Origin of the sequence: Dysgonomonas sp. ZJ279 (assembly GCF_011039205.1) — a bacterium.
Lineage (GTDB): Bacteria > Bacteroidota > Bacteroidia > Bacteroidales > Dysgonomonadaceae > Dysgonomonas.
Genome location: NZ_JAAKEL010000001.1, coordinates 575,181 through 632,851 on the forward strand (window position 1 = coordinate 575,181; position 57,671 = coordinate 632,851).

Annotated in this window: 48 protein-coding genes, 1 pseudogene and 1 riboswitch (2 of these 50 cut by a window edge); of the genes and pseudogenes, 22 read left to right on the top strand and 27 right to left on the bottom strand. The window is 36.7% G+C overall.

Annotation, left to right across the window (positions count from 1 at the left end; all coding sequences use genetic code 11):
- The 9 genes from G7Y57_RS02590 to G7Y57_RS02630 all read right to left on the bottom strand — a co-directional run.
- A protein-coding gene (locus G7Y57_RS02590) for an SIS domain-containing protein (protein ID WP_165020607.1) crosses the window boundary here: on the bottom strand, positions 1-365 show its 5' portion. 220 nt of this gene lie to the left of the window's left edge; only the first 365 of its 585 coding nucleotides appear in the window; the start codon lies at positions 363-365; its stop codon lies off the left edge, out of view.
- A 10-nt stretch (positions 366-375) separates the two neighbouring features.
- Positions 376-921 carry a D-glycero-alpha-D-manno-heptose-1,7-bisphosphate 7-phosphatase gene (locus tag G7Y57_RS02595; protein WP_165020608.1) on the bottom strand — a complete coding sequence of 182 codons (546 nt, stop codon included), beginning with the start codon at positions 919-921 and terminating at the stop codon, positions 376-378.
- On the bottom strand, positions 911-1,735 hold the full coding sequence (locus G7Y57_RS02600; protein ID WP_165020609.1) for a glycosyltransferase family 2 protein: 825 nt from the start codon (positions 1,733-1,735) through the stop codon (positions 911-913). The genes G7Y57_RS02595 and G7Y57_RS02600 overlap by 11 nt, the downstream gene beginning before the upstream one ends.
- 9 nt (positions 1,736-1,744) lie before the next feature.
- A complete protein-coding gene (locus G7Y57_RS02605) occupies positions 1,745-2,443 on the bottom strand; it encodes a nucleotidyltransferase family protein (RefSeq protein ID WP_165020610.1) in 699 nt (232 codons plus the stop codon).
- 6 nt (positions 2,444-2,449) lie between these two features.
- Entirely contained in the window at positions 2,450-3,721 is a 1,272-nt protein-coding gene (locus G7Y57_RS02610) for a hypothetical protein (protein WP_165020611.1), read from the bottom strand.
- A gap of 7 nt (positions 3,722-3,728) precedes the next feature.
- Positions 3,729-4,793 carry a glycosyltransferase family 2 protein gene (locus G7Y57_RS02615; protein ID WP_165020612.1) on the bottom strand — a complete coding sequence of 355 codons (1,065 nt, stop codon included), beginning with the start codon at positions 4,791-4,793 and terminating at the stop codon, positions 3,729-3,731.
- Positions 4,790-5,854: a glycosyltransferase gene (locus G7Y57_RS02620; protein ID WP_165020613.1), complete on the bottom strand. Its 1,065-nt coding sequence runs from the start codon at positions 5,852-5,854 to the stop codon at positions 4,790-4,792. The genes G7Y57_RS02615 and G7Y57_RS02620 overlap by 4 nt, the downstream gene beginning before the upstream one ends.
- A 97-nt stretch (positions 5,855-5,951) precedes the next feature.
- Positions 5,952-6,554, bottom strand: coding sequence for a nicotinamide riboside transporter PnuC (gene pnuC / locus G7Y57_RS02625; protein WP_165020614.1), 603 nt, complete (start codon positions 6,552-6,554; stop codon positions 5,952-5,954).
- Positions 6,555-6,729: 175 nt separating this feature from the next.
- On the bottom strand, positions 6,730-8,955 hold the full coding sequence (locus G7Y57_RS02630) for a TonB-dependent receptor (protein ID WP_165020615.1): 2,226 nt from the start codon (positions 8,953-8,955) through the stop codon (positions 6,730-6,732).
- 113 nt (positions 8,956-9,068) lie between these two features.
- A riboswitch (TPP riboswitch) is annotated at positions 9,069-9,166 on the bottom strand.
- Positions 9,167-9,343: 177 nt separating this feature from the next.
- Between G7Y57_RS02630 and G7Y57_RS02635 the strand changes: the two genes are divergently transcribed.
- From G7Y57_RS02635 to G7Y57_RS02660, 6 genes are all read left to right on the top strand, one after another.
- Positions 9,344-9,865: a hypothetical protein gene (locus G7Y57_RS02635; protein ID WP_165020616.1), complete on the top strand. Its 522-nt coding sequence runs from the start codon at positions 9,344-9,346 to the stop codon at positions 9,863-9,865.
- Positions 9,866-9,875: 10 nt separating this feature from the next.
- Positions 9,876-13,238 carry a DEAD/DEAH box helicase gene (locus G7Y57_RS02640; RefSeq protein ID WP_165020617.1) on the top strand — a complete coding sequence of 1,121 codons (3,363 nt, stop codon included), beginning with the start codon at positions 9,876-9,878 and terminating at the stop codon, positions 13,236-13,238.
- Between the two features lie 223 nt (positions 13,239-13,461).
- On the top strand, positions 13,462-13,887 hold the full coding sequence (locus tag G7Y57_RS02645; RefSeq protein WP_165020618.1) for a MarR family winged helix-turn-helix transcriptional regulator: 426 nt from the start codon (positions 13,462-13,464) through the stop codon (positions 13,885-13,887).
- Positions 13,888-15,198: a TolC family protein gene (locus tag G7Y57_RS02650; RefSeq protein ID WP_255491312.1), complete on the top strand. Its 1,311-nt coding sequence runs from the start codon at positions 13,888-13,890 to the stop codon at positions 15,196-15,198.
- A gap of 2 nt (positions 15,199-15,200) precedes the next feature.
- Complete coding sequence (locus tag G7Y57_RS02655) at positions 15,201-16,295, top strand: HlyD family secretion protein (RefSeq protein ID WP_165020619.1); 1,095 nt, start codon at positions 15,201-15,203, stop codon at positions 16,293-16,295.
- A gap of 4 nt (positions 16,296-16,299) precedes the next feature.
- Positions 16,300-17,910, top strand: coding sequence for an MFS transporter (locus G7Y57_RS02660; RefSeq protein ID WP_165020620.1), 1,611 nt, complete (start codon positions 16,300-16,302; stop codon positions 17,908-17,910).
- An 88-nt stretch (positions 17,911-17,998) separates the two neighbouring features.
- Here the strand turns inward: G7Y57_RS02660 and G7Y57_RS02665 are convergent, their stop codons facing one another.
- Positions 17,999-18,922 (bottom strand): 3-phosphoglycerate dehydrogenase, encoded by a 924-nt coding sequence (locus G7Y57_RS02665; RefSeq protein WP_165020621.1) that lies wholly within the window; start codon positions 18,920-18,922, stop codon positions 17,999-18,001.
- A 62-nt stretch (positions 18,923-18,984) separates the two neighbouring features.
- Entirely contained in the window at positions 18,985-20,058 is a 1,074-nt protein-coding gene (gene serC / locus G7Y57_RS02670; RefSeq protein ID WP_165020622.1) for a 3-phosphoserine/phosphohydroxythreonine transaminase, read from the bottom strand.
- Between the two features lie 333 nt (positions 20,059-20,391).
- On the opposite strand from serC, the gene G7Y57_RS02675 reads away from it, so the two are divergent.
- On the top strand, positions 20,392-21,636 hold the full coding sequence (locus G7Y57_RS02675) for a DUF1015 domain-containing protein (RefSeq protein WP_165020623.1): 1,245 nt from the start codon (positions 20,392-20,394) through the stop codon (positions 21,634-21,636).
- 167 nt (positions 21,637-21,803) lie between these two features.
- Here the strand turns inward: G7Y57_RS02675 and G7Y57_RS02680 are convergent, their stop codons facing one another.
- Positions 21,804-22,556, bottom strand: a complete 753-nt coding sequence (locus G7Y57_RS02680; protein ID WP_165020624.1) for a creatininase family protein — start codon at positions 22,554-22,556, stop codon at positions 21,804-21,806.
- A gap of 68 nt (positions 22,557-22,624) precedes the next feature.
- Between G7Y57_RS02680 and G7Y57_RS02685 the strand changes: the two genes are divergently transcribed.
- Positions 22,625-23,224: a hypothetical protein gene (locus G7Y57_RS02685; protein ID WP_165020625.1), complete on the top strand. Its 600-nt coding sequence runs from the start codon at positions 22,625-22,627 to the stop codon at positions 23,222-23,224.
- Between the two features lie 147 nt (positions 23,225-23,371).
- On the opposite strand, the gene G7Y57_RS02690 is transcribed toward G7Y57_RS02685, so the two are convergent.
- Together G7Y57_RS02690 and G7Y57_RS02695 are read right to left on the bottom strand one after the other, a co-directional pair.
- Positions 23,372-25,885 carry an ATP-dependent Clp protease ATP-binding subunit gene (locus tag G7Y57_RS02690; protein ID WP_165020626.1) on the bottom strand — a complete coding sequence of 838 codons (2,514 nt, stop codon included), beginning with the start codon at positions 25,883-25,885 and terminating at the stop codon, positions 23,372-23,374.
- Positions 25,886-27,288: 1,403 nt separating this feature from the next.
- Entirely contained in the window at positions 27,289-27,753 is a 465-nt protein-coding gene (locus G7Y57_RS02695) for a hypothetical protein (RefSeq protein ID WP_165020627.1), read from the bottom strand.
- 325 nt (positions 27,754-28,078) lie between these two features.
- On the opposite strand from G7Y57_RS02695, the gene G7Y57_RS02700 reads away from it, so the two are divergent.
- From G7Y57_RS02700 to G7Y57_RS02710, 3 genes are all read left to right on the top strand, one after another.
- A complete protein-coding gene (locus tag G7Y57_RS02700) occupies positions 28,079-29,041 on the top strand; it encodes an HNH endonuclease (RefSeq protein WP_165020628.1) in 963 nt (320 codons plus the stop codon).
- A gap of 64 nt (positions 29,042-29,105) precedes the next feature.
- Positions 29,106-29,678: a hypothetical protein gene (locus G7Y57_RS02705; protein WP_165020629.1), complete on the top strand. Its 573-nt coding sequence runs from the start codon at positions 29,106-29,108 to the stop codon at positions 29,676-29,678.
- Between the two features lie 472 nt (positions 29,679-30,150).
- Positions 30,151-30,615 (top strand): hypothetical protein, encoded by a 465-nt coding sequence (locus G7Y57_RS02710; protein WP_165020630.1) that lies wholly within the window; start codon positions 30,151-30,153, stop codon positions 30,613-30,615.
- 11 nt (positions 30,616-30,626) lie between these two features.
- Here the strand turns inward: G7Y57_RS02710 and G7Y57_RS02715 are convergent, their stop codons facing one another.
- Both G7Y57_RS02715 and G7Y57_RS02720 read right to left on the bottom strand, forming a co-directional pair.
- A complete protein-coding gene (locus tag G7Y57_RS02715; RefSeq protein ID WP_165020631.1) occupies positions 30,627-31,514 on the bottom strand; it encodes a HEPN domain-containing protein in 888 nt (295 codons plus the stop codon).
- Between the two features lie 111 nt (positions 31,515-31,625).
- A complete protein-coding gene (locus G7Y57_RS02720) occupies positions 31,626-32,903 on the bottom strand; it encodes a tyrosine-type recombinase/integrase (RefSeq protein WP_165020632.1) in 1,278 nt (425 codons plus the stop codon).
- Positions 32,904-33,288: 385 nt separating this feature from the next.
- Between G7Y57_RS02720 and G7Y57_RS02725 the strand changes: the two genes are divergently transcribed.
- The 3 genes and pseudogenes from G7Y57_RS02725 (at position 33,289) to G7Y57_RS02735 (ending at position 35,385) form a co-directional block, all read left to right on the top strand.
- On the top strand, positions 33,289-34,293 hold the full coding sequence (locus tag G7Y57_RS02725; protein ID WP_165020633.1) for a hypothetical protein: 1,005 nt from the start codon (positions 33,289-33,291) through the stop codon (positions 34,291-34,293).
- A gap of 120 nt (positions 34,294-34,413) precedes the next feature.
- Positions 34,414-34,749, top strand: a pseudogene (locus G7Y57_RS02730) (YnfA family protein).
- A gap of 36 nt (positions 34,750-34,785) precedes the next feature.
- Positions 34,786-35,385, top strand: coding sequence for an IMPACT family protein (locus tag G7Y57_RS02735; protein ID WP_165020634.1), 600 nt, complete (start codon positions 34,786-34,788; stop codon positions 35,383-35,385).
- A gap of 54 nt (positions 35,386-35,439) precedes the next feature.
- Here G7Y57_RS02735 and G7Y57_RS02740 read toward each other — a convergent pair whose 3' ends face one another.
- Positions 35,440-36,774 (bottom strand): NADP-specific glutamate dehydrogenase, encoded by a 1,335-nt coding sequence (locus tag G7Y57_RS02740; RefSeq protein ID WP_165020635.1) that lies wholly within the window; start codon positions 36,772-36,774, stop codon positions 35,440-35,442.
- A 202-nt stretch (positions 36,775-36,976) separates the two neighbouring features.
- Here G7Y57_RS02740 and rfbB point away from each other — a divergent pair, with 202 nt between their 5' ends.
- Genes rfbB through G7Y57_RS02765 form a run of 5 tightly spaced genes read left to right on the top strand, consistent with a single transcriptional unit; the run spans position 36,977 to position 42,017 of the window.
- The gene (rfbB, locus tag G7Y57_RS02745) at positions 36,977-38,113 is read left to right on the top strand and encodes a dTDP-glucose 4,6-dehydratase (RefSeq protein WP_165020636.1); all 1,137 of its coding nucleotides are present in this window, start codon (positions 36,977-36,979) and stop codon (positions 38,111-38,113) included.
- 27 nt (positions 38,114-38,140) lie between these two features.
- Positions 38,141-38,977 carry a hypothetical protein gene (locus G7Y57_RS02750; protein WP_165020637.1) on the top strand — a complete coding sequence of 279 codons (837 nt, stop codon included), beginning with the start codon at positions 38,141-38,143 and terminating at the stop codon, positions 38,975-38,977.
- An 8-nt stretch (positions 38,978-38,985) separates the two neighbouring features.
- Positions 38,986-39,993, top strand: a complete 1,008-nt coding sequence (gene murB, locus G7Y57_RS02755; RefSeq protein WP_165020638.1) for a UDP-N-acetylmuramate dehydrogenase — start codon at positions 38,986-38,988, stop codon at positions 39,991-39,993.
- Between the two features lie 22 nt (positions 39,994-40,015).
- Entirely contained in the window at positions 40,016-41,320 is a 1,305-nt protein-coding gene (gene murA / locus G7Y57_RS02760) for a UDP-N-acetylglucosamine 1-carboxyvinyltransferase (RefSeq protein WP_165020639.1), read from the top strand.
- Positions 41,321-41,375: 55 nt separating this feature from the next.
- A complete protein-coding gene (locus G7Y57_RS02765; RefSeq protein ID WP_165020640.1) occupies positions 41,376-42,017 on the top strand; it encodes a DUF6891 domain-containing protein in 642 nt (213 codons plus the stop codon).
- Between the two features lie 73 nt (positions 42,018-42,090).
- On the opposite strand, the gene G7Y57_RS02770 is transcribed toward G7Y57_RS02765, so the two are convergent.
- From G7Y57_RS02770 to G7Y57_RS02805, 8 genes are all read right to left on the bottom strand, one after another.
- Positions 42,091-45,516 (bottom strand): DUF1080 domain-containing protein, encoded by a 3,426-nt coding sequence (locus tag G7Y57_RS02770; protein WP_165020641.1) that lies wholly within the window; start codon positions 45,514-45,516, stop codon positions 42,091-42,093.
- A gap of 113 nt (positions 45,517-45,629) precedes the next feature.
- Complete coding sequence (locus tag G7Y57_RS02775) at positions 45,630-46,886, bottom strand: Gfo/Idh/MocA family oxidoreductase (protein WP_165020642.1); 1,257 nt, start codon at positions 46,884-46,886, stop codon at positions 45,630-45,632.
- A gap of 85 nt (positions 46,887-46,971) precedes the next feature.
- Positions 46,972-47,928 carry an FAD:protein FMN transferase gene (locus tag G7Y57_RS02780; protein ID WP_165020643.1) on the bottom strand — a complete coding sequence of 319 codons (957 nt, stop codon included), beginning with the start codon at positions 47,926-47,928 and terminating at the stop codon, positions 46,972-46,974.
- A 156-nt stretch (positions 47,929-48,084) separates the two neighbouring features.
- Positions 48,085-48,978, bottom strand: coding sequence for a sugar phosphate isomerase/epimerase family protein (locus G7Y57_RS02785; RefSeq protein ID WP_165020644.1), 894 nt, complete (start codon positions 48,976-48,978; stop codon positions 48,085-48,087).
- A gap of 103 nt (positions 48,979-49,081) precedes the next feature.
- Positions 49,082-49,966 carry a DUF1080 domain-containing protein gene (locus G7Y57_RS02790; RefSeq protein ID WP_165020645.1) on the bottom strand — a complete coding sequence of 295 codons (885 nt, stop codon included), beginning with the start codon at positions 49,964-49,966 and terminating at the stop codon, positions 49,082-49,084.
- 35 nt (positions 49,967-50,001) lie between these two features.
- Positions 50,002-51,471 carry a Gfo/Idh/MocA family protein gene (locus G7Y57_RS02795; RefSeq protein ID WP_165020646.1) on the bottom strand — a complete coding sequence of 490 codons (1,470 nt, stop codon included), beginning with the start codon at positions 51,469-51,471 and terminating at the stop codon, positions 50,002-50,004.
- A gap of 68 nt (positions 51,472-51,539) precedes the next feature.
- Positions 51,540-53,249 (bottom strand): Gfo/Idh/MocA family protein, encoded by a 1,710-nt coding sequence (locus tag G7Y57_RS02800; RefSeq protein ID WP_165020647.1) that lies wholly within the window; start codon positions 53,247-53,249, stop codon positions 51,540-51,542.
- A 24-nt stretch (positions 53,250-53,273) separates the two neighbouring features.
- A complete protein-coding gene (locus G7Y57_RS02805) occupies positions 53,274-53,762 on the bottom strand; it encodes a DoxX family membrane protein (RefSeq protein ID WP_165020648.1) in 489 nt (162 codons plus the stop codon).
- A gap of 563 nt (positions 53,763-54,325) precedes the next feature.
- Between G7Y57_RS02805 and G7Y57_RS02810 the strand changes: the two genes are divergently transcribed.
- Together G7Y57_RS02810 and tatC are read left to right on the top strand one after the other, a co-directional pair.
- Positions 54,326-54,520, top strand: coding sequence for a twin-arginine translocase TatA/TatE family subunit (locus G7Y57_RS02810; RefSeq protein ID WP_165020649.1), 195 nt, complete (start codon positions 54,326-54,328; stop codon positions 54,518-54,520).
- Positions 54,521-54,540: 20 nt separating this feature from the next.
- A complete protein-coding gene (tatC, locus tag G7Y57_RS02815) occupies positions 54,541-55,413 on the top strand; it encodes a twin-arginine translocase subunit TatC (RefSeq protein ID WP_165020650.1) in 873 nt (290 codons plus the stop codon).
- Positions 55,414-55,496: 83 nt separating this feature from the next.
- On the opposite strand, the gene pncB is transcribed toward tatC, so the two are convergent.
- Complete coding sequence (gene pncB, locus G7Y57_RS02820; protein ID WP_165020651.1) at positions 55,497-56,657, bottom strand: nicotinate phosphoribosyltransferase; 1,161 nt, start codon at positions 56,655-56,657, stop codon at positions 55,497-55,499.
- 264 nt (positions 56,658-56,921) lie between these two features.
- A complete protein-coding gene (locus G7Y57_RS02825; protein WP_165020652.1) occupies positions 56,922-57,167 on the bottom strand; it encodes a hypothetical protein in 246 nt (81 codons plus the stop codon).
- Between the two features lie 297 nt (positions 57,168-57,464).
- Between G7Y57_RS02825 and G7Y57_RS02830 the strand changes: the two genes are divergently transcribed.
- A protein-coding gene (locus tag G7Y57_RS02830; protein ID WP_165020876.1) for a plasmid pRiA4b ORF-3 family protein crosses the window boundary here: on the top strand, positions 57,465-57,671 show its 5' portion. 357 nt of this gene lie beyond the right edge of the window; only the first 207 of its 564 coding nucleotides appear in the window; its start codon is at positions 57,465-57,467; its stop codon lies off the right edge, out of view.

Here is a 57,671-nt window from a genome sequence, read left to right on the forward strand (position 1 = left end):
TTTCCGGATGTAGATAATCCAATAAGAACATCGCCTCTACGTCCGATACCACTTAACAAACGAGCATATACAACATCGTATGAATAATCATTGGCAACAGCTGTCAGAAAAGAAGTGTTGCAATGCAATGCGTCGGCTGAAAGAGGTTGTCTGTCAATGTAAAATCTACCTGATAGCTCGGCGGCTAGATGTTGAGCATCAGCAGCACTTCCCCCGTTTCCGGCAAAATAGGCTGATCCTCCTGCTTTTATTCTATCAATGATTAGCATAGCTGCATTTTCTATCTCTTTAAGGATCGATTCATTTTCTATCAATTGTTTCTTTACATCAATAGATTCTTGTAGACGTTGTTTTATAATATTCATAGCTATTGTTTTACTCGTTTCGTAAAGATATTACAAACTTAGAGAGATTTTCATAATAAGCATTTATGTTTTTAAATATTTTATCATTTTTAGGGTATTTATCACCGACCAAAACTGTATACATACCTGCTTTGTTGCCGAATTCGATATCGGAACGGCTGTTACCTACCATAATAGATCGCTTGAAATCGACCTGAGGGAAATCTCTTTTTGTTTGAAAGGCCATACCTATATTGGGCTTTCTATTAATTGATGTTGAATCTATATCTGAGCAGAAATAGATTTTAGATATTCGTCCACCGGCTTTTTCAATTTGTGATAGCATATAAGAATGAATGTTATCCAATTCTTCGGTAGTCATAATGCCACGACCCACACCTCGCTGATTGGTTATAATAAATATATCTTCGAATATCTTTGTCAATAGGGCGATGGCTTCGATAGCTCCCTCTATGAAAATAAATTCCGAGATGTTTTTTACATAATCATCCGGTCTTTCTTCATTGATTACACCATCTCTGTCTAGAAAGACATATTTAAATTGCTTATTTTGCATTGACATAGGTATATGGATTGTTCTTCTTTATGTCAGACTCTCTGAATTTTGTCCAAAGCGATGCAGGCAGCAATCTTTTTAAATACTGTTTGATATAGGCATTCCGTATATACCTCTTAAAGTAAGAAGAGTTAGGATCGGCTCCATTCAGTTTAATTTGCATATCGACCAATTCTTTCGAGCGTCTTATGCTATTTTGTACACTCAAGCCTTCCAGAGCATCGTATGAACAGACAACAACGGGGATGTGCTTAAATTGATAGCCTTCTCTTAGAAGTTTAAGAGAAAGGGCTGTATCTGCGACAATTCTATAAGAGGTATCAAACTTTGTAGCTTTTGCTATGTCGCTTTTTATAAATGCCGCCTGATGCGAAAAAGGCATGTATTCATTCGTATTGCACTCGTCACCGGCGGGAACGATATAGGCTATGTTTTTTAGCCTGAATTCTGCATCACCATAAATGATTGCATATTTATCAATATCGGTATCAGTAGAGAAAATATCTTTTATAGCATTATCGGAATAGAAATAATCTCCTGCATTCATGAAATTGATCCATTTTCCGGTAGCGCGATCTATTGCTTTATTCATTGCATCGTATATGCCTTTGTCGGGCTCACTAATCCAATAGGTGATCCTATCGCGATACTTTTTTATGATATCAACTGTGCCGTCTGTAGACCCTCCGTCAATCACGATATATTCGATATAGGGATAGTCTTGGCTAAGTACACTTTGTAAAGTTTTTTCAATAAACTCCTTTCCATTGTAAACAACGGTTACTACAGATATAATGTCACATCGTTGCTGCATATAGTAGTATTATATTCTGTTTTTGAAATCTAAATTTGCCTTTTCAAAGTCTGATGGAATTCCGATATCTATAAAATAAGAGTTTTGTTCACAACCATATATTTTAAGAGAGTCTAGTCTTTCTTCCATCACATCTTTTTCAAAAGAAAATTTTTTGGGAAAATCGAGATTGTTAAATATGTTTTTGTTTATCAGATATACTCCCCCATTAATCAATCCTTGAGTGCAGTATTGCTTTTCATTGAATTTTACTATGCGCCCTTCTGAGTTTGTTTCAACCGATCCATATCGGTCAAAATCAGTCATCGATTTTAGTGTAATAGATATATCAGCGGATTTTTTATCGTGAAAATTTATTAAAGCATCTGTATTAATATCGAAAAATGTATCGCCGTTTATAACAAGTGCTTGCTGAGTCTGAACTTTCTGAAAAGCTAATTTTATAGCCCCTCCCGTTCCCAGAGGCTCACTCTCTATGACATGTGATATTTTTACAGAAAGGTCTAAGGTGCTAAGCCAGTTGATGACAATGTCCGATTTGTATCCTAATGATAGGATAATATGTTCAAAATTCTCTTTTATCAGATAGCTTAGTAAATAATGAAGAAATGGTTTGCCAGATACTTCTGCCATACATTTTGGGACATCTTTCACAACCGATTGCAGTCTGGTTCCAAGGCCTCCGGCTAATATTATACATTCTTTCATATCAATTTATATTTGACTTATCGGGTCTTTTTTAGAAATTTCTCTTCGTTGATTGGAATATACCTTAGGTAAAAAGACATAATATTTATAAAATAAGAAGTAAAAGAAAAACAAATACAGGATCATATTGAGATCCGTAAAACCTTTTACGTTCATAATCATGTTGTAGATGAGTAATGCTATTATCAAAAAATTTAATGTCCAGTCTTTAGTAAAGCATTTTATCCCTACATACGCGCTATAGAAGAAATACATAATCATTCCCGGAACACCGATGTAAAACATAAGTCTTGTATAGCCTACATCACTACCAAAGAAGGCCATGTTACCATTGCCAATAATGAATGTTTTAAAATCGTTGGGAGCATATAACATACCTATTATCCCGTTCGAAGATGCAGTCTCTATCCGTCCCTCTTTTCTGAATCGGTCAAACAGTTCAAAAGCCCATTCTGTAAAATCGGGAAAGTATATATAGCAGAGGGCATATCCGACCACTAGAAGGAGTAATAATATTCCAATGAAATTTATTCCTTGGCGTCTCTGAGGCTTAACATCGATGAAGAATAGTATAGCAAAAACTACGAAACTGGCAGTGAACCCAATGACAGTAGTTCTGGCTGAAAATAAGCCTACATAGAAAATAAATGCATATAATAGTGCCAGGAAAATAAAAGTTTTGATATTCATTTTTATTTTCAGGAATAGGTACATTATGAATATAAGCGCATACCCGGCTACAATTCCGGCTCCGAAAAAACCTATTCCATACCCAATAAGCCGTTCTTTTTCAGCTATCTCTTTCGTTTCTTCATCAACAATAGATTTTAATTGAAGAGAAAAGAAGAAATCGTTGGCGGCTTCGTTGAAGAACATAATTAAAGTTATTACACTTTGTAGAGCAATTGCAGCGATAATATATCCAAGAACTGTATAAATAGTAGGGTTGCCATGTATCCGATACATGAAATATATGATCATATAAGCAGTGAAGAACCATCCCATTTGGCTTCTTATATATCCTGTCATAAAGTCGTCGACAAAGCCATTGACATAAGCGGATATATAGCAGATAAATATTAATATCCCGAAAACTATCAATACCGATACAACTTCTTTAAAAGGAAATTTATGTAATCCGTATAGTATTATGCCAACGATACCGGACATAGAAATAAATGATGAGCCTCGTATTTCTAAAGCTTGTGGATATATTAGGTAAAAGACTAATATAAGTAGTAATGCTTTGGCAATAGTATTTATAATGAAATTTTTCATATTACTATTATCTAAACATTATTTTATAAATGAAGGACTTCTTATATTTCAGCTTGAATATGCATTTTGTATATAAAATTACAAAATCTCTGAATGCATAATTTTTATTTATGTACAAAGCAGATTTTTTCAGTCGTCTTATCACTTTGAGTCCTAACTGTGAATTTGCACATAAACGAAGCCAATGCAGCGACAGTATATATTCGAGATATGCTTCCTCACAGAAAGGCTTGTCTTTATTGCGTTTTATTAATGAAAGCATGAAATCTTCACATTTGTCTAGGTATTCTACTGACGATTGTGTCGGTATGCATTCTGCTACAGACGCATAAATATCTAAATATTCATCTGTTGTGGGTAGCCCCAGCTGTTCACAATGTATCTTGAAAACTTTCTTTTTGTTATCTATCTGAAGCTGCTCGTTCAATGTAGAAACTTGCTGCTGGTGAACACGGTAAAGTAGTAGCGGTTCGCTAAGATTTGCAATCTTGGTTTTATAGATTGCTTTCGACCATAATGCATAATCTTCTACATGAAGGTATTGCATTTCGAAATTAAGATCGAGTTCAGTAAAGACGCGTCGACGAATCATTACAGCAGGATGACATATTCCGGATTTGAATAGTATGTAGGCACGCAATTCGCAGTCATGTAGCGGATTGTGGTGCAAATCGAGTTTGTCAGGCTTGTTTGATCTGAAGGTGTAAAACTGAGTGCTCACAACATCGTGATCGTTATTGCTTTCAAGAAAGTCAACTTCTTTTTCTATTCGGGTAGGAAGTGCAATATCATCCGCATCCATCCGGGCTATATAGTCTCCCGAGCATAATGTAATCCCTTTGTTGAGAGTTTTGATCAACTTCAGGTTCTCATCATTGTTTATAACCTTTATTCGAGAGTCTTCTTTTGCCATTTTTGCCAGAATATCACTCGTGTTATCTGTCGAGCAATCATTAATTGCAATTACTTCGATATTACGATATGTTTGGTTTAGTATCGAACTCATAGCTTCTACAACATATTTTTCGACGTTGTAGCAAGGCATTAATACTGATACTAATGGTTGGCTCATTTTTTCTTTTCTGCTATCGAATTAAATATAGATGTGTAGGCGTCTACCATCTTTTCTATTGTAAAGTTGGCAAGATAATATTCTCTTGCATATTCTGACATTTTATTGTGTACGTTGTTATCTGATAGTATATATTCAATCTTTTCTTCAAAAAGATATGATTTGTTGACTATCGAAAAGCCATTCTTCCCGTCTAAAATTTCTGTAATGCCTCCCACGGCAGATGCAACGATAGGAACACCGAACGATAATGCTTCGAGTAACGACATCGGTAAGCCTTCGTAGTTGGATGGCAGCATAAATACATCTGCATATCGAAGATAGATCGAAGCAGAATGAGCTTCACCTAGGCAAAATACATTCTCCGGTAAGTTCGGCATTGTTTCCTTATTTCCTATCCAGACAAAGGCATATTTAGGCATTCTCTTAGCTACGTCAAGAAATAGATCGAATTTCTTTTGTTTCGATATTCGGGAGATGCACATCACTATCTGAGGATATTTTATTTTTATAAGCTCAAGTTCGTGTGTTATACTGTCTTGCTCGTTGCTATGCGTTATGTAATTGTCAGTTACAGCATTATATATGCGAACAACATTTTCCGAAATTCCTTCTTCTCTAAGACAGTTTACATCATATTTGCTTACACCTACAATACGGAATGCTCTGTCTTTTAATTTTTGTTCAACTATCAAGAACTTACGATACCCTTTTCGTATCGAATCGAAACCATGTACTGTATATACGATCTTTTTCGGATTGAATGCCATTCGCCCCAAAGCACCCATTTTGGACGAATGAAGATGAACAACATCCGGTCTGTATTTTATTCTGTAATAAAATAATTTGAGTAGTAGAAAAAAATCTTTCCAAGAAACTCCTTTGCGGTGTTTGCAAAGTTTTATTCTTGTGAAATTACTCCCAAGTTGGCTCCAAGCCTCACCGTTTCCTCCGTACAAAACGAAGACCTCGTGTTTAGGGCTCAAACTCTTGATAAGGTCGGCAACAATTGTTTGCGCACCACCATACTCCGAGACTGTTATTACTTGAAAGATTCTCATTAATGACTTTATATAATTACTCTAAAGTACAAATATAATAGCTTTTATCTACATTTAGAGATGGCAAAGCCTTAATTTATCACTAATGACAATATATTTAAGTGAGTTTAGGCGAGGTTATAGCGAGTTTTTTCCATTTGTAATATCCGAAAATGGAGACAATGAAGAATATAACAAACAAACTTCCCGACATAATATCATGCTGAACAAACAATAATATGCTCGATATAGCATTAGCAGGGATAAGCAATAGCCATTGCTCTACCCATCGGCGCGAAATCATCCATAAGGCTACGATATTGAGCGAAGTGGTCAAAGCATCACCTATAGTCAGATAATTTTGGTCTATGGTGTAATGGATAAGAAGCAGATAAATTATCACAAAAACTACAATAATTCCCCCAATAATCGGGATAATTGAGGATTTTGGTGCATGGATTGTTACGCCACTATCTGTTTCTGTTCGTTTGTATTTTGTCAACCACAATATCCACCCGTAGGCTGATGCAGCAAAAAAATACACATAGATTGCCATGCTAGCATATAATTGTGTGTCGTAGAATATGTATATATAAAAGGCAGCCATGACAATACTGGCAGCCCACATCATAATGTTAGCTTTGTATTCTAAATATAAGTAGAGTAATCCTATAATGGCACCTACTATACTAACCCAGTTATTTTGAACAAATTCTAACATAATATTTTAATTATATAGTGTATAAATTAAAGGGAGTTTAATATAAGTATGATTTACTCTTTATGATCTATATTCCCTCTGTTCTGTCATCCCGATACGTAGTGAGGGATCTTGATTATACTCTCGTTATAGAATGGATAGATCCCTCACTACGTATCGGGATGACAGGAAAGTGTTAAAAGCTAATACCTACTCGTGCCATAATATTACGTGGTGCTTGAGGAAATAACCCTTTGTAAACAGACGGTTTGCTTCCATCGGCAAATTTCTCTGTACTTACCCATGCATTAGCTACATATTCTTTGTTGAACACGTTGTTTATAAAGAATTGCAATTCGATCTTACCTATTTTGTTAGCTTGGAAAGAATATCCGGCTATAAAGTTGGCAACAAAGTAGTCATCTAACTGATTGTCTTTGTTTGATGTATTGTCATAATACATTTTACCAACATATTTATTCACCAGCGAGAAATTCAGATCTTTCATCGGGATAACCGTTATGATCCCGCTTCCTACTACAGTCGGTGAGAAAGATATGTTAGTCGATTTGAAAAACTCCGATTTTTGTTCCACAACGTTCCAATCTTCCATATTATCATAGGTTTTAAAATAAGCTGTGTAATTCTGGATTTTATTGCGGCTTAATGCTGTGTTTGCATCTAAACGTAACCATTTCACCGGAGTATAAGCAGCTGATAGCTCTACCCCCATGCGGTAACTGTCGGGTACATTTTCCTGCAATTTATAGCCAGTATCGCTCAGTTTTCCTGTCTGAACCAACTGATCCCTGTAATCCATGTAATAGAAATTGGCGTCGAATGAGAATGTGGTATTGGCATACCTATATCCAAACTCATAATCGAAGAGACGTTCAGATTCGACATTGCGATTGCCTTTGTGAAGTTCTTTCAGGTCTGCTCGTAATGGCTCTCTATTCGAAATACCCAGAGAGGCATATACTTCGTTGAAATCGTCGAAACTATATGATAAACCAATTTTCGGATTGAAGAAATTGAAGTAATAGTTTTTGCTAAGATCAGCCATGTCGTCATCTGTTCCTTTCATGCGATAATCTATATAACGATTTTGCACTTCGCCAAAGAGTGTCAATCTATCAGCGCCGTCGATCAGGCGATATTCCGCTTTGACAAATGCATTCATATCTCTTTTGGTTGCTTCTTCACGATACCATTCATAGTTGATCGGTATGTTGTTATTAAACATTACCCAAGGTAATTTACCATAATGGGAACCCTCGAAATAGCTGTACATACCACCTCCGCTTAGCGATAATTTATCTTTTTGGTATGTAAGATTTAAGATTCCGACATATAAATTATTCGATAATAATTTTCTGCGTATTACATCCGATTTCTTGTATGTAACTCCATCTATAACTTGAGGTGGTAAACCGAATTTTTCTTCAAGATTTTGCTTGGTTTTATAGTTTTCGTAATAACCATATCCATTGTTATAGCTAAAATTGCCATTGAGAGTAAGATTGCTGTTTAGTTGGCGTGTATAAATTGCTTGTGCAATGTTAGAATAGTAATTATCTGTCTCATTATCGTAGTAACGAATATTCCCTGCTTCATCGGTATATTGCCCAGCTATATTGAATCTTCGGTCTATAGCCATCATTTCGGGATCGACTCCTTCCCATGTTATGCCTGTGTGTTGTATGGCATTGATATAAACAAAGCGAAGCATTTGTTTATCGGTAAAATGAGCAACGGTAGCATAACCCGTTTTATGATCGACCTTTCCATTGCGGATATAACCGTCACCGGTTACTCGTGAATAACGTCCATCTATTGATAATCCGTTTTTCATGATACCAGTTCCCGCTGCAATACTCGATACGAATGTATTGTAACTGCCGATTGCTGTCGATGCCAGCCCGTATGCATCAGGTTTCGAGCCTGTGGTTTGCAGCGAAATACTTCCGCCAAAAGATGCAGCTCCATTGGTTGCTGTTCCTACACCTCGCTGTACCTGTATACTCTGTAAGGAATTAGACAAGTCGGGGATATTTACCCAATATACTTCCTGACTCTCAGGGTTATTGAGTGGCATACCATTTAGTGTGACATTAATGCGGTTGGCATCTGTGCCCCTTATGCGGTACGATGTGTTACCGACTCCCGTTCCGTCTTCAGAATAGGCTACTACGGATGGTAAGGTTTGTAATACAAATGGAATATTTCTCGCAGCATTGTCATTTTTGATTTGTGCTTCGTTGAGATTGGAGTGGGCTATCGGAGCATTTTTTCCTGCTCGTGTAGCCGATACTACAACCTCTTCGAGCTGAACTAGTTTTAAGCTATCAGTTCTCTGCTGTGCATATAGCCCCATACTACCCAGTATAAGAGTAGTTGATATAAAAAGTACCTTTTTCATTTAAATACCTAATTAGTTGTAAGAGGACAAGTATTGTTATCTTCATTACAGATGTTAAACAAAAAAGGGGTTTGATAAGATGGTTTCCCGAATTTTAAGAATATGCGTGTGCGCAAAACACATAATCCATTCCCTCCGCCGGCATTACCCGGATCAGGTTTATATGGGTGTGATCTCAGCCCGTTTTATTAAGGCACCCCTAAGATTTCGGATGTAAAGATATACGATTAATTTGAATTGAAGAATAAACACTTATATAAAAAAAATCTATTAACTATTCTTCCTTATAAATCTATCGTTAGTAGAAAGAAACATTATAAGCTGAATGATCTATAATGAAATGGAAAAGTATTACTTTTGTGCCAAACCAAAATAAATTATCTAGGCAATGAATTTTTACAAACTTACTTTAATTACATTATTCTCTTTAGTTATCGGATTTTCGTTTTCATCGTGTGATAAAAGGAATGATTATTGGAAAGCTGCAACTTTGGATTTTAGTGCAGTTGTTCCTGTCGCTCGACAAGATGGGTATTTTGAGCAAACAATAAGAATTAGAAATGTCGATATTCAGGGATATAGCCCTTCTCGTGAAGATATGATAGATATTCGTAATATTGATTCTTGGTTGTTGTTGTCTAATCTAACACGTTTGGACAGGATCTCTTTTAGAATTGTATTGGATGGAGATACAAGGGTCTTTTATGAGCAAAATGGTGTATCGGGAGACATACAAGGCGAATTTATTATAAATAATGATGTTTACTATTCATTAATGACAGAAGTTATGAATAGGATAAGATATAAAGGCTATGTTGATATAACGATAGTCGGTAATTCTAATATCAGCGATGGTGGTCCTATTGAGTTTAATTTTTCCAATAATATTGATATCTTAATTAGAGATTAAGACGAATGATATGTCAGATAATTCAACTAAATTATTTTCCGATTTTCTCTCTGAAATACAGGAATTAGATCAATCTGATTTATCATTAAGAAATAAATACTTGCATTTGAAGCAGGTGTTAGAGCGAAGCTGCAAAGAACTCACGATGAGTGAATCTTTGCAGTTTCCTTCTTTATTCGCTCGTCTTGTTTTCATTGCACAGAAATATGATTTGCCAAAAAGTATTGAATGGCAATTGCAGAATATTCGTGTAAAAGCTTCTTTTCTTCTCCGCAGTGATGATAATCTGGTATCGACAGCGCAGTATCAATACGCAAAAAATACTATCGAACAGTTCTTCAATATAGTGTCAGGTGAAAATACTGTAGAAGATACGGAAGAACTACTTGCCGAAACAGAAATTAAACCGCCTTTACGACTTGATAAAATCAGAGTACAACTATTATTTATTGACAGAGAGAATGAATACCTGATTTGCTGTGCCGATAGTTTAGCCGATGTAGAATTAAAAGTCAGATATAATATATCTCCTATAAATCATCTATTCAATGAGACAATCGACCGCTTATGGATAGGAGCGCAGCTTAACTTAGTTGACGTTAATATTGACGATTCGGGCTATTACATACCGAAAGTGTTTGTTTTGGAACCCGATTATCTGATAGATGCTTCTGTAATGGCAGAGTGCTTTCAAAATTATGGCAGTTCTCATTTGCATTACTTCCGACGGAAATTTGAACAGCCGGCAAATACCCATTATATCTTATTGGGAAATTTGGCGAACTATTTTCTCGACGAATTGATTTATGCCCCGAATCCTCAGGATTTAAAGTTTGAAGAGGTGTTTACAAAATCTTTTTTACAGATGCCTTTCGAATATTCTACATGTAGGGATATAAAAGAGAATAGCGATTTCAGAGAGTTTATGGCGAAGGCTCAGCGCCATTTTAATAATATCAAGCGGGTTGTGTTGAATGATATGCCTGCGAATGGTTTTAAAGTGCAGGATTGTGTACTTGAACCCTCTTTCTTTTGCGAGAAATATGGATTTCAGGGACGACTGGATTTACTCCAGTTGTCGGATGATGAAAATGGAATAGATCGTATTATTGAATTAAAATCGGGAAAACCGCCCTTTCCGGCGAGCGATGTCACTAAAATAGCAGTCAATCACGAGACACAAACAGTCGTGTACCGATTGATGATACAAAGTGTATTCAATAAAGATGCTCGCCATATATATGCTACAATACTCTATTCTGCGGCTGACAACGAAGGTGAAAATGTTCGTTTGGCAGCATCTTATCAGCAATTAGAAAAAGAAATTATCAATACACGTAATCTGATAGTAGCTACCGAGCACGATTTATATGTAGGCAATAGCCAGACGGTAAAAGCTACATTCAGAGAGTTATTTGATCTGAATAATTACGGTCGTGTCCCTCAGTTTTTTGTCGATAAACTCGCTGAATTGAATGAAGTATTAGATAAAGCATCTGTTTTGGAGAAAAGCTATTTCAATCGTTATGTAAATTTCATTTCCCGCGAACTATATATTCAGAAAATGGGTGATGAAGGTGCGGATTCGATGATGAGTACTTCTGCATTGTGGAACACGACTTTCGAGGAACGCAGGGATGCACTCGAATTGATCGCTGATCTTGAGATTGAGAATATCGATGATGACGGGCGTGACATGAAAATTCTTTTTAGCCGAAAGGAAACCTTCGATTTTACGAACTTTCGTGAAGGGGAGATCTGTATTCTCTATCCCCGACAAGATGATAATGATACTATACTCACCAATCAGATATTGAAAGGTACTGTGGTCGAAATATCGGGTAAGCATCTTCTGTTAAGATTCCGCTATAAACAACGCAACCGCCATTTTTTCTCCCGATATAAATATTGGGCAGTAGAACACGATAAACTGGATCATGGCTATAATGCGATGTTCAAAGGTTTATTTGCTTTTCTGTCTACACCAATCGATAAAAAAGAATTACTACTCGGGCTAAAAGAACCGCATTCATCGTTAAAAATTCTTTCAGATGAGGATTTGTCGAAAGAAGAGAAACAAAATTCTGTAATAGAGAAAGCACTAGCTGCCGAAGACTATTTTTTGATTGTAGGTCCTCCCGGCACAGGGAAAACTTCAATCTTTGCCCGTCAGTTAATAGAGCGACTGTATGCAGACGAAAAAGCAAATATATTGGTAATAGCTTATACCAATAGAGCTGTGGATGAACTTTGTGCTGCTATTTGTAAGGCCTTTGGTGAAGATGAAAAAGCATGTGATAAATATATTCGTATCGGCTCTGAATTATCATGTGGTGAAGCATATCGTGATTGCTTATTACAGAATGTATCGAATCAAGCTAAATCGAGGAAGGAATTATCCGATAAGCTCCAAAATACACGGATTTTCGTCGGTACATTAGCTTCTATTGTTGGTAAACCAGAGTTACTGGATTTAAAGAAATTCAATGTTGCAATTATTGATGAAGCGTCGCAGATACTCGAGCCACAGATAATAGGTTTACTCCCACAATTCGATAAGTTTATAATGATTGGCGATCATAAACAATTGTCAACTATTACACTACAAAACGAATATCAATCGAAGGTAAAAGATGAAACCTTAAATTCAATTGGGTTATATGATTGCCGCGAGTCTCTTTTTGAACGATTATACCGAATATGTAGAAGCAATGAATGGGAGCAAGCTTATGATACGCTAACTTATCATGGGCGGATGCACGAAGATATAGCCTCTTTTGTAAATACTCATTTCTATGATAAGGTACTGAAGGTTGCAACCGAAAGGCAAACAGCTAATCTTTATTATAGCATTTATGGTGAAAAGAACTTTTATCAATCCCTAATTGCAACGAAACGTTTCGCTTTTGTTCCTGTTCGGGAAATAGATTATAATAATCCTTCTGATAAAATAAATGAAGCGGAGGCCGATGAGGTTGTGTCTTTAGCCGTAGCCTTATTGCATCTTTACAAAGAGAATGATAAAATTTTTGATGTGCAAAAAACATTAGGTGTTATAGCTCCTTATCGCAATCAAATCGCATTAATCAAGCACAAATTGGAAATGACAGGTTCTCCCGAACTTGCCAATATAATGGTCGATACAGTAGAGCGTTATCAGGGTAGCCAGCGCGATGTTATTATTCTCTCGTTCTGTTTCAATAAGCCTTATCAGTTGAAATACTTTAGCAATATGAATCACGATAGTTCGGTCGATCGTAAACTGAATGTTGCTATAACCCGTGCCCGCGAGCAATTATTTATGGTCGGTAACGATTATATCTTACAGCAGAATCCTATTTATAGAAAGATGCTTGAATCTCTAAATGAGTAAAAAGTACTCCTCCATGTAATTATATCTATTCAATCTCAATTTTTTAATTTCAGTTCGATAAATATCTATTTGGTTGAACATTCAACTAAATTATTTGTTATACCTTTGCAAACTGAAAATTAAGGTCGCAAACCTATTTGTTGTCCATCAGAGTATAACAATGATTATTGGCTATATCTTAAAATGTGACATTAAATATGTTCTTTTACTAATTAGAAAGAAAATGATGCAATCTTTTGTACAAGCAATACTCAAAACTCAGTCCTCGTATCGTCAGATAATTCAGCGCAGGATGCGTGAGCATAACATAAATCTGACATTCGAAATGCTACATATTATGCGATTTTTGGCCAAAAACGAAAAAATAAATCAGCAGGAATTAGCTAACACGACGTTCAAGGATAAGTCTAGCTTATCATATCTCATAAAGAATATGGAGAAGAGGGGCTTCGTTATTCGCGAAGAAGACGATCGGGATAAACGGAGCAAGCTGGTTATGCTGACTAATGATGGCAGAGAGTTGTATGAGCAGGTTCGAATAATAGTCGAAGACGTATATTCGTCTATCGAGAGAGAAGTAAATCTCGATCACATGAAATTGTGCATAAACTACATGGATGAATTTAATGAAATTATAAAGGAAAACTAAGTGAAACGTTTTACATATATAATATTACTCCTTACACTAAACCCGATACATTTTGTTATGGCACAGGATGCCTATAAATTAAGTGTGGAAGAGCTTTTCGATAGAGGTGTTCAAAATAGTATAGCAATACAGGCTTCGTATGTTAAGACCCAAATATCAGACGATAAACTGAGTCTGGCCAAAAATAAGCAATTACCTGATCTTGCTATTGCAGGTGTATTCGGTTATGTAGGTACTCCGACCATATTAGACAAAGATCTGACTTTTCTGGGACATCCGGCCTCACCCGATTGGCGGCAAAACTATCAGGTAATAGCTGTACAACCTATATATCAAGGTGGACGTATTACGAATAGTATTGAGAAAGCTAAACTGGAGCAGGAGGTTGCTCAACTTTCTTTGCAAAAGAATAAAGCTGATCTGAAACTTTGGCTTATGGCTAAATATCTCGATCTGTTTAATCTCTACAAAAAGCGTGAGGTTTATGGAAAGAATGTAGAAGAAGCTAAGGTTCGTGTGCACGATATAGAGAAAATGAAAGAAGAGGGGATGATAACTACCAACGATGTTCTGCGTAGTAAACTGCTCCTCACCGATTTTGAATTGGCATATAACGAAACAAATGATAATATTTCTCTGGTTTCTCAGCAATTAACTATTGTTTTGGGAATGGATGAAAACTTAATTTTGATGCCGGATGAGTCGTTACTAACAAGTCAACTGGATATCAGAAACGAAAATGATTATGTGAGTCTTGCTTATAGTCGATATCCCGATATACAAATAACACGGACAAACATGGCTTTGGCAAAGAATAACTTGAAACTGACAAAGGCTGATCTTTTGCCATCTTTATCCTTACAGGCTAGTAATACATTGGCTCGACCTATCCCGAATACATCGCCTGTACAGGATTTCTATCTGAACGGTTGGGGAGTAACTCTCAATTTATCATACCATATATCTGCATGGTTCGATCGGAAACGCAATGTTAGTTCAGCTAAACGGGAGATTCAGTTACAAGAACTGGCAGAAGAACAACAAATGCAGACTATACGTGCAGATGTAAAATCGGCAGTAGTAAAACATAAAGAAGCATTGGATAGAATAAAAGCTTTCAATGAATCGGTAAAACAGGCAAACGAAAATTATAGAATAGTCAAAAATAGGTATTTCAATCAATTAGCCATATTGACCGACCTGCTGGATGCCAATAGTGTTCAGTTGGATGCCGAGTTGCAACTTACAGCGGCTAAAACAAATGCGATATATACCTATTATCAATTACAAAACGTAAGTGGAAGTTTATAACTATGGATATAGATAAATCAGAAGTAGATAGTAAGCGAGAGGAGAGAGAGGCTTATCTTAAACTAAGAAAAAAGCGTACGAGAAATATTATTCTGAATACGATTAGTATTCTTCTGGCTTTAGGTGGAATCATCTGGGCTTGTAATTTCTTTCTTCGTTACTATCGTTACGAAATAACAAACGATGCTACAATCGAGCAATATATTACACCGATTAACTCCCGTGTTTCGGGTTATATTAAGGAAATACGTTTCACAGAGCACAAGTGGGTGAATGCAGGTGATACATTATTGATTATCGATGACAGGGAGTTTCAGATCAAACTGATGGATGCTGAGGCCTCATTAATGGATGCAAAGAATTCAGTTTCGGTACTGGCTTCGAACATAACGACAACTTCGACAAATGTCGCTGTATCGGATGCCAATATAGAAGAAGCGAAAGCACGCCTTTGGAAATCGGAACAAGACCTGACCCGATATGCTAACCTCTTGGCTTCTGAATCTGTTTCACAACAACAATACGATCAGGTGAAAAGCGATAACGAAGCGCAAAAAGCCCGCTATAATTCCTTACTTAAGCAAAAAGAATCGTTGAAATCGGTGTCTACCGAGGCTTCAAGTAAGCAGGGTAGTGTTCATGCCAATATTTTACGACGTGAAGCTGATTTGGAAATGGCTAAGCTCAATCTGTCATATACTGTTATCGTTGCACCATACAGCGGTTATGTAGGGCGTCGTACGCTCGATGTCGGACAGTTGGTACAAGCAGGGCAAACTATCACTTATCTGATTAAGAATGATAACAAATGGGTAATAGCCAATTATCGTGAAATGCAAATAGAGAATATCTATATAGGGCAGGAGGTAAGAATCAAAGTGGATGCCATCAGCGGAAAAGTCTTTAAGGGGCGTATCACAGCTATATCTGAAGCTACCGGTTCTAAATATTCTTTATTGCCCACTGATAACTCGGCCGGTAACTTTGTGAAGATCCAGCAACGAATCCCTGTAAGAATTGATTTTGAAGATATTTCGAATGAGGACATGCAAAAATTACGGGCTGGAATGATGGTAGTTTCCGAAGCAATCAAATAATATAATGGCAAATATCCCTATAGCTCCAACTACTACACCTAATCCTTTTAGAGGTTGGGTGCCTTTTTGGCTCAAAACGGTTGTAGCTTTTATAATATTAATTCCTGTTCTGCTTATAAATGGAGCTTACACAGGAAGCAATATCGATGTGTCGAGTTATTTAGGTGTTCTGTCCGAAGATATTAATATGGCTTATTATGCTTCTTCGGCAGGGATGGCAATAGCCTATCTGATTATTCCTAAGGTAAAACCTATTGCAACAACAAAGACAATTATTCTGGTTGTCCTCTTGATTCAGGTCCTTTTGAGCCTTATTTGTGCCGAAACGGCTTATGTTGAGATTATTATTATCACTAGTTTCTTTATCGGATATTTTAAGGCATTTTCGTTGATAGAAACGATTAATATCTTGATGCCGGCGCTCAGTCCTAGTAATACACGTAATGAATTTTATGCTAAATTTTATCCGATAACACTTGCTTTCGGTCAACTGTCACTTGTGCTTACAGCAGAACTGGCTTACATGTACAACTGGCAATATATGTACTATTTTATGGTGCTTCTATTACTATTTGCTATTATAGCAGTAGTAATTTGTATGTCTTATGCTCGTCGTCTGGTTCGCATACCTATCAAGGACATTGATTGGCTAAGCTTTTTCCTTGTGTCGGCATGCTATATGTCGGTTATTTACGTTGCTACTTATGGTAAAACAAAAGACTGGTTCAACTCGCCAGAGATAGTATTTGCAACTATACTGATTCCGATTACTGGTTGGTTGTTTATTCGTCGTCAATTTTCCGATACACCTTTTATCGATTTGAGCGTGTTGAGAAATAGGAACTCATTAGTGACCTATATTTTATCTTTTGTGTTGATGTTCTTCGCCTCATTCAGTATATTAATATCTTCTTATACAACTTCTATATTGAGACTCGATAGCACGAAGGTAAACGAATTGTATTTGTATATGATTCCCGGATTTGTACTTGGTGCTGCTATTTGCTATTACTGGTTTTTGAAGGCTATTCGTATGGCATGGTTAATCTTTCTGGGATTCGCTTGTTTTACTATATCTATAGCCCTTTTGTATTTTCAGGTTATGCCAACAGGATTGTATGAGGATCTTTATCTGCCTATGTTCCTTAGAGGTGTAGGGATGGTAGCGCTGTTTGTGGCATTTGCCATTTATGGTATTCAAGGGTTAACACAAAAACAATTAATATACAATGCTTTCTTTATGATTAGTGCCCGTTCGGCACTGGCACCGGCAATAGGTTCTTCTATTTTATCCAATTGGCTTTATCGTCTGACCCAACAAAATGTAAATGTGCTGTCGCAGAATTTAGACACTCAGAACCCGATGGCTGTAAGTCAATTTAATACCTCTGTTAATAGTGCCTTGTCGCAAGGGTGGAGTATCGAAGATGCACACAAGATAGCAACTAATGCTCTCTATCTTAAAGTTCAGATACAGGCTACAACGGTAAGTATTAAGAATATATTAGGATGGATGTTGATTTTTGGGATAATCCTACTGATTATAATCTTGCTTTATTTCTTCCAGTTTAAGCCTGTTAGGTTGATGAGGATGGGCAATGATATGTCAGGGTGAATTCTTATAATTTATCCCTTAAAACTTAAAAATAAAAAGACCAATAACTTAAGAAGCTATTGGTCTTTTCCTATATTATCGAGTAATCTTATTTTTTATTTACTCTGAATTTCTCATTACCGTTTTTAATGAAATCAACGATTTGATCAGCAGCAGCTATCCCTGCATTCGTATTTGCTTCGGCTGTTTGTGCTCCCATTTTTTTAGGAGTAGAGAAGTAGCGGTCAGCATATTTCTCTGCCATTTCAGCATGATTACCGGGCATAATGTCTGTTACATATTTGAAATCTTTGCGGTCAGCCATCACTTTCACTATTTCTTCTTCGTTGATAACCTCTTTACGCGCAGTGTTGATTAATAACGCATTCTTAGGCATCTTGCTTAATAGAGCATAGTTGATTGAATTTTTAGTCTCGGCAGTAGCCGGAATATGTAGCGAAATATATTGACATGTAGTGTAAAGATCTTCTACCGATTTTACAGCTTTCACACCTTCTGCTTCGATAGCTTCAGCCGTAAGGAACGGATCGAAAGCATATACCTCCATACCGAATCCTTTAGCTACACGAGCCACATTGCGTCCTACATTTCCATAAGCATGGATTCCAAGTTTTTTTCCTAGAAGTTCAGTCCCTGAAGTTCCATTGTAAAAGTTACGAACAGCATATACTATCAGTCCGAAAGCTAGTTCAGCTACAGCATTTGCATTTTGTCCGGGTGTGTTCATTACACAAATATTGTTTGCAGTTGCCGCCTCAAGATCGATGTTGTCGAATCCTGCTCCAGCACGAACAACTATTTTCAGATTTTTAGCTGCATCTAATACTGCTTTATCGAAAATGTCGCTACGGATAATAGCTGCATCAACGTTAGCTACAGCATCTAATAACTGTTGTTTTTCTGTATATTTTTCAAGTAATACAAGTTCGAAACCTGCATCTTCGATTGCTCCTTTTATTCCTTTTACGGCTTCCACTGCAAAGGGTTTGTCTGTTGCTACTAATACTTTCATGTTTTATTATAATGTAAAAAAATAAGAGCAAAACTTAATTTGCCCTTATTTGGTTAGCTTTTTTATTTTACGTTTTTCTTTGCAAATTCTTGCATACAATCTACAAGTGCTTGAACACCACTTAGTGGCATAGCGTTGTAGATAGAGGCACGGAATCCACCAACCGAACGGTGTCCTTTCAGTCCGCTCATGCCTTTTTCTGTGGCAAATTGAGCGAAATCGGCTTCAAGGTCTTTATATTCGTTGCTCATTACGAAGCATACATTCATGATAGAACGGTCTTCTACAGCACAAGTTCCACGGAATAGCGGGTTGTTGTCGATCTCGTTATATATCAGGTTTGCTTTTTCAATATTACGTTTGTACATAGCCGGTACACCACCGTTAGCTTTCAGCCATCTTAGTGTTTGCATTGCTCCATAGATAGGCACTACCGGAGGAGTGTTGAACATCGATCCGTTTTCGATATGAACACGATAATCCAACATTGTCGGTATCGGGCGCGTAACTTTACCTAATAATTCGTCTTTAACGATAACAAATGTAAGACCTGCCGGAGCCAGATTTTTTTGTGCACCGCCGTAGATCAAACCGTATTTAGAAACATCTATCGGACGAGAGAATATATCGGAAGACATATCGGCTACCAATGGCACCGGAGAGTCCAGATCGGTATGTAATTCGGTTCCGAAGATTGTATTGTTAGTTGTGATGTGAAAATAATCGGCATCTGTAGGGATTACATAATCTTTAGGGATATAGCTGAAATTATCGGCTTTAGAAGAAGCAACTTCTACTACTTCGCCGAATAGTTTAGCTTCTTTAAGAGCTTTGCTTGCCCAAGTACCTGTATTTAAATAAGCAGCTTTCTTTTCCAGTAAATTAAATGGTACCATGCAGAATTGAAGGCTTGCACCTCCGCCAAGGAAGATAACAGAATATCCTGCCGGTATTTCTAACAATTCTTTAAATAATTCAATAGTTTCGTCCATCACTAATTGAAAATCTTTGCCTCGATGGCTTACTTCCATTAACGATAGAGAAGAGCCGTTGAAGTCAAGAATAGCTTTAGCTGTTTCTTCAATAGTTTGTTGTGGTAAGATAGATGGACCTGCACTAAAATTATATTTCTTCATGTGATAAAAATTAGAAATTAATATTCTTCATTTGGTTTTTTTTAGGGTCGGAGACCTTTTATTATTTAAATAAATGCCATGCACAAAGTGTCTTATAATCTGACAGTATGGCAAATAAATATTCACTGTTGTAATAAGGTTTCAAATTTACTAATTATATCCGAATGCCGTTGCATTATGAATAAATATGTTCTTCATTTTAATGATTTTATCAAATTTACATTTTAAATATTTTGCATATTTGATGTCGGAAAACCTTATCAATTCAATTGTTTTTATATATTTGTGTATAATGAAAATAACCTGTTAATCAATATAAAACACGCATAGATTATGGCTATTATAAAACCATTCAGAGGAATACGTCCTCCCAAAAATATCGTAGAGAAAGTAGTTTGTCGCCCTTATGATGTTTTGAGTTCTCTTGAGGCTCGTTTAGAAGCAGAGGGAAATGAGAAATCATTGTATCGTATAATTAAACCCGAAATAGATTTTGATAAGTATATCGATGAACATCATCCCGATGTTTACAATCGTGCTGTTCAGAATTTTAACGAGTTCCAAAAGAATGGCTGGTTGATACAGGATGAGGATGAAAATTATTATGTCTATGCCCAGACAATGAATGGCAATACTCAATATGGCTTGGTTGTTTGCTCGCATATCGAGGACTATATGGCAGACAATATCAAAAAGCATGAGCTGACTCGTAGGGATAAAGAAGAGGATAGAATGATGCATGTCCGAGTGAATGATGCGAATATAGAACCGGTATTCTTTGCTTATCCTGATAACGAAGAACTAGGAGCTATAATGATGCGAATAATATCTACTCCTACCGAATATGACTTTGTGGCATCCGATGGTGTCGGACATCATTTTTGGATTATAAACGATCGGGAAGATGTTGCTAGAATAACAGAACTATTTGCTTCGATACCCTCTTTATATATAGCTGATGGTCATCACCGATCGGCTGCGGCTGCCTTGGTTGGTGCTGAAAAAGCGAGGCAAAATCCGAATCATACGGGGAAAGAAGAATATAATTACTTCATGGCTGTTTGTTTCCCTGATAGTCAATTAAATATTATCGATTACAATCGTTTGGTGAAAGACCTTAATGGATTGGGTGTTTCCGAATTTCTGAACAAATTAGAAGAACATTTTATTGTAGAAGAAAAGGGTACTGATATTGTGCCTCCTGCGGGATTGCATCATTTTTCTATTTATGTGGATGGTAAATGTTACACGCTGACAGCTAAACCCGATACGTATGACGATACTGATCCGATCGGAGTACTGGATGTAACTATTTCTTCAAAATATATTCTTGATGAAATATTGGGTATTAAAGATTTGAGAATCGACAAACGGGTTGATTTTGTAGGTGGAATAAGAGGCCTTGATGAATTGAAACAACGGGTAGATAGTGGCGAAATGAAATTGGCATTGGCTTTATATCCTGTTACGATGAAACAATTGATGGATATTGCCGATTCGGGAAATATAATGCCACCTAAAACAACATGGTTCGAGCCGAAACTTCGTTCGGGATTAGTAATACATAAATTGAGTTGATATTCAGGCTAATAAATAATATGAGCTTGAAGCTATTCCCCTAGGAAGGGGCATAATACTCGCTTCTGTCATCCCGAAACGAAGTGAGGGATCTGTTTACTCTAAAACAAAGAGAGTTAAGATCCCTCACTTCGTTTCGGGATGACAGGTTAACTATTTACTAAAATTCAATATATATCACCCTTAGCTACTTCTATAAATAACTGTGCTAGTTTATCACTGACAGCATCAGCAAATTTCTTCCCTTTTTCTGCTGTCGATTTATGCGGATTGCCAACTCCTGTGTCTTCCGAAACTTTAGCCCAATTACGAGGTGTCCATCCTATGCCTTCACGTAGAGTCTGAGCTTTGAATGGTTTGTAGGTACCGTCTCCGGCCATAGATAAATCTACTAGGTCGGGGCGATAATGCATTAAAACCGATGTTTCCATTTCTCCTGCATGATCGTCAGTTTCTTCAAAATAACCTGTTTGAGATACAACTTTGAACCAATCGGCAACAACAATAAAGAAATTCGGAAAATCGACAGCCAGATCACGAATCATGTTCCGAAAGTTATTCGCTCCGTGTCCGTTTACTATTATTAAAGCATGTACTCCTTGATAATCGAGAGAAGCCACAATGTCGGTCAGTATTGCTTTCTGTGTTTCATAACGGGTGTGCAGACAGAAAGGTAATTCGCGTTGACCGGTATTCTGTGTGCCTAGCGGAATCGTTGGCAGTATCATCCCTTTCAAATCGGAACGTTCATAAACTTTTCTTACAGCATCTACCGAAATGTCGTGTGCGAGGTAGCAATCGGTAAGGAATGGCAGATGATAATTGTGAGGTTCGGTAGCTCCCCACGGTAAGATTGCATAATCAAACTTTTTGTCTTTAGTGTCGTTATAAGACACTGACTGAATGTCGAATTTATCCATAATTAGCTCGTTTCTTGTAAAGGTAATGAATTTTACTTTTCTATCTTTGCATTATTAATGAATAAAATATGACTGGTAAAATAAAGGAATTACGAAAGATTGTCCCTGTGCCAATGGGGGAAGCTATGCAGTTGTTGAAGGCAAATAATGGTGATGTTGCCCTCTGTGCTGCTTTATTTAAAGCAAAATCGATAAGCGAGATTTGTGAATTGACGGGCTGTGAACCTAAAATGGCGGCAGCATATTATGAAGCTGAAAGATTCGATTTTAATAGAACTGTGTCGAGTATCAGAGATGCTCTTTATGATAAAAACTATAAAGCGATTGAGGGGTTGACTAAAGAGAATCTGCGCATTGTTTTGCAATGGCTAGGGGTTGTCGAATCGGATGATTTTGCTGTGTCTCTTGATTTTCAGCAAATAGGAACTGTTGTAGAAACGCTTTCTCTTATTCCGGCACTGAAAGATATTGCATCGTTAGTTGATAAAGCAAAAATAGCGAAAAGATCGATTTTTGAAGGATACACTGACGATATGCCACTGGATGAATTTGTTCGTCGTCATAGCCGATTGGATGATAATCCTGATTTCCAAATAGCGTACGCCACAATCCCATTGAAAGTAATCGTTTTGAAAGAAGAGGTTCTAAGGCACTTAAGAAATTTGTAAAAAGAGCATATTCAGCCCTCCTGTCATTCCAAACTGGAAGGAGGAATCTATTATGTTTCGGAATGACGAAGCACAAAAGAGTTTATCCCATAAAAAAACGCCCCCGAAATTTATTTTCGGGGGCGTTTTTACATATAATTTTTGCTTTTATTTAGCAGTTGCTATTAATCTATCTTTCTCTTTGTCTATTGCAAAGGTAATTGTACCACCTTCTTTAACAGTGCCTGAAAGTATCAATTCTGCAATTTCGTCTTCTACATAATTTTGAATTGCACGTTTCAACGGACGAGCGCCGAATTGAACATCATACCCCTTGTCAGAAAGGAAGTCTTTAACCTCTTGTGAGATATCAATCTTGTAGTTCAGTTCATCCATACGCTTGTAGAATGTTCTAAGTTCGATATCGATAATCTTGTCAATTGAAGTTTTATCTAATTGATCGAATGTAACGATATCATCCACACGGTTCAGAAACTCAGGAGAGAATGTTTTATTCAATGCTTTTTGCAATACACTTCTCGAGTATTCCTTGTCTGCTGTCGACATTTTGTTGAATCCAATACCTCCACCAAAATCTTTCAATTGGCGGGTACCTACATTCGATGTCATTATCAGAATCGTGTTTTTGAAATCGATCTTGCGACCTTGACTATCAGTTAGGTGGCCTTCATCCATTACTTGAAGTAATAGATTGAAAACATCCGGATGCGCTTTTTCTATCTCATCCAGCAGGATTACGGAATACGGTTTGCGACGAACTTTTTCGGTCATCAATCCGCCTTCTTCATATCCTACATATCCCGGAGGTGCTCCGACTAAGCGAGATACATTGAATTTCTCCATGTATTCACTCATATCTATACGTATAAGAGAATCAGCCGAATCGAACAATTGTTCTGCAATCATCTTAGCCAAGTGGGTTTTACCTACACCTGTCGGTCCAAGAAACATAAATGTTCCGATAGGGCGATTAGGGTCTTTTAATCCAATTCGGTTACGTTGAATAGCTTTCACTATTTTTTCAACAGCCGAGTCCTGACCGACAACAGTCGCTTTCAGGCTTTCTTTCATGCCTACCAGTTTCACGCCTTCGGCTTCACCGATACGTTGCACCGGAATACCCGACATCATAGAAACTACTTCCGCTACTTTTTCTGCATCCACTGTCTCGGGTTGTTCCTTCAACTGATTTTTCCAAGCAGTTTCTTCAGTTTCCAACTTCGCCATCAATTGACGTTGTGTATCTCGGTAGCTAGCGGCCAATTCGTATTTTTGAGCTTTTACAGCTTCGGTTTTTTGCTCTATAACATCTTTCAGTTCTGCTTCCAGATCTTCAATCACTTTAGGAACGAGTATGTTTGCAATATGCATACGAGAACCCGACTCATCTAAAGCATCTATTGCCTTATCAGGGAAATTACGGTCTGTAATATATCTGTCAGTCAGTTTCACACAAGCTTCGAGTGCCTCTTCTGTATATTTTACATTGTGATGTTCTTCATAACGTTCTTTTATGTTATGGAGTATTTGCAATGTTTCTTCGGCAGTTGTAGGCTCTACGATTATTTTTTGAAAACGACGTTCCAAAGCACCGTCTTTTTCGATGTTCTTGCGATATTCATCTAAAGTAGTCGCACCGATACATTGTATTTCACCACGTGCTAAAGCAGGTTTCAGCATATTTGCGGCATCAAGCGAACCTGTTGCGCCACCTGCACCCACAATGGTATGTATTTCATCTATAAATAAGATGATATTCGGATTCTTAGATAGTTCGTTCAGTATAGCCTTGATACGTTCTTCGAATTGTCCGCGATATTTTGTACCTGCTACAACAGATGCCATATCAAGGGCGATCACACGCTTATCGAACAATACACGCGATACTTTCTTTTGTGTAATGCGCAAAGCTAAGCCTTCTACTATAGCCGATTTACCCACTCCCGGTTCACCTATAAGTATAGGGTTATTCTTTTTGCGGCGGCTAAGTATTTGTGCTAAACGTTCTATTTCTTTTTCGCGACCGACAATCGGGTCTAGTTTGTCTTCCAATGCAGCCTTTGTCATATCTATGCCAAAGTTATCGAGCACAGGGGTATCAGTAGCCTGACGAGGTTGTTGCGTACCAACGCTGCCGCTTCCGCCAGAGTTCATTGGTTCGTCATCATCATCGTCATCTTCTGTAAAATCAGCACCCATTCGAGGAGACTGATTTTTGTGCAGCATATCGCTTACACTTTTAATGTATGTGTATGTTCCGTTGTAGTCCATGTTATAATGTTCTAATAAAATTGCAGCAATATTGTCATGATCTTTTAATATTGCCAATAATAAATGTTCAGAGTCTGTTTCCTGACTTTTAGTCAATCTGGCTTCCAGTATACTCATTTTTAGTATCTTCTCGGTGCTTTTGCTTAATACAACCTCACTGTTAGGATACACGTCTTCTTGTTGTTTCAATATATTTGCATCTATATTAGCTTTCAATTCAACCAGATTAATCCCAAAATCATTCAATGCCTGAATTGCAAGTCCTTCTCCGTTACGGAGAATACCAAGCATCAAATGTTCGGGCGCAAGATAGTTGGTTTGAAGACGTCCCGCTTCTTCACGACTATAAGTCATGATCTTGCGAACTCTTTGTGAAAAATTATTTTCCATAACCGTCTTATTTGGTGTTTCTGTTATCGTTCTACAAAAATAAGATTAATTTCCAATTCAATTTTTGAATTTAGTCTTATTAATTATCTTTATATTATTCAAACAAAAATGATGCCATAAAGTTTTTGAGTATGTTAAGATATTGTTATTAATTTGAAAATAATCTGTATTAAAATATGTTATTTGATCATTATGTATATATAATATCGTTACATATGTTATATTTCTGTTAAAATATTATTTTTTATGTCTTTTTGATTTTGGTATTTTGAAAAGTGTGCTTATATTTGTACTGTATTTTTCATGGTATTAGATTTATGGTTAGAAGTGAAGATTGGTTGTCGGGATGACAACCTTTTCTTTTTTTATAACATATTGATTCTTAAATACTACTTTTTGAAGGAAACACTAAATCCTACATAATCCCCTACATGGACTTGGTTTATATTACTTAATTCAAAATTTCAAAGATATACAGTGTATTACTTATAAACGCCTATTTTATATAGAGTTGAAAGAAACCTTTATATATAGAGTTTATCGTTCTGTGTAGTATCATCATGTAGTCCTACATCTCACTACTTTTTCTTCAACTATAATAATACTATTTTTTGAATATTTTCTGTTTTCAGTAAAAAGAATAGGATATATATGTATGAAAATATGATCATTCATATTTAAACCGATTTTATTGACTTAATATCAATCAGTTACGCATTGATTGAGTTGATATAAGAATATATCTTTTTAGTAGATTAACATTAAGTTTATCTCTTATCTGATTAATCGGTATTATTTGCATAAGCAACTTATAGCAAATAGATTAAATAAATAATAACAGGGAGGGTATCGGCTGTGGTGCGTATTCTATATGTGTACTAAGCCTTGATTTTCAAGTTTCATTTTAGCAAAAGAACTGAGAATTATTATTGCTATTGTATTTTATACAACATATAATTTCTTGTTCTATTACTGAGAGTTATATACTTAGAGTAATGTATTACTTTTTTGTTTGTTTTTAAATTCTCGCATAAATAGTTATAAAGATTAGGAAAATTGATCTTTATAAATATCCATATAGAGTTATTTATGTGTATTTAGATATAGAATAATTAATCCTAAGAATTAAAAACGCCGTAGGCGTTCATATAATTAAGTTTCTTTTTGTTTCTTTTTCTTTTAAAAGAAAAAGATATATATCTATTATATCTACTTATTACTATATCTTACTTACATCCTTTATTTCAAGGTGGGGTAGTGATTTAAAATATATGATTTTATATAGAGTTTTATCTATGCAAAAAGAGAAAGGTCATTTCCCAGTTATTTTAAACCAGAGGAATGACCTTTCAAAACAGGAAGATAAGTTTTACTGAATAATATCTTAGTAATTTTATTTGATTTTAATGCTTGAAGGATTGTATGATTCTATTTTTAGTGTATGTCTTAAGCATATCGATTTCTTCTCTACTGATACTATCAATTGATCGGGATTGCTCTTCGAAATTAGTGTAACAAAAATCAATTAACTTATCTACATCACGGGTGGCATGAAGGATTTCGAGAAGCTTATTATACAATTTCATGTCAAACGAGTAGTAAACTTCGTTTCCCAGTTCATTATTTGCTTTGGTAAGGAGTTTCATCTCTGACAGTTTTTTGATACATTTATCAAAAGTATATACTTTCAATCCTGTACGTTTCATGTATTCTGCTCTTGTCCAGTTTATATAAAAACCATTGAGTTTCATAAATTCTACTTCTATCATACGCATGATAAATACTATTTCGGCTGGTTTGAATATATAAGCCAGACAAGTGTGATACTTTACAAATTGAAATGTTCGTTTTTGCTTTTTGTCATTCATAATTCGACGGATTAGTTGAAAAGGGATAATATCCCTGTTTCAGATTAATAAAATTTAGTCTTTCTTCCTGTTTCATTCTCACTAAAATATATAGATACCAATCAGTATCATTTAATAATAGCTTAAGTGATATTAGGAGGTTTAGAGAAAAACAATATTTTTTGAAAAATGACAACTATTTTTTTTATTTCCCCTTACTCTTTTACATAAACAGAAATAAGTCACAAGCATGATTAGAAAATTGAATTTTGTTTTTACTTTTGATGTAACAGCAAAGAAATATAAGGTTGTTGGTTTTGTCGAATGACCATATTGTAATTAAAATATGAAAAATTTAGAATATTACCTTCATTGCTTTACTCATCTTCGCAGGGCTCCGATTAATGGGGGTGCTCCGCATAAACCGATATTGCTTTTAAGTGTAATCGATTGTATTGAGAGAGGGTATATCAATTGTGAGAGAATATATATTACCCCTGAATTGATTGCTTCATTCAAAAGTAATTGGATTATTTGGGTGCACACAGTTCATACAATGAAATTTACTCTTCCTTTCTATCATATGTCAAGTGAACCATTTTGGGAGCTTATTACCAAAACAGGGTATGAGATAGCATTAACCAGAAGGAATTCCGTAAAGTCCTTCAATACTTTGAATACAGCCGTAAATTATGCATTAATTGATAAAGCACTTTTTCTTTTATTGTTACAGGAAAAAGAAAGATCAATATTAAAACAGGTATTGATAACAAAATATTTTCCTACTGTTGAGCCAATAGTGAAAAACAATATTCCTTATCTGGATACAATAGCACAGGATATTCTAAATGATTCTGCCGTTCAATACAGAAAGAAAATAGCTGATATACAACAATCCGAAGATCAAGAAAATTACGAGGAAGAGGTATATTTAAGAAATTCTGTTTTCAAGAAATATATTCCAATGATTTACAATAATACATGCTGTATTACAGGTTTAAAAATTAATTCCTTGTTGAATATATCTATGATTGATGCATGCCACATTGTACCATTCAGTGAAAATTATGATGATACCATCGGAAATGGTCTTGCCCTTTGTCCTAATTTTCACAGGGCATTTGACAGAGGCTTAGTAACGATTGATGAAAATTACAGAGTTGTGATTTCGGATAAATTCAAGGAAGAAACGGAATGCAGTTATTCTATTTCTCAGTTCTTAGGTAAACCTATCTTACTCCCACAAAAGAAATTATTCTATCCTAAAAAAGAAAATCTAATTTGGCACAATGAAAATGTGTTTAGGTAGACGGTAAATATTATATTTGAATTCATAATATCAATATAAACGTTTAACATAATCTAATAATACCATGAAAATACTAAAATTCAAGATCGAAGGTGTTTGTCCTTTATTGCAACACGACGATAAAACAGCAAATCCTTTTAATGAATATACAAAACAATTAAAAGCAATATCAGCCAAGAGAAAGAAGACCGAAGATGATTTATTGGAAATGGCACGTATTGAATGGTTGGCAGGTTTATACTATACAGAACAGAGTGGTTATTTTATGAAAGCCGAATGTTTTGAAGGTGCTTTTTTAGGAGCAGCAAAAGCAAAGAAATTAGGAAAAACGTTTAAAGAAGCTGTCAGTATACCAGACAATCCAACATTTCATTTTGAACATGAAAAACTTGCCCCTGCTCAACTTTTTGAAATGGATGAATATAAAGATTTCAGAACAATAAAAATACAACGTTCCAAAGTCTTAAGATGTCGCCCAATATTTGGTAAATGGAATTGTGATGTGGAGATTTGGTATGAAGAAACTCGTCTGGACGAACATGAAATAATAGATATTGTAAATTATGCAGGTCGATATATTGGAATATGTGATTATCGCCCTAAATACGGCAGGTTTCAGGCAACAGAGATAAAATAAAACAGATTTTTGGTGGGGAGAGGTGCGGTCTGGCATGACGTGGCACGATCAGGAGAGATGTGGCGAGGAGAGGCATGGTATGGATCTAACGGAGTGGTTTTAAAAGTGCAATGGTTTTTCTAGGGTTCGATTCCTTAGGCACTACAATGTTCAAAAGCAAGGTCAGGCGTGGTGCAATCGGGTGAGGTCTGCCGAGGTGGGACAAGGTTGGATAAGATTTGACAAGGTAAAGCGAGGCTCTTATAGAGTGGTTTTAAAAGTGTAATGGTTTATCTGAAGTTCGATTCTTCAGGCACTACTTCTTGGAATAGGAAAAATTGGGTATGGTGGAGTGTAGAGAGGTTAGGTGCGGTAAAATGAGGTATGGTGAAGTATGGCTTTCTTACAGAGTGGCTTTAAAAGATAGTTTGGAATTAACAGGAGTTCGAATCTCCTGCTATCTGCACTAGTTATTAGAATAATATTTATAATTATGAGACACATTGAAATTAATTCAGACTCTTGGCTTTCATTAATCGAGGAAATTATTAACACCTACAATCCAGGAGATACGATTTCGCATAAATGGCTCAAAGATAAATTTCATCTTCGAAAACCTAGGTTTAAAGATTATAATAATGAAGAAGATTTTATTCATGGATTAGATATTTATAGTTTTGATTACATGACCCTTATTGACACTTTGCGTTGGCAATTACTGGAGGGTTGCAAGGTCTATCTAAGAAGTATACATGGCGAGGGCTATGTAATAATTCCTCCGAAAGAGCAAGTGAAATATGGTTATGATACGTTTATAAAAACAATGAAAAATTCTATAAAAAAATCTGATTTGATAATGAATAATGTACGCCCTGTTCCTGCTAGTCAAAGGGCAATAGACAATGATATAAAAGCAAGGTACTCAGTAATCAAGCAAATGCTTTCTGGAATCAAATGAAATGGTAAAAATTACTCCCTCTCCCCATACTCCTTAATCTTCCTTTCGCAGATACATTTTGTAATATCCCTTAGAAGCTCCACTTTCGGAACAAGTGCATTAATATCCTCTTTTGTAACTACAAAATCAGGATCATAGCGACCATTCACATAAGCAGCCTTAATAAGTTCAAACAACCGTTTCTCTTCGGGTGTATCTTGTGGGAATACTTTTATAAACTCGTCTGAATATTTCTTTACCGAGTTTAGTAACTTCATAAGATTATGTTGCTTGGGATTCTCTAAAGTAAAAACTAAACGGATAGCATAAATGTAACTTTCGCAGGCTTGGTGTAAAAAGAAAGAACCTGTTTTATAATCAACTTTTCTTATAGCATCATCTGTGTATCCTAAAAATTTATTTGCATTATCAAATTTATCATCAAAATACTCTTGTGCCTGTTGCTTTATTTGGTCAAAGTTAAGTTTACGTCTGCGAGCTAATTTATGGTTTCCGCTATCATACAGGATTACACCTTCCTGTTTTATCTGATTGTAAAAGTACCTGCCTTCTTTCAGTTCCTTGTTCAGCTTCTTCATATCGGTTGCAATGAATTGAACAGGTGGTTGCCTGTCAGGGTCTTTTGCTCTATCGTAGTACAAATCTTCTATATTACCTAGGGCTTTGATGGCTACTCCGTCCGAAATACCGCTTGTTACAACCAATATATCATAATCACTTACATAGAACTGTATTTTACCAAATTCGTATTTTTCATCATATGCCACATAGTCATTACGTGCATAGCTTCCGAAAAGGATTATCATTTCGGTTTGCTTAATCCGTGTCAGGATAGATTCGACAATAAAATGCAAATCTCTCTGATTAGCCGATGGTAAATGTGATATTGACTTTTTCATGTTTCTTTTCAGTCTTTATTTACAAAGCTATAAAGATATAAAAAGTGTGAACAAAAAATCCGCTTTTATTTTTCAAAAAGCGGACTTCTACTATTTTACTTTATTGCACGGTCAAAAGTTCTTATTCATGCTTTGCCTTATTTCATCGGTATTGGTTGTTTTGTAGTAATGCCTGTAAATCATATCGGGGCTGTTTCCTGCCTGCTCTGCTACCAAGACAGGATGATAGCCGTCATCGATCATTTTAGTGATAAATGAGCCTCGTGCGGAGTACCATGTGATTTTATCTTCGTATTTTACGGCTTTACGGACTTTCTCAAGCGTTTCATTGACTTTGTTGGATAATCGTTCTACTTTCTCTCTACGCTGCTTCTCTGTGGCGTGTTTATGGGTAAAAACAGGTAGTACATAATCGGCATAGGATTTATCTTTGTATTTTTTGATGATGGCTTTTGCTTTATCAATTAGGGGTACTTTGGCTTCTTTGAATATCTTCATACGTTCATAGGTTATCATATCGTCTTTGAGACAATTCCAGTTAAGGTATGCAACGTCTATATTTGCCATTCCGCCTGTATAGAAGCTAAACAGGAATAAATCGATATGAAACTGTTCGATTCTTGTCAGTTGGCTTCTATCTAATTTTTCTATGTGCCGGATAACTTCATAAGGGATTGTTTTTGGTACAAATTTGCCTACTTTCATTTTTCCTTTTACAGATTCAAAGGCTGCTATGTTTACGCCTTGCATTCCTATTTTCTTGGCATGGTTACATACTGCGAGTAGTTTCTTCAATCGGTTACATACTGCTCCTTTATTTCCGTTTTCTGCTCCTCTCATTTGTAGGTATAGGGCATAGTCTAGTAAGAACTGTTCGCCTATATTCCTAAAGAAGTAGGATGAAAGGCTTTTGCCGTACTTCTGTTTTGTAAAGTCGTTGAGTGAGTTTTTCAGAATAGTATATTCTTTTACATTGGATGCGCTTGAAACGACTTTACCGTTCTTAAAGCGTTGTTGTTTGGCAAACCTGTCAATGAGCAGATCAATCATTTGTGATACGCTTAATACTTTCGTGTCTTCTTTATTTTCTTTTGGTGTATCGAAAGCATGAGACCATTCGACAGGCGACCATTGGCGACTTTCTATGTCCCATTCCTGTGCTACTTTAAGGTACTTTGTCTTTAGGTCGAAGAGTATCTTATTTTCATCGATATAGTCTCTGCTTTTGGATTTAAAGCTTTGGGTGGTGTTGTCCCAATCTTTAAACAGACCTATTACGTTTAGGGCTTTTGATACTCTGGTATATCCTGTTAAGAAGAATACCATTTCGAGCTTTACCAGTTTTTTGTCTTTGGGGTTTGGTTTCCCTTTGAGTGTGATTGTAAACATATTAATTCTTATTAATAGTCCATCATGTTGCCTTAATTGGCACTACATATGAAACTACATAAGAATAGGTTTCCGACTGTATTTGTGTTTAATTTGAATGTGTACCGTTATACTTGAGATTCATTACAGATTCATTATCATGTATTTACAATCAATACTATTATATATGTTTGGGAAAAACGGATATCGTGATGATAACCAATTTTTTTGCATATAGTTTTAATTTGTATAAATTGATTGCATGTCTCTATTTAAATATCTATTTTACAGCGTTTTTATAAAGGTATTTTCATGTAAAAAAAACTTTCTCGTAATATTTGTGGGATTAATTCCGTTTAACCTAATAGGGAAGATTATAATATTTACACCATTACATTCTAATACTATGCTACGAAAATCTATTTTGCTTTTATCTGTTGTATTGCTTCAGCTTCTACCTGTAAAAGGACAGGATGTTAATAATAAATTGAAGGATGTGATATACCTGAAAAATAAAGAAGTTGTAACTGGGACTATAATAAAAGATGAACTTGGTGTTTTCACGATAAAAGTAATAGATGAAACTACAAAAAATGAAACGGTACAAACATTCCAGAAATTTGAAGTAGAAAAAGTAATTAGAGGTTCTGTACCTGCTTCTGGTAGTAATGTGTCTGCTGATAATAAAGAGTATAATAGTAATAAACAGAATCTTAGTTTGCAAAATAGTGCAAATAGCCAAGCGCAGCCTGACCTAAGCCCACTAACTGATAGCTATTCTGACTTGCTGAACAATGAGAATTTGCATCAGAATTTGAAAAATGATAGGGTCAGCGTTCCCGAAATGAGTGTTCCCACTCCTGTTCAATCCAGCATGCGAAGCCAAGAAGATACGGGAGATCTTACTTTTTGGACTCCTCCGAGACCCAAGCACCGAAGCCGGGAATGGAATAGGGATATATCTGGTTATCGGGGATTTATCGATTATGGATATACTCACGGAGTTGGTAATGTTAAGAATAATCGTTTTGAAATTATTTCTTCGCATGGATACCAATTCAATCCGATCTTTTTTCTGGGTTTAGGTGTCGGTTATAATTTATCGCTTAATAAAAAAGAATCGTCTTTACCACTATTTATCAACCCCCGTATTAATTTTTTGGATGAAGGCACTACACCATTCTGGGATGTGAAAGGCGGATATTCGTTCTTTGGGGGTAGGGGCTATTATGTAAGTAGTTCCTTTGGAGTAAGTTTTAGTAAAAATGATAAAGTAGCTTTCAATATTGGGCTGGGTTATACACTGCAATGTGCAAAGTTTGATGAACGGTCGACAATAGACCCCTCTAAGTTTGTCACGTTGGACGAAAAATACAACGGTATATCTCTTAAGCTGACTTTTGAATATTAGAAAATATAATAAATCAATTCCTATTTTCCTGTCATTTATCTGAAAGCTATTCTTCAATATCTAGTACATTTGTCTTTGAATCTACATAAATAGTTTGTTTTTATTTCAAAATCAAGATAAATGATAGTTCTAAAATCATTATTGTTTTTTATTCTGGCTGGTGTCTGCGAAATAGGGGGAGGTTATCTTATCTGGCTTTAGCTTAAAGAAGAAAAACCCTTGTGGTATGGCGTGCTGGGTGGCTTAATACTTGCTCTCTATGGAGTTGTTGCAACTTTGCAAACGGCTACATTCGGGCGTGTATATGCAGCTTACGGTGGTGTCTTCATTGTATTGTCGTTGTTGTGGGCATGGTCTGTCGATGGTTTTAAACCCGACCGTTACGATATTATCGGTGCGATAGTCGCATTAGTTGGTGTTTGCATTATCTTCTATGCACCTAGGGCGAGTAGCTGATGAGTTTCTGCAAATTCCTTATTATCTTTGTCCTTTATGGAAGATACTTTTAAAACAATCAGCGATATATCGAAGGCTATTTATACAGAAAAGCGGAGCAAGTTTATTGCTTATGCCATACCTGTATCTACAGTGGAAGAGGTGAAAATGACTGTTGACAAGTATCGGAAAGAATATTATGATTCACGCCACGTCTGTTGGGCGTATATGCTTGGTGCAGATCGTGATAATTTCAGGTCGAACGATGATGGCGAACCTTCGGGTACTGCTGGTAAGCCGATTTTGGGGCAAATCAATTCGAATGATCTGACAGATATTCTTGTTGTTGTAATACGCTATTTTGGTGGTATAAAACTTGGTACAAGCGGCTTGATTGTTGCTTATCGCGAAGCTGCTGCGGAAGCGATTGCGGAATCAGAAATAATAGAAAAGACTGTCGATTGTATTTTCGCTTTTGCTTTCGAATATCCTTTTATGAATGATGTGATGAAGATCGTAAAGGACCTAGAACCAACAATCGTGAAGCAGGAATATGATATGGATTGCTTAATGATCCTATCCATCCGAAAAGGTAAATATAAAGAGTTGGTGAGTAAGCTCGAAAAAGTAGAGAGCCTACGATTTATCGAAGAATAAAAAAAAGTTGCCTGTGAACCACAAGCAACTTTTTATTCATTAACTAAATATAATTTATACGATACCCTGAGCCATCATAGCTTTAGCTACCTTCATAAATCCGGCAATATTTGCACCTTTCACGTAGTTTACATATCCATCGGGTTGTGTGCCATATTTAACACAGTTCTCGTGGATATTCTTCATGATAGACTTCAATCTATTGTCTACTTCTTCAGTCGACCAGCTGATTCTTTCAGAGTTTTGAGTCATTTCTAATCCCGAAACAGAAACACCTCCTGCATTGGCAGCTTTGCCCGGTGCATAAAGTATTTTTGCACTTTGGAATACCTCAATAGCTTCCGGAGTAGATGGCATGTTTGCACCTTCCGATACAGCTATAACTCCATTAGCGACTAGTTTCTTAGCATCTTCGCCATTCAGTTCGTTTTGAGTGGCCGAAGGTAAAGCGATATCTGCTTTTTCTGCCCAAGGACGAGCATTTGGTACATATTTACAGCCGTAAGTATCAGCATATTCTTTGATACGACCTCTGTAAAGTTCTTTCAGCTCTTTTACGTATTCCAATTTTTCCATTGTAATACCATTCTCGTCATATATATATCCGTCGGAGTCTGATAAACTTACAGGTATTGCTCCTAGTTCTATTAATTTTTCACAAGTGTATTGAGCAACATTACCTGATCCCGAAACCAGACATTTTTTACCTTTAATGTCGATATTGCTTGTTTTTAGCATTTCAAGAAGGAAGTAAACATTGCCATAGCCGGTTGCTTCGGGGCGAATCAACGAGCCACCAAATGTTAAACCTTTACCAGTAAATGTTCCAGTAAATTCGCGGGTTAATTTGCGGTACATACCGAACATATAACCGATTTCGCGACCACCCACGCCTATGTCTCCTGCAGGAACGTCGGTATCAGGACCGATGTGTCTCCACAATTCGGTTACAAACGCTTGGCAGAATCGCATGATTTCAGCAGAAGATTTACCTTTAGGGCTAAAGTCCGATCCACCTTTACCGCCACCCATAGGCAGGGTAGTAAGTGAATTTTTGAACGTTTGTTCGAAAGCTAAGAATTTAAGAATAGAAGGGGTTAGGGATGCATGAAAACGTATGCCACCTTTGTATGGTCCTATCACATTGCAGTGTTGCACTCTGTAGCCCATATTGGTGTGAACTTGTCCTTTGTCGTCTACCCATGTAACACGGAAAGAAAACATACGATCGGGAATACATAGTCTCTCAATAAGGTTTGCTTTTTCGAACTCTGGGTGTTGGTTATAGACTTCTTCGATAGATTCTAATACTTCGTGTACCGCTTGATGATATTCCGGCTCGTTTGGAAATCTGCGTTTTAATTGCGCTAATACTTCTTCTGATTTCATTAAATATCTTGTTATGGTTTATATTTGATGCAAATATAGTGTTTTTTTTGTCTTTTTGTCAGTTTGGCGTCTGCTATTTTTATGTTTTTTCACTTTTAATAAGATTTACGTGATAAATACATCGTAAAGGACTCTTGATATAGTTTTTTTCTTATTTTTGTATTTACTAATTAAAATGTAGAAATATAACAGATTAAAATACATGACTTATCTTATAACGGGTGGTGCCGGTTTTATCGGCTCGAATTTTGTTAAGCATATGCTGGCTGCACATCCTGATGCAAAACTTATCATTTTTGATTCACTTACATATGCAGGTAATTTAGGTACACTTTCCGAAGAACTTAAAGATCCTCGTGTCGTTTTTGTAAAAGGTGACATTTGCGATAGAGCAGCTACCGAGAAGGTGTTTTCAGATTACGAGATTGACTATGTTGTAAATTTTGCAGCGGAAAGTCATGTCGATCGTAGTATCGAAAACCCACAATTGTTTCTTCAGGTAAATGTTCTGGGAACACAAAATCTGCTAGATACAGCAAAAAAATATTGGACAGTAGGTAAAGATGATAATAACTACCCTATCTGGCGCGAAGGCGTAAAGTATCTCCAAGTTTCTACAGATGAGGTTTATGGTTCGTTGGGTGATGAGGGTTATTTTACTGAAACCACGCCTCTCGATCCGCGTTCGCCTTATAGTGCAGGAAAGACAGGTGGTGATCTGATTGTTAAGGCCTATGCCGAAACTTACAAGATGCCAATAAATATAACTCGCTGTTCGAATAACTACGGGCCGTATCATTTTCCGGAAAAACTGATTCCTCTTATTATCCGTAATATTCTGGAAGGTAAACAACTGCCGGTATATGGTGACGGCAGCAATGTCAGAGATTGGTTATATGTTGAAGATCACTGTAAAGCGATAGATGCAGTTCTCCATCGGGGGCGTGTCGATGAGGTTTATAATATAGGTGGGCATAACGAAAAGAAGAACATTGATATAGTAAAACTTGTTATATCTACCATACACGATATTTTAGAAAATGAACCGAAATACAGAGAGGTGCTTAAGAAAAAAGAAATAGCCGCAGACGGAACTATTGATATCAGTTGGATAAATAATGATTTAATTTCGTTTGTGAAAGATCGTCAAGGTCATGATCACCGTTATGCTATCGATCCGGCTAAGATTTCTAAAGAATTAGGATGGCTCCCCGAGACTACCTTCGACAAAGGCATTGTAAGGACTATTTATTGGTATCTTGACAATCAGACATGGGTAGAAGAGGTTACGTCCGGAGACTATATGAAGTATTACGAACAAATGTATTTAAACCGATAACCAAAATATTATCTTTCCTCTAAATTTATGGAACGACTAAAGGCTATTCTAGCAGATAAAATATTAGATGTTACATCTCTAAGTGGTGATGATGTAAAAGCAAAAGTTGAAAAAATACAGCGCTTTCGTGATTTCGCTAATGCGTGTCAAACATTAATGACCAAATATCCTTTGATAGAGGATGAGCTAATCAAAATGGTAAATGATGGTGATTTTGATACAAAAGTCGCTTCATCACGGGTCGATTCAGTTATTCGGTTAGCTTATAATGGCAATGAGCATATTAAAAGTGAGCCGATTCAAACTATAGAAGAAAAAGTATCGGAGCCGGTTGTTGATTCCCCTAAAGAGCCGATAATTGAAGATAATCGGGAATTGGATTTGCCGAAGGTCGAAAATCGTATAATTGAAGTTATTGTAGAAAAGGCTCCCGAGAATTATTTGCCTGAGGATGTAGACTACGAAGAGGTTAAACCTTTATTGCTGCCCGAAGAAGAAACAAATGAAGGGTATGTTGCTTACGAAGAAACGGAAGAAAATTCGTTCAATACTGAAATCCCCGAGATTGAAGAAGAAATAATAGAAACCCAAACGCCGACTGAAACCGAAACGGTGTCGACCACATTCATAAATGTAAATGCAGAACCCGAAATAGCAACTCTTAGTGAAGAGGAGTTAGCTTCGATTAAAAGAAAAGCGACAATTCGTAAGGTTATACAAATAATAGGTATAGTCCTCGCTGTTGTTATATTGATTATTGTAATAAAATTCATACTCAAACATTGGCTGGTTATTCTATCTGTAATAGGTGGAATGGCTGTTATAGCCATGATTGTTTGGTTTATAAAGAAAAAGAAAAGTTAATCCCCATTATGGAATATTATAGGCAAACCCAGCTGAAAGATTATAATTCGTTTAAAACAGAAGCTGTAGCTAAGATTTTTTGTCGTCCACAAAGTGTAGACGAACTTCGCCAGTGTTTATCAGATTATCCTAACGAGCAAAAATTGATAATAGGAGGAGGTTGCAACCTTTTCTTTACAAAAGATTTTGACGGACTGGCTGTATGTCTCGATATAAAAGGACTCCGCGAAGTATCTGATGAGGAGGAAGAAGATGAGGATGTTTTTATAGAGGTTATGGCCTCCGAAGATTGGGACACCTTTGTTGCTTATTGTGTTGATGGCGGTTTTGCCGGACTCGAGAATCTGTCTTATATCCCTGGAACAGTGGGGGCATCTCCCGTACAAAATATAGGAGCTTATGGCGCAGAAGTGAAAGATTGTATTCACGAGGTTATTGCAGTAGATATTAACACAGGGGAGGTTCTTTCTTTCTCTAACGCAGAGTGTGAATTTGCTTATAGAGACAGTGTTTTTAAGAGAACAAATAAATATATTATTGTTTCAGTTGTATTCCATTTGAAACGTACTTTCAATTATTTACCGAAATATTTCGATCTGAATAAAGAACTCGAAGCTATAGAACAGCCAACGATTAAAGATGTTCGGGAGGCTGTAATACGTGTTCGCCAACGTAAATTACCCGATGAAAAAGTATTGCCAAATTGTGGAAGCTTCTTTAAAAATCCATGTATAACTTCGGAACAGGCAAACGAAATATTAGCTGATTACCCGGCTTTGCCTGCATTTCCGCAGAAAGATGGTACGGTAAAAACTTCTGCTGCATTCTTGATCGATCAGTCAGGATATAAAGGTAAGCGAGTGGGTAATATAGGTACATATCCTAATCAACCGCTGATAATCGTTAATTACGGTTCATCGGATGGAAACGAAATTCTTCGTTTTATGCGCGAGGTTCAAGGTGCAGTGAAAGACACATTTGATATTCACTTGGAACCCGAAGTAAGAATATTCTAATCAATAAATTTTATAAAAGATTATGGCATCGTTTATTATAGAAGGAGGTTGTCGCCTCAATGGAGAAATAATCCCGCAGGGAGCAAAAAATGAAGCGTTACAGGTTATCTGTGCCGTTTTACTTACACCCGAAGAGGTGGTGATCGAAAACATTCCTGACATATTAGATGTTAATAACCTGATTGCTTTATTAAGCGACATGGGTGTGGAAACAAAAAGGCTAAATGAAGGGACTTGGTCGTTCAAAGCAGAAAATGTGGATATAGACTATTTACAAAGTCCTGAATTTATGAAGAAGAGCGCTTCTTTACGTGGTTCGGTAATGATAATAGGCCCTCTTGTAGCTCGATTTGGTCGTGCTTTACTTCCTAAGCCGGGTGGTGATAAAATAGGTCGCCGCCGATTGGATACTCACTTTATCGGTATCCAAAAGCTTGGAGCGAATTTCGATTATGATGATGCAACACAGATATACAATATTTCAGCTGATAGATTAGTCGGTACCTATATGCTTCTTGATGAGGCTTCGGTAACAGGTACTGCAAATATATTGATGGCTTCTGTTCTTGCAGAAGGAGAAACTACGATCTACAATGCAGCTTGTGAACCCTATATTCAGCAACTAAGTAAGTTGTTGAATCAAATGGGGGCGAAGATTACAGGTGTTGGCTCTAATTTATTGCGTATCGAAGGAGTAAAAACACTATCCGGTGCGAAACACCGTATTCTGCCTGATATGATTGAGATAGGTAGTTTTATCGGAATGGCTGCAATGACAGGCTCTGAGCTGACTATAAAAGATGCTGCTTACGACGAATTGGGTATTATCCCCGATACTTTCCGCCGACTTGGTATTCAATTGGAAAGACGTGGTGATGATATCTTCATTCCGGCACAAGATGAGTACGTAATAGATACATTTATAGATGGTTCTATTCTTACAATAGCAGATGCCCCATGGCCGGGGCTTACTCCCGACCTTATCAGTGTGTTGCTGGTTGTAGCTACACAAGCAAGAGGTAGTGTGCTGATACATCAGAAGATGTTTGAAAGTCGCTTGTTTTTTGTAGATAAACTGATAGATATGGGTGCTCAGATTATTCTTTGCGATCCGCATCGTGCAACAGTTATTGGTATGGGCAAACGAGCCATGCGTGCTACTATGATGACATCGCCCGACATTCGTGCCGGTATAGCATTGCTTATAGCAGCTATGTGCGCTGATGGTAAGAGTACTATTCATAATGTGGAGCAAATAGACAGAGGATATCAGAATATCGATGTTCGTCTCAATCAGCTTGGTGCTAATATTATGCGTTTAGATTAAGATTAAAAATTATTGTATTTATTATAACATATAAACATTTTCAAATTTTTAGACTATGACAGAAAATGAGAAATATCTTCGCGATCATTTCCTAGTTAGTATAAAATCAGGATTTCTATCCCTGGAAGATATAATTGCTGAAACACTCGAAGCCGTTGAAGACGAAGGGTGGGGGAGTGAGATCTCAGAAGAATGGGTGAATGAAAACGTTAAACGTGAGTATGAAAAGAATGTTGTTGCTAGCAAATCGTGGCAACACCCTACAGATACTGAACGTTTACATGAAGTATTCGACAATCTTTGTCGCGAAAAAATAGTTGCATTGCACAATGCAGGTTATGATACGGCTGATGCTGTATATGATGCTCAAGATATATGGAAAGATATTGAAGATGCAGGTACTAAGCCAATCGGTTATTGCTATTATCATGGACAAGATCTGGAACGGGTAATAGAAGAAGGTATTCTCAATATTGGTTTTTATGGTGCCAAAGAGAATAATGATAAAGAAGCCATTATCATTGGAAATAAAGTCGTTGCTGCTTTCAAAGCTGCCGGATTTAATGTAGAATGGAATGGTGCCGCTTCCCGAAGAATTGCTATACAAGATTTTAATTGGCAAAATAATTTTACTTCTGATGAAGAGGTTGAAGAGAAATGGGGATATGAAAGAGTTTTAGATTTGATGGTCAATTAAAACTAAAGATATTTCAAATAAAAAAGAGGATTTCTACTAGAAATCCTCTTTTTTATTTATTTGGTATTTTTCTTTATTTCAATTCTTTGATGCGAATATTTTTGAATTTAACAGGCGAGCCATGTCCCAGAAATCCGATATGCCCCTTCTTATTGAATAAGCCCGGATGTTCTTTCTTATCGACTGTTCCATTTTTAGTTGCTTCTTTCAAATTACCATCTAGAATTACCGTTCCGTTTAATGTTATTTTGATTTGATCGCCATTAGCTATCACTTCCTGATAGTTCCATTCTCCAACAGGTTTCAAATACCCTCTTTTGGCAGGCATAATACCATATACGGAACCATGATATTGATATTCTTCAAGATCATTGTAGATAGGATCATCATTATCCAGTATTTGTAATTCCATGCCTACATAAGCAGCATCTCCGGTCATAGGAGTACGGATGCCTAATCCATTATTAGCTCCCGGTGTTAGTTGAAACTCGAAACGGAATATAAAGTTTCCATATTCATCTTTCGTAAATAAGTTTCCACCATAAGTTTTACTTGGATCTAATGAGATAGTTCCATCTTCCATTGTATAATCTACTGTGTTGCCGGTCCATTCATGCATATTAGTTCCATCGAATAGTATCTTATAGCCATCTTTCTGCTCTTCTGCCGATAGTTTGAATGGTTCGGTACGTTCCAATTCCTTCACATAGATATCTCTGTAATAAACCTTGCTGCCGTGTGCCTGTAGTTCAAGTTGTTCTATGGCAGGAAGCGGTTGGGAACGATCCCAGAAGTTTTCGAGGATAATATTATCTGTAACAAGTTCTCCATTCAGTTTAACTGTTACGCGATCGCCTACCATTTTGATGTATAATGTATTCCATTCACCCAGTTTATTGTCTGCCACCTTCAATGGCTTGCTTGGATTCTTTTGGTTGTTGTACAAGCCTCCTGATCCTACTTCTGCACCAACGTTTGTGCGTGCTATGTCCCACATCTGTACTTGAGGTGTGCCACGCAGGTAGATACCTGCATCAGCTTCGGGTCCAGCAGGGTCGAGCATCCAGTCTATATACATTTCAATATCTCCGTATTGCTTTTGAGAACAAATGTTGTCATATCCTTTTCCGTCAAATATCAATAGACCATTTTCTACTTTCCAGTCTTTACGCATTTGCTCGTCAGCCTTTTCTTGTGCTTTGGCTAATTGTGCGGGTTTCATTTTCGCACGTGCGATCGGATTTTCGACCAACCCTTTCCATCCCGTCAGATCTTTTCCATTAAACAAAGATACATATCCTTCTTCTTTGGACATTTCTGCCAGATGTTTGCGGATAGCTTCTCTTTGATATTGTGCATCAGGATTGTCAAGAACTTCAATTACTTTATTCAATAATGCTTCTACATTTTTTCCCGTGAAGTCTTTATTTTCTAATGCAATATTCATTACAGCATGAGCTGCTCGTTGTTGTACCGGTTTTTGATCTAGATATTCGCCTGCAAAGATCAAACCTAAAAATGTATTGGTGCGTCCAACCTGTGCAAGGATAGCATTCTTTTGCGTATCTGTTTTTGCTATTTCCATAGCCTTCTTTAAGCTTAATAAGCGGTTCTCTCCTGTATATGCAGGATTAGATACCAGTTTGATATAAGCTTCGAGAGCGCGGTCGAAATATGCAGAGGATGTAGTATCTTTGCAAATAGCATATAATACATCGGCTGTTTCTATATTCTTACGAAGAAGAAGCGCTTCGAACGCAGCATCTTTAGCTGCACCCTTACCACTATTAAATCTTGTTGTAAGTATATCTAACACAGAGTCATCGCCGATGGTGGCAAGAACCGAATAATAAAGATGCTTTTTATTATCCCCTGCTTTTTGCATTTGTCGGATGATTTCTGCTTGTTGTTGAGATTTAGGCCTGAACGAAACTGCACTTATTACAGCTTCCTGAAGGGGTGCAATAGTTGATGCATCTGCTGATTCCAGCATTGTATATAAACTTGTAAGGTCTTTTTCAGTTACAACATATTTCAATGCACTGTAAGCTGCTACTTTTACTTCCGGTGATTCTGATTTAGTTTGTTCGAGTACAATACTCATATTTGGAGTTGAGTTGCGAAGAGCAAGTAGCTCTAATGCTGCAATTTTTCCTGCATCTTGTGCTGTTGGGATTACACTAGCTACAGTAGGGTTTATATCTCCATTGAAACTTGCTAATGCTCCTTGACCCAAAAGCACTACATCTTTACTGCTATTTGTTAATAGGTTGGTCAAGTTGGGTATTGATGATTTATTCCCGATTCTGACTAATGACCATGCAGCTGCTTCCTGTGCTTGAAAATCACTGTTGTATAATTCTCCTTGAAGTACTTCTACTGCATTTGCCTTTCGGATCATTTCATTTTTAACAGGGCATCTGCTCTCCCGTCCTAACCAATTTATGATATCTACTTTGTTATCGTTTTTAACTTTAGCTATTACTTTTACAATTTCGTTGTATATTGACTGATTTGCAAAGTCGGAAGTATACATCAGAGCGGCATTACGATAAGCTTTATTCTGATCTTTCAGTGCGGATAAAACTAATTTTATTCCATTCTCTTTTTGAATAGATAGCAATATGTACAAAGCTGCATCACGAGTTTGGGTTTTGTCAGCTTTAGTTGCATCTTTCAATAGATTAGTTGCTGCCTTTTCTGCATCTTTTACATCACCTTGTGATAGAACTCTTTTGATAAGTGCGATATAGGCATCGTTACCATTGCCTTTATCCATAGTATATCCTGCTTTTGAAGCTTCGTCAGCTAATGCTTTCAATGAAACTTTCGTTCCGGTTCTGCCCAGTGCATACAAAACTGCCTTTTTCAGGTCAATATCAGTTGTACCTAATAATGTCAGTAATTTTGATTCTGCTTGAGTCGTTTGGGTGAAAGCTAAAGCATTCACAATATCGATCTGTGGTTTTCCACTGCTGGTATTAAGTGCCGTGAATAATGCTTGTTTCGATTTCTCACTGTTTATGGTAGCAAGAGCTTGAGCCGCAGGAGCACTTAGTGATTTATCGGTAAGATAAGATGCAAGCTTATCTATACTTTCGTCTTTGCCTACTACTTCTAGTTGACGAATGATAAATGCTTTTGTTTTACGCTCGCTAACCTGATCTAAGGCTTTTAAATAGGCATTGGCTACAATTGATCGAGAGTTGTCTTCTCCTTTAGCCATTACAAAGTGAGACAAGCCGCTAAGGGCATATTCTACTTGTGCATTACTACCTTTTCCGGGGGCATGCATCATGCTGACCAATTGTAATACTCCCGATTCTCCGGTAGTACTAAGGTCTTTAATTAATTTGTTATAATTTGCTTGTTCTTCGGCTGGCATTTGAGCTAAAACATCTGCAACAATGGTTTTGGATGTTCGGTTAGCCGGTGATTGAGCTAATGCCATAGTGCCACAAAGCAAAAGAGTTCCTATAAATGAATATATTTTTTTCATGTTGTATTTCTTTTGTATGATATTAAGTAAAAGGATGTATTTATTGTCTCATATTAAAGTAATATCTACCAATCATAGTTATACTTGGATGGGCAATAAATAGGTCTGTGACCTTAAATACTCCAAGGCGCGCGCATTGGTTGATCGAGTAAACGATTAGCGGCTTCGTCATTTATAAATTCCAGTTTCACAGGGTCGAAATGTAGCGTCCGATTCAATCGTAAAGCTACTGCTCCCAGATTAACTACAGTACACGAACGGAATCCATTTTGCTCGTTGAGGGCAAACGGTTGGCGGGTATGTACACATTTTATAAAATCTGTTTCTTGCGGATCAGGCTCAGCGAAGTCAGCCAGTTTTCGCTCCCAATTGGGAATATCACATACAAAATTCTTGTAGACATTGCCATCAGGTCCTGCAATGTAAGGAGTGTCGGGATCTCCGTAATCTCCACCCCATAGTACTATCTGGCATCCATCGTCATAGGTATATGTTATGGAGCGCCAAGTTCCAACAGCATCGGGATCTTGTTGAGGGGCATCTACTTCTATTTTTACAGGGCTGGTATTATCTTTGCCTAAGAGGTATTGCACGGGGTCTATGTAATGTTGTCCCATATCACCTAGGCCACCTCCATCATAATCCCAATATCCCCGGAATGTTTGGTGTACACGGTGAGCATTGTATGGCTTATAAGGAGCTGGTCCTAACCACATATTGTAGTCGAGTTCTTCGGGCACAGGTTGAGGCTCAAGATAGTCTTTTCCTACCCAATAGAATTTCCAGTCGAAACCTGTATGTTTACTTATGGTAACTTTCAATGGCCAGCCGAGCATGCCACTTTGTACTAATTTCTTTAATGGTTTGACAGGGGTACCAAGACCATAAAACTGATCTTCGAAACGGAACCATGTATTTAGTCGGAATATACGTCCGTATTGTTTCATAGCTTCCATCACACGTTTACCTTCTCCGATAGTACGTGTCATGGGTTTCTCGCACCAAATATCTTTACCTGCTTTAGCTGCTTCGACAGACATAATTCCGTGCCAGTGTGGTGGAGTTGCAATATGAACAATATCTACGTTTTTATCTAGAATGAGATCACGAAAATCATGGTAGGCGGCAATATTATCTTTCACCAATTGTTTACCCAATTCCAGATGTTTTTTATCTACATCGCAAACTGCAACTAGGCGAGTGCCGGCGTAATCTACATGACCTCGACCCATGCCTCCGGTGCCGATAATGCCTTTTGTTAATTGATCGCTTGGTGCTATAAAACCTTTCCCAAGCACATGACGTGGTACGATACTGAAGACTGCAATTCCTCCAACTAATTTGAGGAAGTCTCTTCGATTAGTTTCCATAAGTATGATATTTTAATGATTAACTAGTTAGGAGTAAAGTTAATAAAATATTTTAAATTAATAAATTTTTTCCCTTATTGAAATGTTATAAAATGTATTTTTCCATGCCTGTAGTATAGTGTACTTTATACTCTCCATCTTCGTCATAGATAAAGAGTGCATCAAGGAAAGGGAATGTATCTACCCATTGTTTAGCTACATCAATTCCCACCACCAAAAAAGCCGTAGCAAAAGCGTCTGCTGTTAAAGCATCGCAGGCAACCACAGTTGTAGATAATAGGTTATGTTTCACCGGATAACCTGTTCGAGGATCAATCGTATGTGGTATTTTCTGTCCGTTTTCTATATAAAATTGTCTGTAATTGCCCGATGTTGCAATTCCTCTATCCGAAATTTGTAGAATTAGTTGTAAATCTTGACCGGGTATAAGATTATTGTCAGATGGTTTGTCCACCCCTATGCGCCAGGCTTCACCACTGGTGTTTAGGCCACTCACTCGTATTTCGCCGCCTATCTCGATAAGATAATTACTCACACCTCTTTCTTCGATAAAGTCGGCTACGATATCTGCTGAATATCCTTTTGCTATTGCGTTTGCATTTAAAACTATATTGGGATGTGACTTTATAATTCGTTTATCTTCCATGCGAATTTTATCCATTCCTATATATTGTTGCACATCAATAAGTTCGTCAGTGTTGATAGGAGCTCTTTCTTTAAAACTGAATCCCCATATACGAAACAGAGGTTCAGCGGAAATGTCGAAAGTTCCGTCTGTCAGCTTACTTATTTCTTTAGCCCTGTTAAAAACGGTAGAGAAATAATTGTCTACTTCTATATCCTCATTTCTGTTTACACAGGATATGATAGATGTTTCGTCATATACCGATAATGATTTTTCGAAGTCACTCAGCAAGTTTTCTATATCAGGCTGAAAATCGCGTTCGCTGTCATCTTGATAGATGATATTGTAACTAGTGCCTTCGGCTTTGCCACGTATATTAGAATAGAATTTTCCGTTATATGATAATATAAGATCCATAATGGGAATAGCTTATTGGAAAAGGATAACAAGATAAGAAAAAATGTAATTGGTATAATAAAAATCTCCCCTTGTTAACCACAAGAGGAGATTTGAAAAGATAAATGAAAAATCTAGAAGCAGATATAATCTGCTATCTTTGCTATTTCGCGAGTTTTATTTTCTGTAACTTGTTTTTACAAGTGGGCAGTTTAGTAGATAATCTAAACTAAGTTTTACACTTTCTGCCGGAGTGAAGTTGTATTTCTCTACTTCTACTACTAAATACTCTGTGCCTGCAGCATCAGTATTTTTGAAGATAGCATCGAAACCAACCATTCCACTTTGGCCAAGTTCTTTATTGTCTTTTATATGAAGTAATTTGAAACGTCCCGGATATTTGTTGAAATAGTCAACAGGGCTTTGAGAACCTCTTACTACCCAGTATACATCCATTTCGAAAAATACAAGCTCAGGATCAGTATTCTCAATCATGTAATCATACATAACTTGGTCTTCTACTTTCTTGAACTCATGATCGTGGTTGTGATAACCGAATTTCATACCTTGTGCTTTACATCTTTTACCGATTTCATTGTAAAACTCACAATATGTTTGTAGATCTTTAATTGTTTTAGGTACTTCCATCCATGGAGCTACTATGTATTCCATGCCTGCTGCTTTATGAGCTTCTATACAAGTATCCCACCATTTTAGCGATTCTGAAAAGTCTTTAGTCGCTAATTCTTTTTCGGTCAATGACTTTGTTGTATGAGAAGATAAAACTTTCATTCCTGCATTTTCTATGTCAGCTTTAAATTCTTGAGGTGTTTTGCCATAGAACTTGCCGTCGCCGTATCCTGCTGCTTCTACAGCAGTGAATCCCATTTCGCCGGCTTTTTTTATTGTTCCTGCATAATCTTTCTGTATGTCATCACGCAAAGAATAAAGTTGCAATGCTATTTCCTTTTTTTCTTTAGCTTGCTCAGTAGATGCAGATGCATCTTGTTTGGAAGAACATGCTGACGATATAAGTAATAGTGCAGCAATGTATAATAAACTTTTTTTCATGATATTGAAGATCTTAATGAAAACTTCATTGTAATTATAAAAATCAAATCTATGGAATCTCCATAGATTTGATTTTATTTTAAATATATCTCGTTAGAGAAATTTAGTCTAGAACTTTAACTTTGATGTTACGGAACCATACATCATCACCATGATCTTGGAATCCGATATATCCTTGTCTGTCAGGACCACCACAGTTATTCAGCAATTCGAATGCCAATGGCCATTTTTCTTCGCTGAATTTGCTAGCTTGAAGCATTTCTGTCCATTGTGGAGTCCACAAGTGGTATTCAACAACATTCTCGCCATTTTGACCATGAACAACAGTTCCTTTATAAACCATGATCTTAGCTTTGTTCCACTCACCAAAAGGTTTTTGGTTTTGAGGTACAGCCGGAATCATGTCGTATAATGAAGCTGACATTCTGTTATTGTCTTTTCCTAGTTTAGCATCCGGATGATTTGCATTATCCAATACTTGGAATTCAGGAGAAGAAATATAAATAGGTTCCATTCTTAACTCACCTGTTTTAGGATCTTTAGCTTGGATTTCTTGAGCTAGATAGAAGATACCAGAGTTTCCTCCTTTAGATACTTTCCATTCTAATTCAAGTTCGAAGTTTTTGAATTTGTGAGCGAAAATAATATCTCCACCTTCTTTGTCTTGAGCTTCTCCGCCGCCTGAACCGCTAAACTTGATAGCACCATTGTCTATAGTCCATTTGTTAGGCATATGATCTTTTCCGTAACCGCGCCATCCGTTAAATGTTTTACCATCAAAGATAGTGATAAAACCATCTTTGTCTTTTGGATAAGCGGAAATGTCTACTGTTGCGTTTTCAACAACTGTGTATTCAGGTCCCATTTTTTCTGTTTTTAAACTATCACTTGCGGCAGCATCTGTTGCAGCTTTATTTGCTGATCCACTACAGCTAGATAAAGCACCTACAGCTAGCAGACAGCTCAAAGAATATACAATTTTCTTCATTTTTTTATTTAATTTATTATTAACTGTTTAATTAATTATGGCATGTCAGGAAGTTTCCAACCATCACGATATGTGTGCTTAATCAATTCTTGAGCAAATGCTTGTGCATTAACAGGATCAGTCCAAGTTTTATTAAATGTCGGGTGACCGTCTTTGATTTCAAAACCATCTTTAATAACAGTTCTGATCATAGCATTATCAGGAATATTTGTAAACCTCATGTTCGGACCATCCCAATGTAATTCTTGGTTAAGACCTTGTAGTCTGATAGCAAGAACTCCCATTACAACCATTTCGTTGAATGGACCTGCTTCGCTGAAAGGAGAAGCGGTTTGTACACGGCTCGATGCATCTTCCTTACAAGCACGTACCCAGTCCATTTGATGAGATTCTTTCACTTCTCTCAATACTTTAGGAGCTGAAGGAGTGCGGCCAGATAATAACCAAGGGTCTTTACCGTAGCATCCGCAGATAAGAGTATCTTTTGTTCCGTGGAAAATAACGCCACCACCATCATCATTTAAGCTTTTGTTAGCAGGCATTCCTTCCGGACGCATTGGCATTAAACCTCCGTCATACCAGAAAACTTCTACTTCAGGCATGGCTACCTTAGGCATGTTTTCGCGAGCAGGGAAAGTTAATTTCACCATTTGTGCTGAAGGAGCACAATCTGTCAATAATAGAGTTGAGCTACCTTGTACTTTGGTAGGATATCCTAATTTAAGACCTTTGAATACAGGGTGAAGGATATGACAAGCCATATCGCCTAGTGCACCTGTTCCGAAGTCCCACCATCCACGCCAGTTCCAAGGAGTATAGATTGGATTGTATTCACGATATTTAGCAGGTCCTAAGAATAGATTCCAGTCTAAAGTCTTAGCTGGTTTTTCACTTCTTTCAGGAACATTTAATCCTTGAGGCCAGATTGGACGGTCTGTGAAAGCTTCTACTTTAGTTATTTCACCTATTTCGCCGTTCCATATCCATTCGCAAGCTTTACGAACACCTTCGCCTGACGATCCTTGGTTACCCATTTGAGTAGCAACCTTGTGCTTGTCAGCCAATTTTGTTAATAGACGAGATTCGTATACACTGTGAGTAAGTGGTTTTTCACAATAAACGTGTTTTCCCATAGTGATGGCTTCACTTGCTATAAGCGCATGAGTATGGTCAGCTGTAGCTACCATAACTGCATCTGCCGATTTACCTAACTCGTCATACATTTTTCTGTAATCGTAGAAGGTTTTAGCATTAGGGAAATGTTTAAATGTACCTGCACTATACTTCCAGTCTACGTCTGCAAGACCAATGATATTTTGGCTTTCCAGACCTTTTAGAACTCCGTTACCACGGCCACCGACTCCAATACCTAAAATGTTAAGTTTGTCACTCGGGGAAACGTGTCCAAAATTCTTTCCTAGAACCGTATTAGGCACTATTGCTAGTCCTAACGCAGCTTTTGCTCCTGTGCGGAGAAACTTTCTTCTTGAAATTTCTGATGACATAAGTTCGCTGTTTTTTAATTAATAAATGTGTTTCTTAGATTTATAAGGATTATGATTAGTTTTTAATTTTAACCCCTTACTATTTCTTGATTGTCTTTATCCCAATACATGGTACGGCCTTCAAGATAAGCTCTGGTACCCATATGTGCAGTAATAGCTTCCTCAAAAGCCTCCTTGATACCGCATGACGGTTTTTTATTTCTGTCGCGAATACACTCTAACCATTCACGGATGTGAAGGAATGTTGTATCGTAACGTTTTCCGCCTATATATGAATATAATAGTCCACGTTGAGCGAAGTACAGTTCTGTAGCCGATGTGATGGCATCGACGCTGCTATTTCCCGGAACGTAGGTATATAATGGAACATCAGGTTTGATAAGACCTGATTCTATTTTATCTTTATATCTGGTTGAACCCGGATCTACTTTCACTGTTAGCGTATCTGCAACCTCCATGCATGCATCATGTCCCATTATAACTTTTCCACGAGGACGGTTGCTCGCAAGTGTAGCACTATAAAGCATCGAAAAGTTAAAGTCAGGAAATTCGAATACTGTTTGTAAAACATCCGGAACTGTACGTCCGTCTTTGAAGAAATACACACCTCCCGACGATGCTGCCGAATGTGGTATTCCTGTTCCTAATATTTGATTTACAGCGTCGTACTCATGCGTTAATAAGTCGCCACTCAATCCTGTGCTATAATCCCACCAACAACGCCAGCGGAAGAAGCGTTCAAGACTGAATTGTACTCTGTCTTCGGGTCCGACATATTTCATCAGACCATTTTTGCCCATATAGGACATATATTCATCAATCCTGTTTTGAGGACCTTCGAATTGTTTCCAGTCGATAGTCTTCGGATTGGCTTTTTCATGGATAGGATATACCCAGGCTCCATTCGGATCGTTTCTATTAGTACATACTTCTATAAGAGAAATGCTTCCTAATAGTCCGTTGTCTATTATTTCTTTTGCTTTACGATGACTGTCTACCTGACGGCCTTGATGTCCCAACTGGAATACAATTCCGGTTTCTTTTACGGCGGTTACAACGTCGTATGTTTCAGGTACAGTCCACGACAGAGGTTTTTCAACATAAACATGTTTTCCGGCTTTAGCCGCATCTATTGTCATGGTAGAATGCCAGTGATCGGGCGATGCTATAATTACGGCATCTATATCGTCTGCTGCTAATAACTCTTTATAATTCAGGTAACGTTTTGGTGGTGTTCCCATCTTTCCGTTTGTACCTTCTCTATTGATGTTAGCTCCGGCCAAAACAGCCTCTTCGCCGTAAGTATCGAAAATATCGCAGACTCCTGTGATTACAATATTCAGGTTATCTTGTTCGAGATAGTCTTTATAACGTGTATCGCGAGAATCTTTTTTCGCGCCTTCTTTTAATTTATCTATATGCTCAGGAAGCGCAAATCCTGCTGCTCTTAATAATTGCTTACCTCTAATACCAAATCCAATTATACCTACTCTAATTTGAGGGCCATCTACTTGTGTGGCTGTAGCAATAGGATTTTCGCCGCTGGTATTGAATATATCTCTTATTTGTTTCTTTTTATCGTCTTCCAGACCTTTCTTTTTGAACAAGCCGTAGGCCATAGCTCCTACAATGGGTACGCCAGCTAATGCTTTTAAAGCATCACGTCTGCCTTTAGATGGTGTTTGTTCTTGCTTTTCGACCGAATCTTTTTTTTCAGGCGAAGTATTATCGTTGGGTATGAATTCTTCTTCAGATGTATTTTTATCTTCAGGTATCATAATTTATGTAATCGTTTTATTCTTTTATTTTTTGTTAAGAGCTTTACAGATGTATCGGTCGATACCAATAATCTGTGATGTCGGAAAAAACACTAATACCATCAGAGCACATATCTCAATAATATTTTTGTCTATCCATAAGTAAGAACCTTCTGAGGGCATCATATATTCTGCTCCGATAAATGGTGCGTGTGATATATAATAAAGAACTAATAAAATAACTCCTCCAATAGAAGCGTAGCGTGATAAGCAGCCTAAAATGAGACCTAAGCCAATCAGAATTAGTGCGTATACATTAATGCAGTTGCTAATTGATAATATCGTTGGGTTGTTCGCAATGTCTTGGTAATAACTTGCTAGCAATCCTTTAGAATCCATTAAATAAGGATAAGCAGTCCAATTGGAATTGAGAAGTTTCACAAGTCCCTCGTAAAGAAAATGCCAACCAATTAGCATTCTTAAAGCTACCAGCCAGAAAGTTTGGGGACGAGTATAAGATGTTTGTTTACTCATTATTGATATTAAGATTAATATTTAATTAAAAAAGAACCACATAGTGATACTAATTCTATTCTTAATGTAAGCTCTGTTTATCACCAAGTGTTAAAATAGCTTGCATTCTAGTGCTTTAAATTAAGGAAACTCGCTAGTTTCATGGTATCTTCTGAAAATTCTTTTTGAATCGTACTTTATTGTATTTGTAAAGACTATTTCTCGAAACAGTTCTTCGAGTTCAAAAGTAATTTTTTTTTAATTATTACTGAAACATAAAAAGAATAATATTATAGTAAATTTCTTAAAACAAGTTAATCTGTAATAATTATATATATTTACTTCTCTTTATTGGTGCTTTTTTGATGGCATTTCGATGTTTTTCGTGACGCATTTTGTAAAAGCTTCATTGTTAAAATTATTTAATAATTGATTTCTGTAATACCAATCTTTGAGCTTCTGTTTTTTTAGGGAAATTTATTTATTCGGGATTTAATAACGAATCATTTTTTACTATATTTGTGAGTTCTTAATGATATTGTTAACAGGCATCTGAAAAATAGTTGCCATTAAATTTAAATTAAATGAATACATTATTGTTCTTAGGGAATCTCGGTACAGGTGAGATCATAATTATTGCTATTGTTATAATACTGCTATTCGGGGCAAAAAGAATTCCTGAACTTATGAAGGGTGTCGGCAAAGGCATCAAGGGTTTTAAGGAGGGTATAAATGGCCTTGAAGAAGATGTGAATGGTAAAGTAGCAAATAAAGACTGAGAATAGCACCTTATAATAATATGGAAGAGGAAGAAGAACTAGGAACCGGCATGTCTTTTTGGGATCATTTAGAGTCATTCAGGTGGACACTTTTAAGATCGATAGCAGCTTTATTTATATTTGCAATTGTAGGTTTTGCTTTTATGCCTTATCTGTATGATAATGTAATAATGGCACCGGCAAAAGCTGACTTTTTTCTGTACAGATACCTCTGTAGTATTACTTCTTCGGTATCTTTCCTTCCCGATTTTTGTGATGATACATTCCATGTTACCATTATTAATTATAAGTTGGCGTCGCAATTCTTCAGGCACATGAGTACCTCTTTTTGGTTAGCTCTTATTCTGGCTTTCCCTTATCTGGTTTTTGAAATATGGCGTTTTATCCGTCCTGCATTGTATGCGCATGAGAAGAAGAATATCCGATGGGTATTTGTATTTGGAACACTTATGTTTTTCTTGGGTTGCACAGTGGGATATTCTCTCGTGTTTCCGATGACGCTGCGTTTTTTATCCACTTACCAGTTAAGTGAGGATATTATCAATCAGACATCCCTCGATTCTTATATGGATAACTTTTTGATGCTCGTTTTTATTATGGGTATTGTATTTGAGTTGCCTCTATTATCGTGGTTGTTGTCTCAGTTTGGCTTGTTGAACCGTTCCTTCTTCAAGAAATACCGCCGTCATGCAATAGTAGGGTTATTGGTTGGAGCTGCTTTTATAACACCATCGAGCGATCCATTTACACTTTCGGTAGTATTCTTCCCTCTCTACTTCCTTTTCGAGTTGAGCGCCTTCTTTGTGAAACCAGCACCACCCAAGGAAGATGGCGACGAAGATACCGAGGATGGAATCAACTTGTTTCAGTTCGGGGACTCAAAAGATAAATAAATCATCATTAGACTTAAATAAAAAGAACGACTGTCATTAACAGACAGTCGTTCTTTTTGTAGGTTACAATTAGACTTTTTATTTTATTCTACTCCCAGCGTTAACTTGCATATTTCAATTTCTTTCAGATCACCGGTGTTTTTACCTAGTGCATCCGAAAGTTTTACCGCTTGTAGGTATTCTCCCTTAGGTGTTGCCTTGATATCTGTCAGTTTTATAACCATATTTAGAGCTTTGGCACCTACGTCGTTAGTTAGGAATGTGCCAATGCCGTATGTGTCGTGCAATCGCCCGTTCACATATTTCTTTATCTCTCTTACACGTTCTACATTAAGAGAATCGCTGAATACGATGGTCTTCGATGTAGGGTCTATTCGGTTTTCAGTATAAAACTGAATTGTTTTGTCTGCAAAATCCAAAGGGTCTCCACTGTCGCAACGAACGCCGTCGAACAGTTTAGCTTGCTTTAAACTAAATGACTTGAAAAATGAGTCTGTGGTATATGTATCGGTCAATGTTATTCCCAGACTACCCTGAAATACTGCTACCCACGCTTCGAGGGCTTTTATGTTTGCTGCCCGATAGCCAAATAATGCGCCGTGATACATAAACCATTCATGGGGCATAGTGCCAATCGGGATAGTATTGTATTTCATTGCGAAATAGACATTGCTTGTGCCTTTGAAGTATGCTCCCGAATTTTCTTTTAGTATTCCTATCACTTTGTCTTGTACATCGAAAGAAAAGCGTCGGCGTGTGCCGAATTCGGAAAAGTCGGCCTGTATGTTTTTTAGCTCTTTAGCCTTAGCTAATGCTTTCTCCTCCACATCTTGTGGTTTCACACCGGTCATGTCGAAATAAAGTTCTGATATAATAGCCATCAGAGGAACTTCCCATAGTACGGTACGATACCAGAACCCTTCTATGGTGATTTCTAATTCGCCGCCATCTTGTACAATTAATACTTCTTCGGGGTTATATTTATATCCTTCGAGAAAATCGATAAAGACAGGATCGAAAAAGTAACACCTTTTCTCAATAAACTTTTTTTCATCTTTACTGAGTTTGAGATTAACCATTGCTGCCACTTCTTCTTTCATCTTTTCGGCGAAGCCGGATGGGAATTGAGTATTACCTCTGTTGGTGAATTTATATTTTACGTACGACCACGGATATAGTCTTTGAATGGCGTGCATTACAGAGAACTTATAGAGATCGTTGTCTGTAAAATGTTTTATAATCATATCGGAATGTTTTTATTGTTAGAATAACAAATATACGTATTAAACAAAAAGAAAAGTCAAAAAGATCGTATCGGACTTTCTTTTTCATGACAATTAATTGTTTAATAAGGTAACAAGAGTGACACTATTAATTTTGAAATTGCCTCGACTTTTATTTTAGTTACGTAGTAAAAGGAGTTTTAAAGTGCTTTCTAGATTTAAGTATAGGAATAAATCGTATTCTGAAGATAAATCTCTCAATTTTAGAATATTAATTGGCTCGTTTTATTCATCTTCAGTATCTTCATCATCTCTACCAAATAAACTTCCTCCTTTTATTTTATATGATACATAAAATAATACTCCGCTAGTAATGGCCGAACCCATGCAAAGGGGTGATAATTCTGTTATTAATGATAAGTTTGGTCGACCTCTTCTGTTACGAAAAAAATGGGGTGGTGTTGTCACCATAAAAAGAATAAGCGCAAGGATTGCAAAAGTTAAGGTGAAATCGCTTAGATACTTTCTCATAGATGTTTAAATGTAGATATATAAACAAAGATATAATAGAAAATGAAATATTACCTTATCTGTCTAATATAAAGAGATGATCTAATACAAGAGTTTGTTTTTAAATGCAATATCGACTTCAATATTAATATCGACTTTTTCTTTAGACTTTCTGATCCAGACTCATTTTAATGAGATAAATTGAATATATTTCATATAGTGATTCATCTTAATAAGTAATTTATGAGATATCCATTTTTTGCTTTTCAAAAAAAATATTACTTTTGGCTTATTAGAACTAAAAAAGAACAAACAGCAATGGTATTCCGTTTTTTACTTTTGTCAGATGAAGTTGAAGACTTCAGACGTGAAATTCAGATAGATGCAGATGCAACATTTTATGATTTGCATGAGGCGATTATAAAATCTGTAGGTTATAAGGAGGGCGAGATGAGTTCCTTCTTTATTTGCAGTGATACTTGGGAAAAAGAAAGAGAGATTACACTCGTAGAAATGAATACTAGT

Excerpts from the sequence above, each read along its gene's own strand:
- G7Y57_RS02595 (WP_165020608.1), bottom strand. The coding sequence starts at position 921 with ATGCAAAATAAGCAATTTAAATATGTCTTTCTAGACAGAGATGGTGTA.
- G7Y57_RS02600 (WP_165020609.1), bottom strand. The coding sequence starts at position 1,735 with ATGCAGCAACGATGTGACATTATATCTGTAGTAACCGTTGTTTACAAT.
- G7Y57_RS02605 (WP_165020610.1), bottom strand. The coding sequence starts at position 2,443 with ATGAAAGAATGTATAATATTAGCCGGAGGCCTTGGAACCAGACTGCAA.
- G7Y57_RS02610 (WP_165020611.1), bottom strand. The coding sequence starts at position 3,721 with ATGAAAAATTTCATTATAAATACTATTGCCAAAGCATTACTACTTATA.
- G7Y57_RS02615 (WP_165020612.1), bottom strand. The coding sequence starts at position 4,793 with ATGAGCCAACCATTAGTATCAGTATTAATGCCTTGCTACAACGTCGAA.
- G7Y57_RS02620 (WP_165020613.1), bottom strand. The coding sequence starts at position 5,854 with ATGAGAATCTTTCAAGTAATAACAGTCTCGGAGTATGGTGGTGCGCAA.
- pnuC (WP_165020614.1), bottom strand. The coding sequence starts at position 6,554 with ATGTTAGAATTTGTTCAAAATAACTGGGTTAGTATAGTAGGTGCCATT.
- G7Y57_RS02630 (WP_165020615.1), bottom strand. The coding sequence starts at position 8,955 with ATGAAAAAGGTACTTTTTATATCAACTACTCTTATACTGGGTAGTATG.
- G7Y57_RS02635 (WP_165020616.1), top strand. The coding sequence starts at position 9,344 with ATGAATTTTTACAAACTTACTTTAATTACATTATTCTCTTTAGTTATC.
- G7Y57_RS02640 (WP_165020617.1), top strand. The coding sequence starts at position 9,876 with ATGTCAGATAATTCAACTAAATTATTTTCCGATTTTCTCTCTGAAATA.
- G7Y57_RS02645 (WP_165020618.1), top strand. The coding sequence starts at position 13,462 with ATGATGCAATCTTTTGTACAAGCAATACTCAAAACTCAGTCCTCGTAT.
- G7Y57_RS02655 (WP_165020619.1), top strand. The coding sequence starts at position 15,201 with ATGGATATAGATAAATCAGAAGTAGATAGTAAGCGAGAGGAGAGAGAG.
- G7Y57_RS02660 (WP_165020620.1), top strand. The coding sequence starts at position 16,300 with ATGGCAAATATCCCTATAGCTCCAACTACTACACCTAATCCTTTTAGA.
- G7Y57_RS02665 (WP_165020621.1), bottom strand. The coding sequence starts at position 18,922 with ATGAAAGTATTAGTAGCAACAGACAAACCCTTTGCAGTGGAAGCCGTA.
- serC (WP_165020622.1), bottom strand. The coding sequence starts at position 20,058 with ATGAAGAAATATAATTTTAGTGCAGGTCCATCTATCTTACCACAACAA.
- G7Y57_RS02675 (WP_165020623.1), top strand. The coding sequence starts at position 20,392 with ATGGCTATTATAAAACCATTCAGAGGAATACGTCCTCCCAAAAATATC.
- G7Y57_RS02680 (WP_165020624.1), bottom strand. The coding sequence starts at position 22,556 with ATGGATAAATTCGACATTCAGTCAGTGTCTTATAACGACACTAAAGAC.
- G7Y57_RS02685 (WP_165020625.1), top strand. The coding sequence starts at position 22,625 with ATGACTGGTAAAATAAAGGAATTACGAAAGATTGTCCCTGTGCCAATG.
- G7Y57_RS02690 (WP_165020626.1), bottom strand. The coding sequence starts at position 25,885 with ATGGAAAATAATTTTTCACAAAGAGTTCGCAAGATCATGACTTATAGT.
- G7Y57_RS02695 (WP_165020627.1), bottom strand. The coding sequence starts at position 27,753 with ATGAATGACAAAAAGCAAAAACGAACATTTCAATTTGTAAAGTATCAC.
- G7Y57_RS02700 (WP_165020628.1), top strand. The coding sequence starts at position 28,079 with ATGAAAAATTTAGAATATTACCTTCATTGCTTTACTCATCTTCGCAGG.
- G7Y57_RS02705 (WP_165020629.1), top strand. The coding sequence starts at position 29,106 with ATGAAAATACTAAAATTCAAGATCGAAGGTGTTTGTCCTTTATTGCAA.
- G7Y57_RS02710 (WP_165020630.1), top strand. The coding sequence starts at position 30,151 with ATGAGACACATTGAAATTAATTCAGACTCTTGGCTTTCATTAATCGAG.
- G7Y57_RS02715 (WP_165020631.1), bottom strand. The coding sequence starts at position 31,514 with ATGAAAAAGTCAATATCACATTTACCATCGGCTAATCAGAGAGATTTG.
- G7Y57_RS02720 (WP_165020632.1), bottom strand. The coding sequence starts at position 32,903 with ATGTTTACAATCACACTCAAAGGGAAACCAAACCCCAAAGACAAAAAA.
- G7Y57_RS02725 (WP_165020633.1), top strand. The coding sequence starts at position 33,289 with ATGCTACGAAAATCTATTTTGCTTTTATCTGTTGTATTGCTTCAGCTT.
- G7Y57_RS02735 (WP_165020634.1), top strand. The coding sequence starts at position 34,786 with ATGGAAGATACTTTTAAAACAATCAGCGATATATCGAAGGCTATTTAT.
- G7Y57_RS02740 (WP_165020635.1), bottom strand. The coding sequence starts at position 36,774 with ATGAAATCAGAAGAAGTATTAGCGCAATTAAAACGCAGATTTCCAAAC.
- rfbB (WP_165020636.1), top strand. The coding sequence starts at position 36,977 with ATGACTTATCTTATAACGGGTGGTGCCGGTTTTATCGGCTCGAATTTT.
- G7Y57_RS02750 (WP_165020637.1), top strand. The coding sequence starts at position 38,141 with ATGGAACGACTAAAGGCTATTCTAGCAGATAAAATATTAGATGTTACA.
- murB (WP_165020638.1), top strand. The coding sequence starts at position 38,986 with ATGGAATATTATAGGCAAACCCAGCTGAAAGATTATAATTCGTTTAAA.
- murA (WP_165020639.1), top strand. The coding sequence starts at position 40,016 with ATGGCATCGTTTATTATAGAAGGAGGTTGTCGCCTCAATGGAGAAATA.
- G7Y57_RS02765 (WP_165020640.1), top strand. The coding sequence starts at position 41,376 with ATGACAGAAAATGAGAAATATCTTCGCGATCATTTCCTAGTTAGTATA.
- G7Y57_RS02770 (WP_165020641.1), bottom strand. The coding sequence starts at position 45,516 with ATGAAAAAAATATATTCATTTATAGGAACTCTTTTGCTTTGTGGCACT.
- G7Y57_RS02775 (WP_165020642.1), bottom strand. The coding sequence starts at position 46,886 with ATGGAAACTAATCGAAGAGACTTCCTCAAATTAGTTGGAGGAATTGCA.
- G7Y57_RS02780 (WP_165020643.1), bottom strand. The coding sequence starts at position 47,928 with ATGGATCTTATATTATCATATAACGGAAAATTCTATTCTAATATACGT.
- G7Y57_RS02785 (WP_165020644.1), bottom strand. The coding sequence starts at position 48,978 with ATGAAAAAAAGTTTATTATACATTGCTGCACTATTACTTATATCGTCA.
- G7Y57_RS02790 (WP_165020645.1), bottom strand. The coding sequence starts at position 49,966 with ATGAAGAAAATTGTATATTCTTTGAGCTGTCTGCTAGCTGTAGGTGCT.
- G7Y57_RS02795 (WP_165020646.1), bottom strand. The coding sequence starts at position 51,471 with ATGTCATCAGAAATTTCAAGAAGAAAGTTTCTCCGCACAGGAGCAAAA.
- G7Y57_RS02800 (WP_165020647.1), bottom strand. The coding sequence starts at position 53,249 with ATGATACCTGAAGATAAAAATACATCTGAAGAAGAATTCATACCCAAC.
- G7Y57_RS02805 (WP_165020648.1), bottom strand. The coding sequence starts at position 53,762 with ATGAGTAAACAAACATCTTATACTCGTCCCCAAACTTTCTGGCTGGTA.
- G7Y57_RS02810 (WP_165020649.1), top strand. The coding sequence starts at position 54,326 with ATGAATACATTATTGTTCTTAGGGAATCTCGGTACAGGTGAGATCATA.
- tatC (WP_165020650.1), top strand. The coding sequence starts at position 54,541 with ATGGAAGAGGAAGAAGAACTAGGAACCGGCATGTCTTTTTGGGATCAT.
- pncB (WP_165020651.1), bottom strand. The coding sequence starts at position 56,657 with ATGATTATAAAACATTTTACAGACAACGATCTCTATAAGTTCTCTGTA.
- G7Y57_RS02825 (WP_165020652.1), bottom strand. The coding sequence starts at position 57,167 with ATGAGAAAGTATCTAAGCGATTTCACCTTAACTTTTGCAATCCTTGCG.